This window comes from Faecalimicrobium sp. JNUCC 81 (assembly GCF_053667625.1).
In genome coordinates this window covers 865,069-922,739 of sequence record NZ_CM132203.1, presented here as the reverse complement: position 1 = coordinate 922,739, position 57,671 = coordinate 865,069, and the positions used below count along the sequence as shown (strand labels likewise).

Annotated in this window: 56 protein-coding genes and 1 other annotated feature (2 of these 57 only partly in view); of the genes, 8 read left to right on the top strand and 48 right to left on the bottom strand. The window is 27.9% G+C overall.

The window, feature by feature from the left end; all coding sequences use genetic code 11:
- From JNUCC81_RS04525 to JNUCC81_RS04450, 16 genes are all read right to left on the bottom strand, one after another.
- A protein-coding gene (locus tag JNUCC81_RS04525; protein WP_454095485.1) for a hypothetical protein crosses the window boundary here: on the bottom strand, positions 1–266 show its 5' end (the start). It extends 1,906 nt beyond the left edge of the window; 266 of the gene's 2,172 nt are visible here — the first part of the coding sequence; it begins with the start codon at positions 264–266; its stop codon lies beyond the left edge, outside the window.
- 122 nt (positions 267–388) lie between these two features.
- Positions 389–2,560 (bottom strand): hypothetical protein, encoded by a 2,172-nt coding sequence (locus JNUCC81_RS04520; protein WP_454095484.1) that lies wholly within the window; start codon positions 2,558–2,560, stop codon positions 389–391.
- 9 nt (positions 2,561–2,569) lie between these two features.
- Complete coding sequence (locus JNUCC81_RS04515) at positions 2,570–2,827, bottom strand: IreB family regulatory phosphoprotein (protein WP_208332000.1); 258 nt, start codon at positions 2,825–2,827, stop codon at positions 2,570–2,572.
- Between the two features lie 21 nt (positions 2,828–2,848).
- Positions 2,849–5,494: an alanine--tRNA ligase gene (gene alaS, locus JNUCC81_RS04510; RefSeq protein WP_454095483.1), complete on the bottom strand. Its 2,646-nt coding sequence runs from the start codon at positions 5,492–5,494 to the stop codon at positions 2,849–2,851.
- A gap of 143 nt (positions 5,495–5,637) precedes the next feature.
- Positions 5,638–5,858, bottom strand: a binding site (T-box leader).
- 65 nt (positions 5,859–5,923) lie between these two features.
- Entirely contained in the window at positions 5,924–7,003 is a 1,080-nt protein-coding gene (gene mnmA / locus JNUCC81_RS04505) for a tRNA 2-thiouridine(34) synthase MnmA (RefSeq protein WP_454095482.1), read from the bottom strand.
- 207 nt (positions 7,004–7,210) lie between these two features.
- A complete protein-coding gene (gene nifU, locus JNUCC81_RS04500) occupies positions 7,211–7,660 on the bottom strand; it encodes a Fe-S cluster assembly scaffold protein NifU (RefSeq protein WP_454095481.1) in 450 nt (149 codons plus the stop codon).
- A gap of 42 nt (positions 7,661–7,702) precedes the next feature.
- Positions 7,703–8,890 carry a cysteine desulfurase NifS gene (gene nifS / locus JNUCC81_RS04495; protein WP_454095480.1) on the bottom strand — a complete coding sequence of 396 codons (1,188 nt, stop codon included), beginning with the start codon at positions 8,888–8,890 and terminating at the stop codon, positions 7,703–7,705.
- Positions 8,891–8,908: 18 nt separating this feature from the next.
- Positions 8,909–9,358: an RrF2 family transcriptional regulator gene (locus JNUCC81_RS04490; RefSeq protein ID WP_454095479.1), complete on the bottom strand. Its 450-nt coding sequence runs from the start codon at positions 9,356–9,358 to the stop codon at positions 8,909–8,911.
- A gap of 252 nt (positions 9,359–9,610) precedes the next feature.
- Positions 9,611–10,543: an ROK family protein gene (locus tag JNUCC81_RS04485; RefSeq protein ID WP_454095478.1), complete on the bottom strand. Its 933-nt coding sequence runs from the start codon at positions 10,541–10,543 to the stop codon at positions 9,611–9,613.
- A gap of 113 nt (positions 10,544–10,656) precedes the next feature.
- Positions 10,657–11,427 carry a GNAT family N-acetyltransferase gene (locus JNUCC81_RS04480; RefSeq protein WP_454095477.1) on the bottom strand — a complete coding sequence of 257 codons (771 nt, stop codon included), beginning with the start codon at positions 11,425–11,427 and terminating at the stop codon, positions 10,657–10,659.
- A 560-nt stretch (positions 11,428–11,987) separates the two neighbouring features.
- Positions 11,988–13,262 carry a replication-associated recombination protein A gene (locus tag JNUCC81_RS04475; RefSeq protein ID WP_454095476.1) on the bottom strand — a complete coding sequence of 425 codons (1,275 nt, stop codon included), beginning with the start codon at positions 13,260–13,262 and terminating at the stop codon, positions 11,988–11,990.
- A gap of 74 nt (positions 13,263–13,336) precedes the next feature.
- The gene (gene codY / locus JNUCC81_RS04470; RefSeq protein WP_454095475.1) at positions 13,337–14,122 is read right to left on the bottom strand and encodes a GTP-sensing pleiotropic transcriptional regulator CodY; all 786 of its coding nucleotides are present in this window, start codon (positions 14,120–14,122) and stop codon (positions 13,337–13,339) included.
- Between the two features lie 158 nt (positions 14,123–14,280).
- The gene (gene topA / locus JNUCC81_RS04465; RefSeq protein WP_454095474.1) at positions 14,281–16,383 is read right to left on the bottom strand and encodes a type I DNA topoisomerase; all 2,103 of its coding nucleotides are present in this window, start codon (positions 16,381–16,383) and stop codon (positions 14,281–14,283) included.
- Between the two features lie 30 nt (positions 16,384–16,413).
- On the bottom strand, positions 16,414–17,511 hold the full coding sequence (gene dprA, locus JNUCC81_RS04460) for a DNA-processing protein DprA (RefSeq protein ID WP_454095473.1): 1,098 nt from the start codon (positions 17,509–17,511) through the stop codon (positions 16,414–16,416).
- Between the two features lie 9 nt (positions 17,512–17,520).
- Entirely contained in the window at positions 17,521–19,050 is a 1,530-nt protein-coding gene (locus JNUCC81_RS04455) for a YifB family Mg chelatase-like AAA ATPase (RefSeq protein WP_454095472.1), read from the bottom strand.
- A 50-nt stretch (positions 19,051–19,100) separates the two neighbouring features.
- A complete protein-coding gene (locus tag JNUCC81_RS04450; RefSeq protein WP_454095471.1) occupies positions 19,101–19,445 on the bottom strand; it encodes a YraN family protein in 345 nt (114 codons plus the stop codon).
- 132 nt (positions 19,446–19,577) lie between these two features.
- Between JNUCC81_RS04450 and JNUCC81_RS04445 the strand changes: the two genes are divergently transcribed.
- Positions 19,578–20,873 (top strand): CapA family protein, encoded by a 1,296-nt coding sequence (locus JNUCC81_RS04445; protein ID WP_454095470.1) that lies wholly within the window; start codon positions 19,578–19,580, stop codon positions 20,871–20,873.
- A 46-nt stretch (positions 20,874–20,919) separates the two neighbouring features.
- On the opposite strand, the gene asnB is transcribed toward JNUCC81_RS04445, so the two are convergent.
- Positions 20,920–22,752, bottom strand: a complete 1,833-nt coding sequence (asnB, locus tag JNUCC81_RS04440; protein WP_454095469.1) for an asparagine synthase (glutamine-hydrolyzing) — start codon at positions 22,750–22,752, stop codon at positions 20,920–20,922.
- Between the two features lie 197 nt (positions 22,753–22,949).
- Between asnB and JNUCC81_RS04435 the strand changes: the two genes are divergently transcribed.
- The 5 genes from JNUCC81_RS04435 to JNUCC81_RS04415 all read left to right on the top strand — a co-directional run bounded on the left by JNUCC81_RS04435 (position 22,950) and on the right by JNUCC81_RS04415 (position 27,893).
- A complete protein-coding gene (locus JNUCC81_RS04435; protein ID WP_208331985.1) occupies positions 22,950–24,104 on the top strand; it encodes a sensor histidine kinase in 1,155 nt (384 codons plus the stop codon).
- Positions 24,097–24,741 (top strand): response regulator transcription factor, encoded by a 645-nt coding sequence (locus JNUCC81_RS04430; protein ID WP_208331984.1) that lies wholly within the window; start codon positions 24,097–24,099, stop codon positions 24,739–24,741. The genes JNUCC81_RS04435 and JNUCC81_RS04430 overlap by 8 nt, the downstream gene beginning before the upstream one ends.
- A gap of 88 nt (positions 24,742–24,829) precedes the next feature.
- On the top strand, positions 24,830–25,768 hold the full coding sequence (locus JNUCC81_RS04425; RefSeq protein ID WP_454095468.1) for an ABC transporter ATP-binding protein: 939 nt from the start codon (positions 24,830–24,832) through the stop codon (positions 25,766–25,768).
- Between the two features lie 11 nt (positions 25,769–25,779).
- Positions 25,780–26,841 (top strand): ABC transporter permease, encoded by a 1,062-nt coding sequence (locus tag JNUCC81_RS04420; protein WP_454095467.1) that lies wholly within the window; start codon positions 25,780–25,782, stop codon positions 26,839–26,841.
- Positions 26,841–27,893, top strand: coding sequence for an ABC transporter permease (locus tag JNUCC81_RS04415; RefSeq protein ID WP_454095466.1), 1,053 nt, complete (start codon positions 26,841–26,843; stop codon positions 27,891–27,893). The genes JNUCC81_RS04420 and JNUCC81_RS04415 overlap by 1 nt, the downstream gene beginning before the upstream one ends.
- 136 nt (positions 27,894–28,029) lie before the next feature.
- Here JNUCC81_RS04415 and JNUCC81_RS04410 read toward each other — a convergent pair whose 3' ends face one another.
- The 9 genes from JNUCC81_RS04410 to JNUCC81_RS04370 form a co-directional block, all read right to left on the bottom strand.
- The gene (locus JNUCC81_RS04410; protein ID WP_454095465.1) at positions 28,030–29,052 is read right to left on the bottom strand and encodes an alpha-hydroxy-acid oxidizing protein; all 1,023 of its coding nucleotides are present in this window, start codon (positions 29,050–29,052) and stop codon (positions 28,030–28,032) included.
- A 41-nt stretch (positions 29,053–29,093) separates the two neighbouring features.
- Positions 29,094–29,861: a ribonuclease HII gene (locus tag JNUCC81_RS04405; RefSeq protein ID WP_454095464.1), complete on the bottom strand. Its 768-nt coding sequence runs from the start codon at positions 29,859–29,861 to the stop codon at positions 29,094–29,096.
- 173 nt (positions 29,862–30,034) lie between these two features.
- Positions 30,035–30,643 carry a CPBP family intramembrane glutamic endopeptidase gene (locus JNUCC81_RS04400; RefSeq protein ID WP_208334684.1) on the bottom strand — a complete coding sequence of 203 codons (609 nt, stop codon included), beginning with the start codon at positions 30,641–30,643 and terminating at the stop codon, positions 30,035–30,037.
- Positions 30,644–30,670: 27 nt separating this feature from the next.
- On the bottom strand, positions 30,671–31,381 hold the full coding sequence (locus JNUCC81_RS04395) for a hypothetical protein (RefSeq protein ID WP_454095463.1): 711 nt from the start codon (positions 31,379–31,381) through the stop codon (positions 30,671–30,673).
- Complete coding sequence (locus JNUCC81_RS04390) at positions 31,378–31,707, bottom strand: hypothetical protein (RefSeq protein WP_208334686.1); 330 nt, start codon at positions 31,705–31,707, stop codon at positions 31,378–31,380. The genes JNUCC81_RS04395 and JNUCC81_RS04390 overlap by 4 nt, the downstream gene beginning before the upstream one ends.
- Positions 31,694–32,224, bottom strand: a complete 531-nt coding sequence (locus JNUCC81_RS04385) for an RNA polymerase sigma factor (protein WP_454095462.1) — start codon at positions 32,222–32,224, stop codon at positions 31,694–31,696. The genes JNUCC81_RS04390 and JNUCC81_RS04385 overlap by 14 nt, the downstream gene beginning before the upstream one ends.
- 129 nt (positions 32,225–32,353) lie before the next feature.
- Positions 32,354–33,658: a branched-chain amino acid transport system II carrier protein gene (brnQ, locus tag JNUCC81_RS04380; protein WP_454095461.1), complete on the bottom strand. Its 1,305-nt coding sequence runs from the start codon at positions 33,656–33,658 to the stop codon at positions 32,354–32,356.
- A 250-nt stretch (positions 33,659–33,908) separates the two neighbouring features.
- Entirely contained in the window at positions 33,909–35,294 is a 1,386-nt protein-coding gene (locus JNUCC81_RS04375; RefSeq protein ID WP_454095460.1) for an MATE family efflux transporter, read from the bottom strand.
- Between the two features lie 12 nt (positions 35,295–35,306).
- Entirely contained in the window at positions 35,307–35,774 is a 468-nt protein-coding gene (locus tag JNUCC81_RS04370; RefSeq protein ID WP_286184244.1) for a MarR family winged helix-turn-helix transcriptional regulator, read from the bottom strand.
- A 437-nt stretch (positions 35,775–36,211) separates the two neighbouring features.
- Between JNUCC81_RS04370 and JNUCC81_RS04365 the strand changes: the two genes are divergently transcribed.
- Entirely contained in the window at positions 36,212–36,928 is a 717-nt protein-coding gene (locus JNUCC81_RS04365) for a LytR/AlgR family response regulator transcription factor (protein WP_454095459.1), read from the top strand.
- Positions 36,929–36,996: 68 nt separating this feature from the next.
- Here the strand turns inward: JNUCC81_RS04365 and JNUCC81_RS04360 are convergent, their stop codons facing one another.
- From JNUCC81_RS04360 to JNUCC81_RS04305, 12 genes are all read right to left on the bottom strand, one after another.
- Positions 36,997–38,346 carry a sensor histidine kinase gene (locus JNUCC81_RS04360; RefSeq protein WP_454095458.1) on the bottom strand — a complete coding sequence of 450 codons (1,350 nt, stop codon included), beginning with the start codon at positions 38,344–38,346 and terminating at the stop codon, positions 36,997–36,999.
- Positions 38,347–38,374: 28 nt separating this feature from the next.
- On the bottom strand, positions 38,375–38,548 hold the full coding sequence (locus JNUCC81_RS04355) for a Spo0E family sporulation regulatory protein-aspartic acid phosphatase (protein ID WP_208334692.1): 174 nt from the start codon (positions 38,546–38,548) through the stop codon (positions 38,375–38,377).
- Positions 38,549–38,766: 218 nt separating this feature from the next.
- A complete protein-coding gene (locus JNUCC81_RS04350) occupies positions 38,767–39,210 on the bottom strand; it encodes a YmaF family protein (RefSeq protein WP_454095457.1) in 444 nt (147 codons plus the stop codon).
- Positions 39,211–39,389: 179 nt separating this feature from the next.
- A complete protein-coding gene (ylqF, locus tag JNUCC81_RS04345) occupies positions 39,390–40,301 on the bottom strand; it encodes a ribosome biogenesis GTPase YlqF (protein WP_454095456.1) in 912 nt (303 codons plus the stop codon).
- A gap of 223 nt (positions 40,302–40,524) precedes the next feature.
- Complete coding sequence (locus JNUCC81_RS04340) at positions 40,525–41,685, bottom strand: cyclically-permuted mutarotase family protein (RefSeq protein WP_454095455.1); 1,161 nt, start codon at positions 41,683–41,685, stop codon at positions 40,525–40,527.
- A gap of 166 nt (positions 41,686–41,851) precedes the next feature.
- Complete coding sequence (locus tag JNUCC81_RS04335; RefSeq protein WP_454095454.1) at positions 41,852–43,036, bottom strand: MalY/PatB family protein; 1,185 nt, start codon at positions 43,034–43,036, stop codon at positions 41,852–41,854.
- Between the two features lie 26 nt (positions 43,037–43,062).
- Positions 43,063–44,130, bottom strand: a complete 1,068-nt coding sequence (locus JNUCC81_RS04330; RefSeq protein ID WP_454095453.1) for an aminopeptidase P family protein — start codon at positions 44,128–44,130, stop codon at positions 43,063–43,065.
- Positions 44,131–44,201: 71 nt separating this feature from the next.
- Positions 44,202–45,458 carry a PTS fructose transporter subunit IIC gene (locus JNUCC81_RS04325; protein ID WP_454095452.1) on the bottom strand — a complete coding sequence of 419 codons (1,257 nt, stop codon included), beginning with the start codon at positions 45,456–45,458 and terminating at the stop codon, positions 44,202–44,204.
- A 52-nt stretch (positions 45,459–45,510) separates the two neighbouring features.
- The gene (locus JNUCC81_RS04320) at positions 45,511–45,825 is read right to left on the bottom strand and encodes a PTS fructose transporter subunit IIB (protein WP_208331874.1); all 315 of its coding nucleotides are present in this window, start codon (positions 45,823–45,825) and stop codon (positions 45,511–45,513) included.
- 43 nt (positions 45,826–45,868) lie between these two features.
- On the bottom strand, positions 45,869–46,324 hold the full coding sequence (locus JNUCC81_RS04315; RefSeq protein WP_454095451.1) for a PTS sugar transporter subunit IIA: 456 nt from the start codon (positions 46,322–46,324) through the stop codon (positions 45,869–45,871).
- Between the two features lie 16 nt (positions 46,325–46,340).
- Positions 46,341–48,230 carry a BglG family transcription antiterminator gene (locus JNUCC81_RS04310; RefSeq protein WP_454095450.1) on the bottom strand — a complete coding sequence of 630 codons (1,890 nt, stop codon included), beginning with the start codon at positions 48,228–48,230 and terminating at the stop codon, positions 46,341–46,343.
- Positions 48,231–48,364: 134 nt separating this feature from the next.
- Positions 48,365–49,672, bottom strand: coding sequence for a Sapep family Mn(2+)-dependent dipeptidase (locus JNUCC81_RS04305; RefSeq protein WP_454095449.1), 1,308 nt, complete (start codon positions 49,670–49,672; stop codon positions 48,365–48,367).
- A 287-nt stretch (positions 49,673–49,959) separates the two neighbouring features.
- Between JNUCC81_RS04305 and manA the strand changes: the two genes are divergently transcribed.
- Complete coding sequence (manA, locus tag JNUCC81_RS04300; RefSeq protein ID WP_454095448.1) at positions 49,960–50,904, top strand: mannose-6-phosphate isomerase, class I; 945 nt, start codon at positions 49,960–49,962, stop codon at positions 50,902–50,904.
- 43 nt (positions 50,905–50,947) lie between these two features.
- Here manA and JNUCC81_RS04295 read toward each other — a convergent pair whose 3' ends face one another.
- The 10 genes from JNUCC81_RS04295 to ftsY all read right to left on the bottom strand — a co-directional run.
- On the bottom strand, positions 50,948–51,982 hold the full coding sequence (locus JNUCC81_RS04295; protein WP_454095447.1) for a Gfo/Idh/MocA family protein: 1,035 nt from the start codon (positions 51,980–51,982) through the stop codon (positions 50,948–50,950).
- Positions 51,961–52,890, bottom strand: coding sequence for a DMT family transporter (locus JNUCC81_RS04290; RefSeq protein ID WP_454095446.1), 930 nt, complete (start codon positions 52,888–52,890; stop codon positions 51,961–51,963). The genes JNUCC81_RS04295 and JNUCC81_RS04290 overlap by 22 nt, the downstream gene beginning before the upstream one ends.
- A gap of 195 nt (positions 52,891–53,085) precedes the next feature.
- The gene (rplS, locus tag JNUCC81_RS04285) at positions 53,086–53,430 is read right to left on the bottom strand and encodes a 50S ribosomal protein L19 (RefSeq protein WP_042271981.1); all 345 of its coding nucleotides are present in this window, start codon (positions 53,428–53,430) and stop codon (positions 53,086–53,088) included.
- A gap of 104 nt (positions 53,431–53,534) precedes the next feature.
- Positions 53,535–54,227 carry a tRNA (guanosine(37)-N1)-methyltransferase TrmD gene (gene trmD, locus JNUCC81_RS04280; RefSeq protein ID WP_454095445.1) on the bottom strand — a complete coding sequence of 231 codons (693 nt, stop codon included), beginning with the start codon at positions 54,225–54,227 and terminating at the stop codon, positions 53,535–53,537.
- 8 nt (positions 54,228–54,235) lie between these two features.
- Positions 54,236–54,748 carry a ribosome maturation factor RimM gene (gene rimM / locus JNUCC81_RS04275; RefSeq protein ID WP_454095444.1) on the bottom strand — a complete coding sequence of 171 codons (513 nt, stop codon included), beginning with the start codon at positions 54,746–54,748 and terminating at the stop codon, positions 54,236–54,238.
- A gap of 125 nt (positions 54,749–54,873) precedes the next feature.
- Positions 54,874–55,101 (bottom strand): KH domain-containing protein, encoded by a 228-nt coding sequence (locus tag JNUCC81_RS04270; protein ID WP_042271972.1) that lies wholly within the window; start codon positions 55,099–55,101, stop codon positions 54,874–54,876.
- Between the two features lie 23 nt (positions 55,102–55,124).
- Entirely contained in the window at positions 55,125–55,391 is a 267-nt protein-coding gene (rpsP, locus tag JNUCC81_RS04265) for a 30S ribosomal protein S16 (protein WP_208332149.1), read from the bottom strand.
- A 33-nt stretch (positions 55,392–55,424) separates the two neighbouring features.
- Positions 55,425–56,777 carry a signal recognition particle protein gene (gene ffh / locus JNUCC81_RS04260; RefSeq protein WP_454095443.1) on the bottom strand — a complete coding sequence of 451 codons (1,353 nt, stop codon included), beginning with the start codon at positions 56,775–56,777 and terminating at the stop codon, positions 55,425–55,427.
- Positions 56,774–57,142: a YlxM family DNA-binding protein gene (gene ylxM / locus JNUCC81_RS04255; RefSeq protein ID WP_454095442.1), complete on the bottom strand. Its 369-nt coding sequence runs from the start codon at positions 57,140–57,142 to the stop codon at positions 56,774–56,776. The genes ffh and ylxM overlap by 4 nt, the downstream gene beginning before the upstream one ends.
- 101 nt (positions 57,143–57,243) lie before the next feature.
- Positions 57,244–57,671, bottom strand: the end of a protein-coding gene (gene ftsY, locus JNUCC81_RS04250) for a signal recognition particle-docking protein FtsY (protein ID WP_454095441.1). The gene runs 871 nt beyond the window's last position; only the last 428 of its 1,299 coding nucleotides appear in the window; its start codon lies off the right edge, out of view — the gene reads right to left on this strand; it ends in the stop codon at positions 57,244–57,246.

Here is a 57,671-nt window from a genome sequence, read left to right as displayed (position 1 = left end):
GATACACTAGCTCTACCACCAGCGCCCATACTCGCAAAGGACCTTCTATCATCAGTTCCTTTATCACCTCTTATATTCATAAGACCTATATATCCTCTAGTTGATAATTCATTTTCTAGAGAAGGTATCTTAAGCATATTTATAAGGTTAGTTCTGTTCATATCAATAAATATAACTTTACCTTTTTCATCAGCAAAGCTATACCCAGTAACAGAAACTAATACTAATAAAATTGATGCTAATAATGATACAATTTTTTTATTCATTAGATTGACCTACTTTCTATAACTATATTACCTGAATATATTTATTTAGTTATTACATCATTATTTAATTTATAAATAAAAATTAGCCAGGTAATTCTCCTGGCTAACCTTATTTTAAAGTTTTAACTTTTTTTATCATCAAATATCATCATATTTATACTTATTATTATAAGCGGTATAAGTATATAAATGGATGCTGTAGCTGCTGCTACTATTCCTGAATCATTAACTAATAGTGTAACAAAACATCCTACAATAGATGCAACAAATCCTTTAAATAATATAGGATATTTCTTAGCTATTGTTCTAAAGTGTCTAGATGGTCTAAATATAAGTATTCCTATTATACCTATTCCAGCAAGTAAAATATTTACCCATACACTACTTTGAGCTAACTTCATGTTCATTTGTATCTTTCTACCAAATGTCTGAATTATAGCTTCTGGCCCATTTAATAATATTTGTTTTACAAATAATCCTAAATGAGATTCACTTCCTGATACTAAATCTAACACTGCAAATACTACGACTACTACTACTGCAGCTATCCCTAATAGTACAACCTTTTTAAAATCCATTTTAACATCAAATATTAATAATATGAATAATAAATAGGCTACACATTCTGATATAGCTCCACCTACGTTAGCTCCCATTGATGGATATGCACTAGTTATAAGTATAATAAGTGAAAATACTACTACTAACCACTTAGGAATTTTCTTGTAATTTAAAAGTACTGCTAGGGCAAATACTGCTGATGCTATTGTAACACCTTCATATTCATTTCCTATACCATAGTATCTAGCACCAATTATTGCATCATAACTCATTATATTATTTTTCATTAAGTAAGTTCCAAATACAGAGTCAACAGTTATAACAAGTATTGTTAAAAATGCAAAGAATCCCATTTGCTTTAAGTCTTCTTTAAATAACCATCTACCTAAAACATAAAATGCTAACGTTGTTAAAAGTATTCCGCAAGTTATAGTAACTGGTGTTTGTAAGTTAAATATAGGAGCTACTAATAATGATAATGGCATTATTATTCCTAATTTTATAAACTCTTTTAGCACTGAAAATACTTTTTCTTGGTTAGTTATTTTGTCTCTAATAAATATTAAGCACATTGCAACTACCCATGATATAGATATTACACTAACAAATCCGTTTATAACATTTGTTCTTATATCAGCTATTGTAACTATTTTTTCAAATTCATCTGATAAATATTCTACATTATCGTCTTTTTCTATAAGACTATAACTTTTACCTACCATGACATCATTTTTAAGACCAAATTCGTTTAGTATATCTACTCCTATATCTATATTTGCAACTATACCATCTCTTCTTGTTGTAGCTGAAGATAATACACCTTTACTCTCTCCTTTAAACTTAATTATTGGAGATAGTCTTCTTTTATTTTTATAGTCTATATCACTTGGGAATCCACTAGATATATAGACTGTATCATTTTCTCCTACCATTTCAAATACTTCTTTTAAGTATTTATCAATATTTTTATAAACACTCTTTTTCATACTTGAAAATGTATGATCATTTAAATAACTTTTATATAAATCTAGTCTGTACGTGTCTCCTAAATCTATAAATAGAGTATCATTATTTTTATAATTTTCTTTAGTTTCTTTAATTAGTTTATCATAATCAGTTTGTATTCCAAATGGCATACTTGAATTTTTTATGTTTATGTTATCTATATTGCCAGCATCTATTCTACCATACTGGTCCATACAAACTAAACCTAAATCTCTATTTTTTATCAGTTCACCATTTTCAATAATATCTGAATTACCAAGTAAAGCAACTTTTAATTTATTTTCAGATAGTGTTTGACCAAGAGACCCTAGTACTGATCCATATTGACCATTTTCTATGTTTTCATTTATTGATTTATTTATAGTCAGGTCATTTATTTTTTTTGGTGATTTTCCAGTTGCTGCTTTGAAAGTTTCTTTTGCATCTTCATTAATCTCTTCAAAATTAATATTCATTTCGGTTGATACATTAGCTCTACCTCCAGCACCCATACTTGCAAAGGACCTTCTATCATCAGTTCCTTTATCACCTCTTATATTCATAAGACCTATATATCCTCTAGTTGATAGTTCATTTTCTAGAGAAGGTATCTTAAGCATATTTATAAGATTAGTTCTATTCATATCAATAAATATAACTTTGCCTTTTTCATCGGCAAAGCTATACCCAGTAACAGAAACTAATACTAATAAAATTGATGCTAATAATGATACAATCTTTTTTTTCATTAGATTGACCTACTTTCTGTTAAGATAGTACGTGATTACTTCTTCAAGTATCTCATCTCTTTCAAATTTTTTAATTATATTCCTAGCATTTTTATGACTAGTTACATAACTTGAATCACCTGAAAGAAGGTATCCTATAATTTGATTTATAGGGTTATATCCTTTTTCAACTAATGCTTCATATACAACATCTATTGCCTCAGAAACGCTCATTTTATCTTCTGTTATACTTTCAAATTTTGTAGTATAATCTAAATCTTTTTCCATGTTAAAAACCTCCTAAAGTAATTATTTTACTTGTGTTTTAACAACCTCACTTGCATAGTTTAGAGCTTCATCAACTTTATTTATATCAGTTGCTCCCGCTTGTGCCATGTTAGGTCTTCCTCCACCTTTTCCACCAGCTATTTTTGCAACTTCTCTAACTATATTACCTGAATGTATTCCTTTAGTTATTACATCATTTGTAGCAGTAACAACGAAGTTTACTTTATCATCAACTACATTTGCAAGAACTACTACACCAGAATCTAACTTATCTCTTAATTTATCTGCAACTTCTTTAAGTGTATTCATATCCATACCTTCAAACTTAGTAGCTACTAGATTAACTCCATTTATATCTACTTTAGAATCAAGAACTGAGTCTACATTTTGTAAGCTCATCTTAGTTTTTACATCATGTAATTCTTTAGATAAGTTTTTATTTTCTTCTAAAAGATTAGTTACTCTTTGAGCTAAACTATCTTCTTTAGTTTTTAAGTTTGATGAAACTTCAGCTATTAACGCTTCTTTTTCTCTTAAGTATTCATATACTGCTTTACCTGTTATAGCTTCTATTCTTCTAACACCAGCAGCAACTCCACCTTCAGATAATATCTTAAACATTCCTACTTGAGAAGTATTAGTTAAGTGTGTTCCTCCACAAAGTTCTATTGAGAAGTCTCCCATTGAAACAACCCTTACCTCATTACCATACTTTTCGCCAAATAGAGCTGTAGCTCCTTTTTCTTTCGCTTCATTTATAGTCATATTTTCACAATTTATATCTAAAGCTTCTAATATTGCTTCATTTACTTTTTCTTCTATAACTTTTAATTCATCTTTTGTTATAGCTTCAAAATGAGTAACATCAAATCTTAATCTTTCTGGAGTAACAAGTGATCCTGCTTGGTTAACATGATCTCCTAATACTTCTTTTAATACTTTGTGTAATAAGTGAGTAGCACTATGGTTTCTAGCAGAAGCCATTCTTACTTCTTTATTTACTATTGTCTTTAATACTTCACCATTATTTACTTTTCCTGACTTAACAGTTCCTATGTGTTTTATAGTGTTATTAGCACCTTTTCTTGTATCAGTTATTTCTATTACTATATCTTCATCATCATTTACTAAAACTCCACAGTCTCCTGACTGTCCTCCACCTTCTGGGTAGAATGTTGTTTTATCTAGTACTATAACTACATTTTGTCCAGCTTCCGCACTTTCTACTATTTCATTGTCTACAACTATAGCTTTAGCTATCCCTTTATTTTCTAATTCTTTATATCCGTCAAATTCACTAGCAACAGAAGAATCTAATTTAGATAATGGATCTTCTTTCCAACTTTCTCCATCCATATTTCCTCTAGCACTTCTAGCTCTTTCTCTTTGCTTATTCATTTCTTCGTTGAAAGCTTCTTCATCTATTAAAAGATTTTCTTCTTCTAATATTTCTTTAGTTAAATCGATTGGGAATCCATAAGTGTCATATAATTTAAATGCATTTTCTCCACTTAAAGTAGTTTCTTTATTTTCTTTTAACTCAGCTATATAAGAAGCTAGTATTTCACTACCTTGATCTATAGTTTCATTGAATTTTTCTTCTTCTATTCTTATAACTTTTTTGATGTAGCTTTCTTTTTCAACTAGTTCTGGGTAAGCTTCTCCACTTACTTTTATAACTTCATCAACTAATTTGAATAAGAAGTTTTCTTTTATTCCAAGTAACTTTCCATGACGAGCAGCACGTCTTAATAATCTTCTTAGTACATATCCTCTACCTTCATTTGATGGAAGTACTCCATCTGCTACTAAGAAACTTACAGCTCTTATATGGTCAGTTATTATTCTTACAGAAACATCTTTTTTCATGCCTTTTCCATATTCTACATTAGCAGCTTTTTCTATAGCACTTATTATTTGTCTTATTGTATCCACTTCAAATATATTATCAACGTCTTGCATTATACAAGCCATTCTCTCTAATCCCATACCTGTATCTATATTTTTATGCTCTAATTGTCCATAGTTACCATTTTCATCTCTATCAAATTGAGTAAATACATGGTTCCAGAATTCTAAGTATCTATCGCAATCACATCCTGGTTTACAATCTGGATTGTCACATCCATATTCTGGTCCTCTATCATAATGTATTTCTGAACATGGTCCACAAGGTCCTATACCTATTTCCCAGAAGTTATCATCTTTTCCAAGTCTAACTAATCTTTCTTCAGGGAATCCCATTTCTTTTGCCCATAAGTCATATGAATCATCATCTTCTTCGTACACTGTAACCCATATCTTTTCTTCAGGCATATGTAAATGCTCTGTAACGAACTCCCATCCCCATCTTATAGATTCTCTCTTAAAGTAATCTCCAAATGAGAAGTTTCCTAACATTTCAAAGAAAGTACCATGTCTTGCAGTCTTTCCTACATTTTCTATATCACCAGTTCTTATACATTTTTGACAAGTAGTCATTCTTTTACTTGGTGGCACTTCAACTCCTGCAAAGTAGTTTTTAAGTGGTGCCATACCTGAGTTTATAAGTAATAAACTTTTATCGTTATGTGGTACTAAAGACGCACTTTCCTTTACATAGTGACCTTTAGATTCAAAGAATTTTAAGAATTTACTTCTTATTTCATTTAATCCCATTTGTTGCATATTAACATCCTCCTATATATTAAAAATTCGCTTCGATCATATAGACAACAATCTTTAAAAACAGATTCGTTGCTTAAGTCTAGCAGCTGAGATTGTAAATAATCTCTTAGTATATTAAAAAACCTCGCGCCTATAAATAAACTTATAGGGGCGAGGATTATATTCGCGGTACCACCCTAATTATCACAAAATTTGTGACATCTTTGGAAAACCTTAGTTATAACGGAACCACCGACAACCCTTACTAAAATTTCAAGATTGTAACTCAAAGACTGCTTCAATTATTTTATTCTAAGGGCTTGCACCGTATTCCCTCTCTCTGTGAGACATCAAATAATTTACTACTTCTTATCACTGCTTTTCTCTTCTTAAATTATCTATTTTATATTACTAAATTTTTTCAAATTTAGCAATACTATTTTAATACTATTAGTCAATTACTCCTCCACCAATAACAGTATCTCCATCATACATTACAACAGATTGCCCTTTTGTTATTGCCCTTTGAGGTTCATCAAATGCTATTTTTATTTTGCCATTTCTAAGAGAATAAACTGTAGCATCTGCTGGTTTTGCTGAGTACCTAATTTTAGCTTGTACTCTTATAGGTTCATCTATCTTATCAAATGGTATAAAGTTAACATCTTTAGCTATAAGTTCTTTAGAGAATATATCATCATTATCTCCAAGTATAACAGTGTTTTTCTTAGCATTGATATCAACTACAAACATAGGCTTACCAAATGCTATTCCTAACCCTTTTCTTTGACCTATAGTATAGTTTACTATACCATTATGTTTTCCTAATACATTACCGTTAGTATCTACAAAATATCCGTCTTCAATTCTTTTTTTCGAATGTTTTTTAACATATCCAGCGTAGTCATTATCCTTTACGAAACATATTTCTTGACTATCTGGCTTATTATGGACATCCATACCCATCTCTTTTGCTATTTCTCTTACTCTATCTTTTTCAAACTCTCCTATTGGTAGTAGTGTATGTTCTAATTGCTCTTGAGTAAGGTTATATAATGCATAAGTTTGGTCTTTTTTATCCGTAACTGATTTTTTAAGTAAGTATCTACCAGTTTCTTCATCTTTTTCTATTTTAGCATAATGTCCAGTGGCTACATAATCACATCCTATTTGACGAGCTTTTTTAAAGAAATCATCAAACTTTATATGCTTATTACACGCTATACATGGATTAGGTGTTCTTCCGTTTAAATATTCATCTATAAAAGGCTCTATTACCTTTTGCTTAAATACATCACTAAAGTTTAATACATAAAAAGGTATACCTATTTTTTCTGCAACCTTTCTAGCATCTTCTACTGCTGCTAGTGAACAACATCCACCTTCATTTTCTATTAAATCATCATCTTCATCATCTTGCCATAGTTTCATAGTAACCCCTATGACATCATATCCTTGTTTTTTTAGTAGATATGCAGCTACTGAACTATCTACTCCTCCGCTCATTCCTATCATTACTCTTTTGCTCATAAAATCACCTCATTCTTTATATTATATATATTTTACTTATTTTTTTAAAGACTAAAATTCGTTACCCTCATTTTGCTAACAAGCAAAAGTAATTCACTCGCAGTTTGTTCAAAATAAATATATCGATCAAATCTGGTTAAAAATTAATATCCCTTTTAAGTATTTTACCTAAAAGGGATATTGTAATCTAAATTATTTATTTAGGATTTATTCTTCTTCCTCTATATCATGGTGATGATCATGATCATCATCTATTACTACGCCATCTAATTCTGGTATGTGTATATTGTTCTTTTTAGCGTAATCTATTAATGCAGCTTTTATAGCTTGTTCTGCTAAAACTGAACAGTGCATTTTTACTGGTGGTAATCCATCTAATGCTTCTGCAACAGCTTTATTAGTTACATCTAACGCTTCATGTATAGTTTTTCCTTTTACCATTTCTGTAGCCATTGATGAACTAGCTATTGCTGATCCACATCCAAAAGTTTTAAACTTAACATCTTTTATTATTTCATTTTCTATATCAAGATATATTCTCATTATATCTCCACATTTAGCATTTCCAACTTCACCTATTCCACTTGCATTTTCTATTTCTCCAACATTTCTTGGGCTCATGAAATGATCCATAACTTTATCACTATATGGGTTCATATTTTTATCCTCCTATATACTCATTAATTTACAGTATTTTTATTATTTGTTTTTATTTTTTATTTGGTCATAAAGAGGTGACATACTTCTTAATCTCTCTATCACTGGTGGTAAATTTTCTATTATATAATCTATATCGTCTTCTGTTGTAAAATCTCCTACTGTAAGTCTAAGTGACCCATGAGCTCTTTCATGAGGTAGACCTATAGCCATTAGTACATGTGATGGATCTAATGATCCTGAAGTACAAGCTGATCCACTTGATGCAGCTATACCTAACATGTCTAGCATTAAAAGTATTCCTTCACCTTCTATAAACTCAAATCCAAAGTTTACATTTCCAGGTAGTCTATTTTCTAAACTACCATTCACTGTTGTATATGGTATATTTTTTAATATTCCATCTATTAATTTAGTTCTTAATTTTGTTAAAGAAGCTACGTGGTTATCCATATTTGCTTTAGCCATTTCACAAGCTTTTCCATATCCAACTATTGATGGTATATTTTCAGTTCCTGCTCTTCTTCTTCTTTCTTGCGCTCCACCATGAACAAATGTATGAAGCTTAGTTCCTGCTTTAATGTATAAAGCTCCTATACCTTTTGGTCCATATATCTTGTGTGAAGACATACTCATTAAGTCTATGTTTAATTCCTTAACATCTATATTAATATTTCCTGCTGCTTGAACTGCATCAGTATGGAATAATACTTTATGAGCTTTAGCTATTTCACCAATTTCTTTTATTGGTTGTATAGTTCCTATTTCATTATTTGCAAACATTATAGTTATTAATATTGTAGTATCTTTTATTGAATCTTCTAATTGCTTAAGGTCTATTTTACCTTCAGAGTCAACATCTAAGTAAGTTATTTCAAATCCATGATACTTCTCTAAATATTCACATGTATGAAGCACAGCATGATGTTCTACTTTTGATGTTATTATGTGATTTCCTTTAGCTTTGTTAGCATATGCTACACCTTCTATTGCCCAGTTATCACTTTCTGTTCCACCTGCTGTGAAATATATTTCATTTGGCTTTGCATTTACTAAGTTAGCCACTTGCCCTCTAGCTTTATCTAAAGCATTTTTTGCTTCTCTTCCGAATGTATGAAAACTAGATGCGTTTCCAAAATAATCTGTTAAATATGGCATCATTTCATCTAATACTTCTTTTTTTACAGGAGTTGTCGCAGAATAATCCATATATAATCTTCTTTTTTCCATTTTTATTCGTCTCCCTATCTATTTTATAATTAAATTAGTTATATCATTTTCTAGTCTACTTTTGTTGTAATCATTTATCATGTCCTGAAGAGTGATTGAATTTACAACTTCGTCTATACCCTTTTTCATCTTTTCCCAAACTACCTTCGTGACACACATGCTTGAGTTTTCACATACATCTTCATCTAATACACAATCTGATAAAGATATTGGCCCTTCAAGTACTGTCAATATATCTCCAACTGTAATATCCTTGGCTTCTTTTCCTAACAAATATCCACCTTGAGATCCCCTTACACTTTTAACTAAGCCAGATTTTTTTAACTTAGAAAATATTTGCTCTAAGTATTGATCCGAGACATTTTGCTTCTTCGCAATAAATTTTAAGGGCACAGGACCGTCGCCTTGATTAAGCGAAAGTTCAAACATGGCCTTAAGTCCATATCTACCTTTAGTCGATAACTTCATATTTTATCACCCTTTATTTGAAATCTAATTCATACTATTTTAGTATGAATTATCTACAAAACAATTTTATTATATCATAGTATTTTTGTCAAGATTAAATTCCAACTAATTTACTATGATTTAAAATCAAAAATTTAGCCATATAATTTTAAGATAAATTATCTTAGCTATACTACATTTTTACCCGATATTTTAGTTTTTAATCTAAAAAATAAAATAAAACTGCCTAATTTTTTTAGGCAGTTTTATTTACTATAAAGCAGATGCTCCTAATATACCAGCATCGTTTTTAAATTTAGCTATAACGATTTCTCCAATCCCAGCACCATCAAATGGAAGATGCTTTTTAATTTGTTCACTTAGACCTTCTAACATTATATCACTGGCATTTGAAACTCCTCCTCCAATTGATATAACTTCTGGATCTATAAAGTTTATAATATTAGCAATCCCCATAGCTAAATATTTTTTAAATCTAGATACAACTTCTATTGCTACTTCATCATTTTCTTTATATGAATCAAATACCATTTTTGCAGTTATATTGTTTACATCATTATCTGCTTTTTCAATTATTATTGTTTTTCTTCCTTCTTCTATTAATTTTCTAGCATACTTTATTATTGCTGTAGCTGAACAAAAAGTTTCAAAACATCCATTGTTACCACAATTGCAATCAAAGTAATTGCTAGATACCATCATATGTCCGATTTCTGCACCTATTCCGTTAGCTCCTGTAATAAGTTTACCGTTTATTACAACGCCTCCACCTATTCCAGTCCCTAAAGTTATCATAACTCCACTTTCATAGCCTTTCATGCTTCCATATGCATATTCGGCAAGTGCAGCAACATTAGCATCGTTTCCTACCTTTACTCTAGTATTTGAAAACTTTTCTTTTATTTTAGGTACAACTAATGCATTTTTTAACCCTAGATTTACACATGTTACTCCTCCATTTTTTGCAACAACTCCAGGGAATCCTATACCTATTGTATTTATTTCTTTAATATCGATATTATTATTATTTAAAATAGTAGTTATTAATTCGATTATATCATCAGCTAGTTTATCTAATCCGCCTTGTCTATCTGTTTCTTTGCTAAGCTTACTAATAATTTCTCCATTATTAACAATACCAGCCTTTATGCTCATTCCTCCAACGTCTATCCCTATATTATACATACTCTCCTCCTAAGCTTCCCTTGATTAACGAAAATGTTTTCTTCAATAAATCCATTATACAATAATATATTTTATATTAACATTAAATTTTTAACAATCTTTTCAAATTTAAATTACCTATATCCTATGCTCCAAAAACCAATATTTTCAAATCCTAACTTTTTATATATTTTTCCTGCTTCTTCATTATCATAAAAGAGACATGGTATCTTTCCTTCACTTAATAATTCATTACAGATTCTTACTATACATCTAGTAGCAAGCCCTTTATTCCTGAAATTTGGATGTGTTCCTACCCCAACTATCATTGCATGAGTTTTATTTTCTGAAGTACTCTTCGCCATAGCTACTACCTGCTTATTAACTTCTATACAATATCCTCTTCCAGTTTTTAATCCATTTTTTATACAATCTATATTTGTATTTTCAAATTCATCAATTAATTCGTATAATCTTACTATTCTTTTTAGGTTGCCAAATCTTACTTTTTTAACTTTTATCCTTGATGATCTATGTATATATGGTATCTCTTTGTCTAACTTACTTAGATTGACAGTTCTTATTTTCCTTAAGTCAATCCTATTTGATAGTTGACTTATTATTTCTGATTTTCCACTTATTTCGCAGTAATCTAATCTATTAATTAAGTTCATAAATTTATCTATATTAAATTTAGAATAAGAATAAACTATAATAAAATCAAAGTACTTTGCTAAAATCCCTTCTAGCTCTCCATCCCTATTTATATCTCCCCAGATATTAAAAAAATAATTATTATAACCATATCTATCTATGTCCCCTATTATAAATAGATTAAATTCGGGCTCTTTTTTTAAATACTTCATCAATTTATCATTATAAGTATTATCAAGCTTTACAATCATAACCATTCCCCCTGACATGAACAGTTGCTAAGTATATCTATTCATAAATAAAATTTATACTATATATTTTATAGTAGATATTTTATTATATGATTCATTTTTTAATTATCTCCTTTATTTTTTAATGTTGCATAAAAATTCATTTTATAATATGTAATATACTACAATTAATAATGCTTAAAATTATAGTCATTTTATATGTAAAAAATAGAGATAAATTAAAATCTACCTCTACAAAGTTTTATTATTTATATTAAACTACTTCTTTATTTTTTAATTCTACTGTATGTAAATCTTAAAATTCACCTTCTTTGCTTATTTACTCTTAAAAAGTTACTATATCAACAATTTTATTTATCTCCATAACTACTATTTCATCATACTTACTTAATATACCTTCTGTTAATTTATGAGTTACTATTATTATAAAAATTTACATTAAAAAGGTGCTTTCTTTATATTTAAAAGATAGCACCTTTTATACAATACAATTTATCAAAGTTTTAATTTAAACTTTTCAACTTCCATGTTTATTTCATAATTGCATATTTTATTTATAGCTAATCTCTATTTTTTACACTATCCCAATAGTGTTCAAAAGACTTTTCGTTTTTATTCTCTCCTGGGATATAATACTTTTTATCTTTTATTGCATCAGGTAAGTATTGTTGCTTTATATAATGATTAGGATAATTATGTGGATACTTATAGTCTACTCCTCTACCCAAATCTTTAGCTCCAGCATAATGTGCATCTTTTAGATGAAGTGGAATATCTCCTATTTCTATATTATCTAAATCTGATAATGCATTTTCTATAGCCATAACAGCTGAATTTGATTTAGGACATTGTGCTAAATATATTGTAGCTTGTGCTAATGGTATTCTAGCCTCTGGAAAACCTAATTGAAGAGCTGCTGAAACACATGCTTCTGTTATAGTTATAGCTTGTGGAACAGCAAGTCCTACATCTTCACTTGCAACACAGAGTAGTCTTCTAGTAATATTTTGTATATCCCCTGCTTTTACAAGTCTAGCTAAGTAATGAATTGATGCATCTATATCAGACCCTCTCAGAGACTTATGAAATGCAGATAATATAGAATATCCATCATCTCCACCTTTATCATAACTTAGCATTTTTACACTTGAAGATTCTATAACATTTTGAGCAGTTATATTTACGGAATTAGAAGGTATATCTATTCCTAAATTAAAAACTAATTCTAATTTATTTAATGCACTTCTCATATCACCATTACAGGACTCTGATATGTATTCTATCGCTTTTTCTTCAACATTAATATCTTTATCCTCATATATAACTTTAATCTTATCTACGGCATTTTTAAGCCCTTTTAGTATATCTCTTTTTTCTATAGTTTTAAATTCAAATATAGTACTTCTACTTAAAATGGCTTTATACACTACAAAGTATGGGTTGTCAGCAGTGCTTGCTATTAAAGTTACAGATCCCTCTTCAATTACTTCAAGTAACGATTGTTGCTGTTTTCTATTTAATGCCTGAATCTCATCTAACATTAAAATTATACCATTATAAGAAAATAAATCTCTTTTACTTGCATCTATTGCTTCTTTTATTTCTTTTACACCACAATTTACTGCATTTAATTTTATATATTTTTTTCCTGTAACATTAGCTATAATATTTGCCAATGTTGTTTTACCTGTTCCTGGAGGTCCATATAGAATCATATTAGGAATAGTATTATTTTCTATAAGTTTATTAATAACTTTACCTTTACCTATTATATGACTTTGACCTACCATGTCTTCTATTTGATGCGGTCTTAATTTATCTGCTAAAGGTTGCATAATCTCACCCTTTCATAAAATATATCTATAATTAAATAAAAGGCATCTACTTAAAAATAGATACCTTTTTATATTTAGTGATTATTTTTTAGTTTTTTAAGTTCTTCAATAAGCTTATCATTAAGTACTTTTATATGTGTACCTTTCATACCTAAAGATCTTGATTCTATAACCCCTGCACTTTCAAATTTTCTAAGGGCATTAACTATAACAGATCTAGTTATACCAACTCTATCTGCTATTTTACTTGCAACAAGTAATCCTTCTTTTCCATCTAACTCTTCAAATATATGCTCCACAGCTTCAAGTTCGGAGTAAGATAATGTACCTATAGCCATTTGAACTACAGCTTTCTTTCTCATTTCTTCCTCTAACTCTTCACCTATGGCTCGTAATATTTCAAGTCCAACTACTGTTGCACTATATTCAGCTATAACTAAATCATCATCTGTAAATCTTTCACCATATCTTGAAAGAACTAATGTTCCAAGTCTTTGTCCACTACCTAATATAGGTACTATAGTATTATTTTTATCTAATCTATTATGTTCTTCTGGGAACATTCCTAATAGATCTTCACCAGTTACATTTTCTAATGTTTCATTAATTTTTAATAAATTTTTAGTATATTCATCTGGGAATTTTTTTTGTTTAGTAATTTCATCTTCTATAACTGAGCTATCATTAGCATCGTTAAGGTATAATCCTAAAACCTTCCCTTTACTACTTAATACGTATGCGTTTGCATTTAATACTTCTCCTAATGCTCCGGCTAATAAATTAAAAGAGACATTGCTTCCACTACTTGATTGTAGTGTTTGATTTATTTTTCTTGTTTTTTTTAACATTTCACTTGCCATTTATATTCATCTCCTCATAAAAGTCAGGCATCTTAAAACCTATTTTATTATTTAAGTATTTCTAATTTGTTTAACAAAAATTTCAATTGTTTCTAAATCATGCACTTGAAATGTTATCACAAATTTCTGTCTTTTTCAATATGATTACTAGTATTTGTCTATTTTTCTATATTTTCATCTGATACCTCTTTATTTTCCTTGATAGTGCCTTTATTACAGTCCTTATCAGAACAAATTATTTTAGTTTCAGACTTAGTTACTTTCTCTATCATATAAGATCCACATTTATCACAAACTTCCCCTGTAGGCTTATTCCATGCTATAAAATCGCACTCTGGGTAATTGGAACATCCATAAAAAGCCTTACCTTTTTTAGACTTTCTAAGAATTATATCTCCTTCATGACATTTTGGACATTTTACTCCTACTTTATTTACAAGAGGTTTTGTAGTTTTGCATTCTGGATAGTTTTTACATGCCATGAATTTTCCAAATCTACCATATTTGATAACCATGTTTTCTCCACAGTTTTCACATATTTCATCTGTTTCTTCATCCATATTTATCTTTTCTATGCTTTCTATTGCTATTTCTATAGCTTCTCTAAGTGGTTCATATGCATCTGATACAACTTTTTTCCATTCAATATGGCCTTCTTCTATTTCATCTAGTTGATTTTCCATTTGTGCTGTAAAGTCAACATCTATAAATTTTTGGAAGTTATTTTCTAATATATCAGTTACTATTATCCCTAATTCTGTAGGACAAAGGCTTGTTCCTTGTTTTTCAACATACTCTCTATTAAGTATTGTAGTTATTGTTGGTGCATAAGTACTTGGTCTTCCTATTCCTAATTCTTCAAGTGTCTTTACTAAACTAGCTTCTGTAAATCTTGCTGGAGGATTAGTAAAGTGTTGAAGTTGAATTATATTTTCTAAGCTAAGCATATCACCTTCTTTAACATCTGGTAATATCTTATCCTCTCTATCTGTAAAATTATAGATTTTAGTGTATCCATCAAATTTCATTTTAGATCCAGTTGCTTTAAATATATAGTTTCCTATTTGACATTCTAGGTTTAGTATATCAAATACAGAGTCTTCCATTTGACTTGCTACAAACCTTCTCCAAATTAAGTTATATAGTTTATATTGATCTTTACTCAAATAACTTTTTATACTATCTGGAGTTTTATCAACATAAGTTGGCCTTATAGCCTCATGGGCATCTTGTACTTTTTTAGTTTCTTTCTTCTCTTTTTTCTCAGCAGTATTTTTGTAATAATTTTCTCCTATTTCATCTAGTATATAAGCTTTTGATTTTTCTTTCGCTTCATCAGAGATTCTCTTTGAATCAGTTCTTATATAAGATATAAGACCTATAGTTTCTTTATCTATATCTATACCTTCGTATAATTCTTGTGCTATGCTCATAGTCTTTTTAGTTGTAAAAGATAATTTGTTTGCAGCCTCTTGTTGAAGCATACTTGTTGTAAATGGCTTTGGTGCTGCTTTTTTTCTTGATTTAGATTCTATAGATACTACATCTAAATTCTTGTCTTTAATATCAGCTAAAATTTCATTTACCATTTCTTCATTTTCTATTTCAATTTTTTTATTATCTTTTCCATAGAATTTTAAGCTTATATCTTCATTATTTGAAGTTTTTGCATCTAAATCTATAGTCCAATATTCAACAGGTATAAATGCTTTTATTTCTTTTTCTCTATCACAAATTAATTTTGTTGTTACTGACTGAACTCTACCTGCACTAAGTCCTTTTCTTACCTTTAGCCAAAGTATTGGACTTATTTGATATCCTAGTAATCTATCTAAAACCCTTCTAGCTTGCTGTGCATCAACTAGGCTTATATCTATATTTCTCGGACTTTTTATAGCTTTCTTTATAGCATCTTTAGTTATTTCGTTAAACTCTATTCTACATTCATCTTTTTCATCTAAATCTAATATATGAGCTAAATGCCATGATATAGCTTCACCTTCTCTATCTGGATCGGTTGCTAGATATACTTTTTTAGATTTTTTTGCTTCTTTTTTTAATTCTTTTATTACATCGCCCTTACCTCTTATGTTTATATACTGTGGATCAAAATTATTTTCTATATCCACGCCTAATTTACTTTTTGGTAAATCCCTTACATGACCAACCGAAGCTTTTACGGTATAATGACCTTTTCCTAAAAACTTTTCTATGGTTTTAGCTTTTGCAGGCGATTCTACGATGACTAATGTTTTGGCCATAAAACCACACACCCCCACTATCTATGTTATTTATACATTTAAACTGTATTTTTTATTATTCATTTCTATTAATACATCATTTAGTACTAGTTCACTTAAAATTGTATTTACAGATTTTATTTCCATTCTAGTATTATCACAAATTTCATCTATATGCAAGACACCTTTATATTTTAAGGTCTCTATTACTTTAATACTTTCTTTACTTAATTTTATATTATCATAATTTTTCCAATTTTCTTTAAATTTTATACTAGTTATTTCATATTCATTTAAAATATCTTCTATACCATCTATTAACTTTGCACCTTCTTTTATAATTTTATGGCAACCTTTACTCATATGAGAATTTATATTTCCAGGAACCGCAAATACATTCTTACCTTGCTCTAATGCAAATTCAACTGTAATTAAAGATCCACTTTTTTCAGCGGCTTCAACCACTATAACACCACTGCTTAGACCACTCATAATTCTATTTCTATTTGCAAAATTACTTCTGTAAACATTTTCATCTATGTTATATTCAGACAATATTAGACCTCCATCATCTAATATTTTATTTGCTAATTTTATATTAGATTTTGGTAATGGATTATCAACCGAAGATGCAAAAACTGATATAGTCTTTGAGCTTCCTTCTATTGCTCCTAGATGACAGTATGAATCTATTCCAACAGCTAAACCGCTTATTATATTTATTCCTGCATCTGATAATTTTTTACTAATATTTTTTGCACAATGAATACCGTAATCTGTCGGTTTTCGACTTCCAACCATAGCCAAACTCATTTTATTAGCTATATTTATATCACCTTTATAAAATAATACTTTCGGTGCATCATATATGTATTTTAAATTAGTAGGATAATTTTCATCCTCAGTACAAACATATTCTATAGATTTGTTGTATAAATTTTCCTTAATTCTGTCTAAGTATGCAAGACTTTTATATTTTACTATATTTTCTTTAATATTTGTATTTATATTTTTTAAATCATGTATTTCCTTATCTGATGCATTTATTAAATTCTCAATATCTAAAATGTTATTTTCTATTAATTCTATAGTATTATTAGTTACTCCTCTTATTGACTTTAACCACAGATATATATCTCTTTTTTCCATATTTATCTCCTATTTAAAATACGTATAATATGCTTTTCTAAAAGAAAAAGCCTCCATTATATGATTATTATTTATAAAATTACTACCTTCTAAATCAGCTATAGTTCTTGCTACTTTTATAAGTTTTGTGTAACTCCTATTACTTAATTTATATTTATTTAATATTAATTTAGTAGTAGATAAAGCTTCATCATTTAATTTACAATAAGTTAAAATTTCAGATGATTTTATTTCATCATTAGTTTTTATACCTTTATTTTCAAATCTCATATTTTGGATTTCTCTTGCTTTTTGCACTCTTTCTTTTATAATTTTTGAACTTTCAGAATTAGTATTATTATTTAACTCATCATAAGATACTGAATTTACCTCTATAAAAATATCAAATCTATCTAATAATGGACCTGATATCTTATTTTTATATCTATCTATATCAAAAGTTCTACATGTACATTCATTTTCAGACTTATAATACCCACATGGGCATGGATTCATAGCTCCTACTAAAAGTAGGTTGCAAGGATATTTCATATTGTATTTTATTCTAGATATATTTATATACTTATCTTCTATTGGTTGTCTTAATGTTTCTAAAATTTTCCTATCAAATTCGGCCATTTCATCTAAAAATAACACTCCTCTATGTGCTAAAACTACTTCACCTGGCTTAGCATTAACACCGCCACCTACTAAAGCCTGTCTTGTTGATGTATGGTGAGGAGATCTAAATGGCCTTTTATAAACTATTCCTTCATTTTCATCAAGTAGTCCTGATGCACTATATATCTTAGTAACTTCTATCATTTCATCTTTTTTTATATCTGGTAAAATTGTTCTTATTCTTTTAGCAATCATTGTTTTTCCTGAGCCAGGAGGCCCTACCATTAATATATTATGATTTCCTGCAGCAGCTATTTCTGCTCCTCTTTTTACAAAGTAGTTTCCACATACATCTTTAAAATCTTCATCATAATCATTTCCTTTGTTATCTTTATTTAAATTAACAATATCTTTATTATCAATATTAAATTCACCATTTAAAAACGCTATACATTCCTTTAAGCTTTTAACTGGTATTATATCTATATCATCTATAAATGAACTTTCCACTAAATTATCTGATGGTATAAAAATCTTTTTTATTCCTTGTTCTTTAGCACTTATAACTATAGGTAAAATCCCTCTAACTTTTCTTAAGCTTCCATCTAATGATAATTCTCCGACAAATAGACTTTCATTTATGTACTTTTCATCCTTTTTTATAGCCTGTCTAAGTATTCCTATACATATAGACAAATCAAGGAAAGAGCCTTGTTTTTTCATATCTGCAGGTGATAAATTTACTACTATTCTAGAGTTTGGAAAGCTATATCCACTATTTATTATTGCTGACTTAACCCTATCTCTCGCCTCTTTTATCTCTGTACTTGCAAGACCTACTATACTAAAGCAAGGTATACCATTTGCTATATCAACCTCTACTTTTATTAAAAATCCTTCTATTCCTATTAAATTACTTGAATTAATTATACTCAGCATCAAATTCCTCCAATAAAAGTTCTCTACTCTAACATAACAAACATAATTTCTTAAAATGCATTGACTATATGATTTATTTTATTTTCATTTAAATATATTTCTATAACATCAAATCTCATAGGCTCATTGTGTAAATTATTTCTTAGAATATAATAATTTGCAGTGGAGATTATCTTTTTTATTTTTTTATAATTTACAGCTTCAGATGGATATCCAAACCTTAAGTTGCTCCTTGCTTTTACCTCTATAAATACAAGTTGGTTATCTAGCTTGGTTATTATATCAATTTCGCCTGTTTTTATTTTATAGTTTTTCTCTAACACCTTAGCACCTTTCGACATTAAATATTTCAAAGCGACATTTTCTCCAAAATCACCTTTTTCTTTATTGTTCATCATTATTCTCCTAAGTTTTTTTCTTTATTTAGTGATTATTGTCATTGAAATAACTATATATACAGCTTTTATTTTTTATGATTGAAAATTTATAATTTTAAGATTAATATTACTATATGAGGGGGAATTAGCATGTCTAGATCCAAAAAGAACCAAATAAAGAAAAGAAAGATAAAAATTTTATTTAAAAAACTATTTTTTATATTTTTTGTATTATTACTATCTAGTGGCTTTTTAATAACCAATCTTTCTAAAGATATGAAATCAGACAAATTTATTTCAGATAATCAGGTTAAAGGGGAAGTTTTTTCAAATACCACTAAGCAAGATGCTAGTAAAATAACTTTAAGTGCAGTTGGAGATGTAATGGCACATAATCCACAATTAAAAGCACAATTTAATCCTGACACAAAATCTTATTCTTTTGATAATAACTTTAAATATGTAAAAAAATACATAGAAAATTCAGACTTAGCAATAGCCAACTTAGAAACTACATTAGCAGGGCCTTCTACTTCTTATACATCTTATCCTACATTTAATTCACCAGATGCATTAATTGATGGCCTTAAATTTGCCGGTGTTGATATACTATCGACTATTAATAACCACTCTTTTGATAAAGGAGACTTAGGTGTAAAAAGAACATTAGAGGTTTCTAAAGAAAAAGGATTTGATACTATTGGTACTACTAAAAATGTTGGTGATGCCAACTATTTAATTAAAGATGTTAATAATATAAAATTAGGTATTACTGCATTTTCCTATGGAGAAATAATAAACAATACTAAAAAATTAAATGGAATAACAATATCAAATAATTCTAAAGATAAAATGAATATATTTGATATGCACAATGTTGATAATGCATTTAATACTATAAGTAATGCCTTAGACAATCTTAAAGATACAGACATTCAAATAGTTATAATCCACTGGGGAAATGAATACCAAAGGACCCCTAGTGAGTTTCAGAAAAAACTTGCTAAAAAGCTATCTGATGCTGGTGTAGATATTATTATAGGCTCTCATCCTCACGTTGTACAACCTGCTCAGATGATTAAATCAAGTAATGGTAATAACGACACTTTAGTTATATATTCCCTAGGAAATTTCATATCAAATCAAAGAAGAGAACTTTTAGGAAATCCTTTTACTGAGGATGGATTAATGGCTGATATTGAGATAACTAAGGACTTTAATAAAAATAAAACATTTGTATCAAAAGTAAACTTTATACCTACTTGGGTTAATAAATATAGAACTTTAGGAAAAGATGTTCATGAAATAATACCAATATCTGATAAAAATGAATTGTCTACTATTGAGAATTTACCATTGGATAAAGTTAAAGCATCCTTTGATAATACTATTTCTCAAATTGAAAATATAAATATTTTTAATATACCTAAAAACCCATTTGAATAATTAAATAAATAGAGCTTACTCTAATACTAGAGCAAGCTCTATTTATTTAAATTGCTTCTATAAAAAATCTTTTATACCATACTAGAAATACATATACTGTATATATCTTTCTAGCATTATTTACTTTATCATTATAATGATTATCTAATAATTTAATTAAATCTTGTGTTTTAAAAAATTCAGATGCATAATCACTAGAAAAAGCTTCCTTCACAATGTTATAATATTTTTCTTCCTTTAACCATAATCTTATAGGTACTGGGAATCCTTTCTTTTCACGTTTAGCCCATTCATCTGGAAGATTTTTCTTTGCAGCTTCTCTTAATGCTACCTTAGTAGTTAAGTCATTAACTTTATATCTAGTCGGTATTAATTCTCCTACTTTCATTACCTCCTTATCTAAAAACGGAACTCTTAATTCTAATGAATGAGCCATACTCATTTTATCTGCTTTTAATAATATATCTCCTTGTAGCCAAAGTTTTAAATCTAAATACTGCTTTTTAGCTATATCATCTTTATACTTGACTTTATCATATATAGGTCCAGTTATTTCTTTTATTGATTTTGAATTTGTATATTCTGGATTTAATATTTTTTCGGCTTCATTTTCTTCAAATATTAATGCTTGTCCTATAAAGTAATCTTCTACTTTGCTTCCACCTCTTATAATAGTAGTTCTTCCTTTAAAATTTGGTAATCTTCTAGCTACTTTTGCAGCTATACTTCTAAGTTTATAAGGTATTTTTTTATATTTTTTTAATCTATCATCGTCATCATACCACTCATATCCACCAAAAATTTCATCTGCTCCTTCTCCTGATAAGACAACAGTTACATGTTCTCTTGCTAATTTAGATAAAAAGTATAACGGTAGAGATGATGGGTTTGATTGAGGTTCATCCATATGATACTGTATTTTAGAAATGTTTTCAAAGCATTCATCTGCAGTTACTACCTTTTGAATATTTTCTATACCTAATGAGTCTGATAACTCCTTTGCGAGATTTGATTCATTGAATTTATCTTGTCTAAATCCTACTGAGAATGATTTCTGTGGTAATAAACAGGCAGCTATATAACTAGAATCTACTCCACCTGATAAAAATGTTCCAACTGGCACTTCACTATCTTTATGAACTTCAACTGATTCTTTAATTACTTTTTCTATTTTTTCTACACTTTTTCCAATAGATATCATCTCTTGTCTAAAATTTATATCCCAATATTCTTTAGTTGCCAATTTCCCATTTTTAAATGTAAGATAGTGACCAGGCTTAAGCTTAAACACACCTTTGAAAAAAGTTTCTTCTAGAACTGAATATTGAAATGTTAAATATGGTTTTAAAGCTTCTTTATTAATCTCTTTTTTAAAATTCGGATGTTTTAAAAAGCTTTTTATTTCTGATCCAAATAATAAACCATTATCATCAGTTAGATAATAATATAATGGCTTTATTCCAAAATTATCTCTTGCTGCAAATATGCTATTATCATCTTTATTATATATTACAAAAGAAAACATACCTCTTAATTTCTTAACCATATTTTCACCAAACTCTTCATAACTGTGAATAATTACTTCACTATCTGTACTTGTAGTGAAAATATGACCTCTATTTATTAATTCAATTCTTAATTCTTTATAATTATATATTTCTCCATTAAATACTAAAACTAAGTTATTATCTTCATTAAATATAGGTTGTAGCCCATTGTCTAGCCCTATAATGCTAAGTCTTCTAAATCCTAATGCTACATTATCATCTATATATTCTCCCACTTGATCAGGTCCTCTATGTATTATAGTATCTAACATATCACTAATTACTTTTTTTTTATTTAAAATTTTATCTAAAAATCCTACAAATCCACACATAATTTACTCCTTACTAATTTCTATATTTTGTCTGTTTATCTGTGATTATTATAAGTTTAACTATTTTCTATTTCAATGATTTATGGATTTTGTAAATTTTTTGTAAAATTTATTTTTAATATCTATATAAATTCATTTGAGTAATTAATAAATATAGCTTATTCTAATATTAGAATAAGCTATATTTAGGGGGGATTATGAATAAAAATAACTTAGCTACTTTTACTAGATATATATCATTATTTATGATAATTATAAACATTATGACTTATGATAATATTTCAAATATGTTACTTTTCTTAAGTTTAATTTTTATAATAAATAATCAAATTAGATTCTTTAATTTTAAAAATAAAAACTTAACTATGATAATTTCATCATTTTTTGAGTTTATATTAATTTTAGCTTTGTATAATTATACATACAAATTTACACCATTTTATTTTTTACCACTAATTATTGATATATGTTTTTCCAAAATTATAAAGAATAAATATTTATATCTAATTATAATTATAGTTTCTTATTTTATTATAAATTTTAATAACTCAATATATTTTTCAATTGAATACTCTCTTATACTAAGTTTAATTTCATTATTATGTTTGTATATATATAGCGAAGATATTTTTAAAACTAATATACAAAATATTTATGATAAACTAAGAATTTCTGAAGATAATTTAAAAAAAGCAAATTCTGATTTAGAAGTTTATATAAGCTCTGTTGAAGAATTAGCTATATTAAAAGAAAGAAATAGAATTTCAAGAGAAATTCATGATAGTGTGGGACATTCTCTATCTACAACTATAATTCAATTGGGTGCTATTGAAAATTTAGTGTCTAAAGATAAAGACTTAAAAGAATTAGTTCATGAATTAAGAGAATTTGTTAAAGAAAGCTTTAAAGAAGTTAGGGAAGCTGTAACATCTTTAAAGCCAGACGGATATGAAAACTACCAAAATTTATTTAAAATCGAAGAGCTAATAAGAAACTTTATTAAAATGACTAATATTGATGTTAAAATGACTGTATCAAAAAATACTTGGAATCTTTCAAGTGTTCAATATACTGCTTTATATAGAATTATACAAGAATCACTTTCAAACTCTATAAGGCATGGAAAAGCAACTAAAGTTAATATATTTATTACCTTTAGCCCTAATAATCTAATACTTTCTATTAAAGATAATGGACTGGGATGTAAAAATATAAAAAAGGGCAATGGTCTAAATAGTATAAAAGAAAGAGTTGATGAATTAAATGGAAAAGTTGAATTTACTACTTCCAATGATGGTTTTATAATTCACACATCTTTTCCTAAAAATACAAGGAGTGAATTAATTGAGTAAAATAAAAATATTAATAGTAGATGATGAAAAACTAATAAGAAAAGGTTTAAAAATAATACTTAGCTCTTATAATGATTTAGATATAATTGGAGATGTTTCTAATGGATATGAGGCTTTAGAATTTTGTAGAAATAATCATGTAGATTTAGTACTTATGGATATAAGAATGAGTGTTTGTGATGGGGTTCTAGGCACTCGTCTTATAAAAGAATATGACTCTTCTATATCAGTACTTATACTTACAACATTTAATGATGATGAATATATAAAAAATGCTATAAACTTTGGTGCATCAGGATATTTACTAAAAGATAGCTCTGATGAAGTTTTATACGAAGGTATTAGATCTAGCGTCTCAGGAAATATTGTATTAGATAAAAATGTTGCCCCTAAAGTTATATCTAAAGAAAAAACTATTGACTGTAATGAAGTGTTAAACAAGTACAATTTATCAGATAAAGAAATTTCCATTATAAAGCTAGTTGCAAGTGGTCTTACTAATAAAGAAATTTCAAATGAATTATTCTTATCTGAAGGAACAATAAAAAATAATATAACTAATATACTATCTAAACTTGAACTTCGTGATAGAACTCAACTTGCAATATTTGCTTTTAAAAATAAAATAGTGACTTAAGTCATTTTCTAAAGTTACTTTATGGTATAGATTTACCTCCCATAATTTTCTATTATAATATTAGAAAATCATTTGGGAGGTATTTTTTATGAGTATTATAAAAGTAGAAAACATAACAAAACGATTTAACGACAAACTTGTTCTTGATAACATAAGCTTTTCTATAAATGAAGGTGAAATATTTGGTCTTATAGGTCCAAATGGAGCTGGTAAATCTACATTAATTAATATAATTACAAATCTTATGTTAGCTAATAATGGATCTGTTGAAATTAACGGTCTTGATTTAAAAAAAGATCCTATAAAAATAAAATCAATCATCGGTTTAGTGCCTCAGGAACTGGCTATAATCGAAACTTTAACACCTTACGATAACTTAGAGTACTTTGGTGCTTTATATGGTCTTAGTGGTAAATTATTAAAAGAAAGAATTGATGAAGCTTTAAAAATTTGTGGTCTTTTAGATTTAAAAAAGAAAAAAGTAAAAAAACTTTCTGGTGGTATGAAAAGAAGATTAAATATAGCCATTGCTCTACTTCATCGTCCTAAAATATTAATACTTGATGAGCCAACAGTTGGAGTTGATCCACAATCTAGAAATTATATATTTACATTCTTAAAAGATTTATCAATAAATAAAAATACAACTATAATATACACTTCTCATTATATGGAAGAAGTAGAACATCTTTGTTCTAAAGTATTTATTATAGACGAAGGAAAAGAAATAGCATATGGTGATAAAGAATATTTAAAATCACTAGTTTTTAGCAATACAAAGTTAATCATTGAACTTAATAACATAACTGGAAATTTAATATTTGATTTAAAAAGTATTGACGGAGTTTTATCTGTAAATGAAATAGATAACTCTACACTATCCCTTGTTATTGATAAGAAATTTTCAGTATCAAAGGCTTTATCAATAATTGAAGACAGTGACTTGCAGATATCTAAAATAACATATGAAGAGCCAAGCCTTGAAGATGTATTTTTAAATCTTACAGGTAAAAGTCTTAGAGATTAGGAGGTGGTATTATGAGATTATTTTATACTATTAAATTTTTCTTTAAAGGTCTTAAGAGTAATTTATTACTAAACTTATTTTCTTTTTTAATACTTCCCCTTGGACTTTCTTGGCTGTTCGGAATGATGGGGAAAATGGAGTTTCAAAACCCTAATATAGTTGAGGTTACTCCAATAGTTATGACTGATAAAGATAATTCTACTTATTCTAAGTCACTAGTTAATTTTATAGAAAATGATTTAAATACCCTTTTTAAAATCACTAATAAAGATGAGAATGTTGATTTAGAAATAGTAATTCCTAATAATTATGAAGAAAGTATATTAAATAATAAATCTAGCAATATAGAAATTAAAGAACTAACAACTAGAGGTCAATTGTCTAGTTTAATGAAAAATATATTAGATGACTATCACCAAAATTTATACTATAAAAATACTTCATCATCTTTTATTGAGAGTACTACAATTGATAGTGAAATTAAAACTACTTCAACCGAGTATTTTGCTGTGAGCTTCTTAGGATTCTTAGGTATTATGTTTATTATGTTTATGTCTAATGGTGAATACTTATCTGAGAGCAATGGAATAAAGAAAAGATACCAGTCTATGCCAATTAGTAGATGTACTCAATTAATATATGAATTTATTTCATCAATTCTTTATTTTTTAATATTTATACTTTTATATTTATTATCTTTTAGATGTTTTAATATTTCATTTACTGGAAATTTATTCACTTTAATATTATTAGCTGTAATTACTTCTATATTTATAGCATCAATATCTAGCTTCTTAGGTGTATTTTTCTCTAAAAAATACGGTCTAATAATAGTCTATACATTAATGATGGCAGTGTTTGTATTAGGTGGAATAATTACTCCTTTTGTAGATGCTTTAGCAAGTTTATCTAAGTTATCACCATTATATCTAATTACAAATTTATTTACTAAATTTAATATCTATAATAGTTTTGAGCATCTTTTAAATCCTATTATTATAATTTTAGCTATGTCTATAACTTTACTTATAGCATCTCTATTAAAAGAAAAATACAGTTGGAGGGAATTTTAATGAATATAATTAGATTAACTTTATCAAATTTAAAAAGGTATTTAAAATCCCCTAGCTTAATATTACCTATGATTTTAATGCCCGCTTTATTAATATATGGACTTTTATTTACATTTTCTACTAATGAGTCCGATAGTCCTCACTACCTGGCTCCAATTGCACTAATATGTGATTTAGATGGAAAATATGAAAAACAGTTAATTAATGATTTGGAATTAAAGGATAATTTATTTGATATAAAAGATGAAAATAAAGCTATAGATTTGCTTAAAAATAATGAAGTATCTTCTGTATTTGTTTTAAATAAAGATTTTTCAAAGAATATAGATAATCTAGATTCACCTACTGTAAAATCTTTTGAAACCGAAAATGGTGGAGGAAGTATTTGGGCAAAATCTAAAATAGATAGCTTTATAAGTAATTCTCTAAATAATAAAAGAAATTTAAACGTTGTAACTACTACAGTCATAGAGCATAAATCTCCACTACTATGGAACTCATTTTTATTTACATTTATGACTAGCTATATGCTTTATGTAACTAACTCTGCATTTTGTCAGGACTTACTAATTTTAAGAAGATCTAATGTATTAAAAAGAATGCTATCAACTAAGAATAAAGATTTTGAAATATTATTTAGTTTATTTCTATCCTTGTTCCTTGTGCAATCTTTATCATCTACTTTTGTGTTATTATTAACAACTAAGTTTAATGTAAATCTTGATATGATAGGTATAATTGTTGCAAATTGTTTTGTATCTACAGGACTTATTCTGTTATTTACTAGGATATTCAAGCAAGAGGCTACTATAGGATTTGCATCCACTATTTTTCCACTTTTAAATATAGCTTTGATTTTACCATTATTAATTCCGTCTTTCCCTCTTAATACTCCTTTTATTAATAATTTAGCTAAGCTATCTCCATTTTATTGGACAATCAAATACCTACAAGGTGATAGTATATTAGTATCACTTATAGCTTTAATTTTACTTGGGTTAGTATCTGTAACCTGTGGTAGCCTTAAACTTAGAGACTTTGCTAAAAACTAAAACTCACTTTGTTCGTGTCGCTCAAGTGTTTCGCCCACACGTGGCTCAAACGACTTCGTCCGTTGCTTAAAGATTCGCTTCATTAAAAAAGAGTATATCTAATAATTATTCAATTATTAGATATACTCTTTTTCTTTTATATGCTTTTGTATATCACTTTTTCATCTATATCATTTATAGTCTGGCATCCTGTTAATATCATAGTACTACTTAATTCAGACTTCAGTTTCTTCACATAAGTTTTTACACCCTCTACTCCTCCACCAAATGAAGCAGTTACAAATGGTCTTCCAACTAATACAGCATCTGCTCCAAGACCTATCATCTTAAGAACATCTACTCCAGTTCTAATTCCACCATCTACAAGTATAGTAACTTTACCTTTAACAGCTTTAGCAATTGAAGGAAGTACTTCAGCAGCTCCTGGTGTAGAGTCTAATACTCTTCCACCATGATTTGATACAACTATAGCATCCACTCCACATTCTACTGCCATAATAGCATCTTCAGGTGTCATTATACCTTTTAATATAAATGGAAGATTTGTAGATTTTTTTAATTCTTTTATAGCATCCATATTTTTAGGAACTACAGTTTTTCCATGCATTGATAATGTAACTAATCCACAAGCATCTATATCAACACCAACGGCAAATGCTCCTGCTTCTTCAGCTAGCTTTATCTTTTTTATTATATCGTGGTTTTCCCAAGGCTTTATAAATACAATTCCTTCACCGTTATTTTCTTTTAGTACACTTAAGTTTTCTATTAAGAATTCATCTACAGCTGTATCTCCAACCATAGCATAAATTCCACCATCTATACACCCTTTAACTACCGGTTTTATATATTCTCTTTCAGTTATTTTTCCACCCATATTTAAAGTAGTTCCTGTTATAGGCGCTGCAAATATAGGGGCATCCATTTTCTTACCAAATAGCTCTATACTCATATCAGGCTTTGATACATTATGTATAGTTCTCATATTTATTTTTACTTTATCTAAACTATTAAAGTTTTCTATAAATGATGACCCACTTCCTTTACCACCCATTCCTGGTACTTCTCCTGCACAAACAACACCATTACATGATTTACATACTCTACAACTTTTATTTAAATTTTCACGAGCATTTTTTAGCATTTCTTTATAATCCATCTTAACTCCCCCAGTTATAAATTTTAATTTATACCTTTATATTATAGCACATTCTTTAAAAAGCTTTTTCTGTGTATCGGAGTTATACCATGCTTTTCAATTGCTTCATAATGTTCTTTTGTACCGTAGCCTTTATGATTTTTAAATCCATACTCTGGATACATTTCATCATATTGATACATTATACTATCCCTTGTAACTTTAGCTAATATACTTGCTGCTGCTATTGATATAGATTTTGAATCACCTTTAATTATCGGCTTTTGAGGCGTATCAACTCCTGGTATAGTTGCTGCATCTATTAACAAGTAATCTGGAGCTTTTTCTAAACAATTTATAGCCTTTTTCATAGCCATATAAGTAGCTTGTAATATATTAAATTCGTCAATTTCATTATTATTAACTATACCTATTCCATAATCTAGTGCTTGTTCTTTTATTATATCGAATAATTCATCCCTCTTAGCTTCACTTAGCTTCTTAGAGTCATTTATTCCTTCTATCTTCGTATTTGGTTTAAATACTACTACAGATGCTACAACAGGTCCTGCTAACGGCCCACGACCAGCTTCATCTATTCCACCTATATATAGGTATCCTTTATTGTATCCCTCATTTTCAAATATGTTTATAGTTTCTAATCTTTCATTTTCTTTTCTTATAGCATCCAACTTTTTAGCCATTTTTACAGCTATATTTTGAACAGACTTTCTTTCATCATTTCTTAATATTTCTATATATTCTAAATAGCTATCAGTAGATAGACTATCAACTATTTCTTTTATCTCTTTTACACTTTTATCTTTCATAGTTTTCTCCTTAGTTTGAGTAATATTTTACACTTTATATTTTTTATAGATATAACTTAGTATACATCATATTTATTTTATTTAAAATATATAAGCTATTTTGGATTATTATAAAAATTTATCATCTTAAAATAATAAAAGCTGAACTTTAAGTTCAGCTTTTATTATTAAAATTAAATCATACCAAATGCTTGTAGCATTGAAAGAATTAAATTTCCAATTCCGTGTATTAGCCAACTAGGAATTATAGATCCTCCTGAGGCTTTCTCAGCAGTATATCCAAGGAGCCATCCGCCAAATCCAGTTATAAGTGTTATTATTAATGCCTTAAAAGGTGTTATTACAATAAAAAGCATTGCCCCATGTAAAAGTCCAAATAACAATCCTTGTATTAAATTTCCAGCTGTAAATCCAAACTTACTACATAATCTTTTTCCAAGAAATCCCCTAAAAAATATTTCTTCAGATAATCCAGTATTTATCATAGAAAATAATAATATAGGAATTAATGCTGAAATACCCTTACCTGCATAAGAACTTTGAATTGTAACATTATCTGGAACTAAATTTGGAACTAAAAATACTTGAGATATAATACAAGAAAATACAAATATAAAAATACATGTAAAAATCTTTTTATAATCTCCATCCACTTTTTTTATGCCAATCCATGAAAAGAAATTTTCCTTCTTTCTAGCTGTAATTAGCCACCATATAAATGGTATAAATGAAAAAAATATTATTTGTGAAAGAGACTCTTTAAGTAATTCTAAAATATTCATATTATTTATTACTCCCCTTTTATATTATTAATCCCAATAAGCTTTAAACTCTACACCCTTACAATCTTGGTTTATTAAAGTTAATTTAATTTTTCCATTATTAAAATCGCTTAAATCTATTTCTTTAATTCCATTAGTATCCTTAATATCTAAAACCTCTTCTTTACTTCCCTGTTCTAATTTTAATCCTAAATCACCTTCATCACTTTTTGCTTCTACAAATAAAGTAGATGGCGTATTATCTTCTTTATTTATATTTCTAGAAAACTTTGATGTTGATTTATAGTAGGATATATTCCACTTACTTTTTGTATTAGTCTCTAAAAGAAACAAAGACATTCCACTCTTAATCTCAAAATCTTCATTATTAATTACACTAAAAATAGTCCACCCAAAACACATAGCAGCTATTATAAAGCTAACTATAAATCCAATTAGAAAATGTTTTGTCGGTCTTTTTTCTATTTCTTTAGCATTAGATACTAAAGTACCACAGTTTATGCAGTACTTAGAAGAATTGGATATATTGCTATCACAATTGCTACACTTAACATTAATTTGCTTTCTAGCCACTAAAAAGTAAATTAAAAGCCCTATTCCATTTGGTCCAAGTATTACTATTGCAGTCCAAAGAGCTGCATTTAAACCTCTATTACTTGCATCCCTATATGTCCAAAGTCCCAAAAATATCCCCATTACAACTATTGATAATAAACATAATCCTAAAAATGTATTCATATAATAATTTTCGCTCCTTTCTTAAGTTCAAAATATCTAAGCCCAATAAATGTCATTATAATATTGAAAAATACAGCTATAAAGCATAAAGTAAGTAGTATATTTTGTATTAATAGTCTAGATACAAACATCCTTACTCCTATAAAAGTAAACATTCCGATAGCTATAGATACAACCATTGGTAGCCACCAAATAGAAATCCCTTTGTCTTCTTTAGCTTTATTTTCAATTTTAAACTTTAAACTTTCATTTAAATCTGTAGATGGTAATTTATCACATGAAAGAGAAGTTTTTAGTAAATCATCTATATTTTTATATTCTTTCATATCCCATAGCCTCCAATCCATCCTTTATTATAATCCTAGCTTTGTGTAATCTACTTTTGACAGTACCTTTAGGTATTTTTAGCGCTTTAGATATCTCCTCAACTGACATCTGGGCTGTATAATACATAATAATCGGAAATTTAAATTTATCTTCTAGTTTTGATACAACTAAGTTCACTTCAAACTCTATTTCCTTATTTATAATTGCTGTTTCTATATTTACTTTAGTATCTTTTATATCTAAAGATTCATATTCATCAATATTTATCCTTGGAGCAATTGTATTTCGTCTAATATTTTTTCTTATAGAATTTTTCCATAATTTTATTGATACAGATATTAAAAAGCTTTTTGGATTTTTATTTTTGTTTAATTTATGTCTTAATTCCATTGCCTTTAAAAATGTTTGCTGGTATAAATCTTCTCCATCATCTTTATTTTGTGTAAGCTTTATACAAAATTTATATATTATATCACCATACTCATCTATAAGATTTTCTATTTCATCCAACTCCAATAATATCACCCCTTTCCCTATCTATTATCGTCACAACTTTTAAAACGGTTCATTTTAAATTAAAATATTAAAAATATAATTTTATTGTACATAAAAAATCGTTGATACTATAAGTATCAACGATTTTCATTAATTAGCTCTATCTATTCTATCTTTAATTTCATTATTACCTATTGATGGTATAAAGTTTCCTATAACTCCAGCTATTACAACTGGCACTATCCAGTTGAATCCTAATGGTGCAAATGGTAGTTTAGAAAGGAAAGATGTATCTAAACCAAACTTATTCGCAAATGGCAGTATGCTTATAATTAAAGCCATATACGCTGCACCCTTAAATGCATTATTATTTTTTATTTTATCTCCAAATAACGTCATTATTACTAATACAATAGTTACTGGGTATACCATATCTAGTATTGGAGCTGAGAATTTTATTATTGTACTTACTCCAAAGTTTGATACTATTGCACTAAATATACAAACTATTGTAACTATCACTTCATACTTTAGCTTTCCTTTAGTAAGACTTTCAAAGAATTGACCTGTGGCCGATGTAAGTCCTACTGCTGTTGTTAAGCAGGCTAATCCAACTATAGCTGAAAGTATTATCTTTCCTGGTTGACCAAGAAGTGATGCAGTCATTTCAACTATTAAAGTGGTTTGTACAACATCTTGGCCATAAACTTTTGATACTGTTGCTCCAAGGTAAGTTAATCCACCATATACAAAACATAGCCCTATTGCTGCAACTACACCCGATTTAATAGTTAACTTAACTTTTTCATTAGCATTAGTATAACCTTTATTGCCTAATGATGTTATTATGACTGTAGATAGTGCTACTGCACCTAATGCATCCATCGTCTGATAACCTTGTGCCACACCTTCTGCAAAGACATTTTCTATCATTGGTTTTGGATTAATAGCTCCAAGTGGAGATATTATTCCTTTAATTATTAATACTGCAAGTGCTATAAGAAGAGCTGGTGTTAAAAATTGCCCTATTATATCTACTACTTTTGATGGTCTTATTGTTAATATTAATGTTACTGCGAAGAATATTACCGAAAATATTATTGGATTAACTCCACTAAATAATGGTGCTACTCCCATTTCAAAAGTCGTTGCTGCTGTTCTAGGTATTGCTAAAAGAGGTCCAAGGCATATCATTATTGCCGTGCCTAGTACTATCGAAAGATTTTTGCCTGGTCTACCAAGTACCTTGTTTATATCTCCTCCACATTTTGCTGCTGCTATTATTGCTAATAATGCTAATCCTACGTCTGCTATAACAAATCCACTAAATCCTGTAATCCAAGATTCTCCTGATATCACTCCTAAAAATGGCGGAAATATTAAGTTCCCTGCGCCGAAAAACATTGCAAATAACGCAAATCCTACTACTATTACGTCCTTATTTGTCTTGTTCATATTGGCATCCTTTCAATCCTTAAAAATTTTTTATATATTTCGAAATAATTATACAGCTCAATTTTCGGACTGTCAACAATATTTAAAATATATACCAAATTCACAATTTTGTATACAATTGATACAATTTCTTGCATTTAAGATTTTTCAATAGTTTGATTCCTTACCAAATTTGCAAGTATCGTTAGATTTAAAATAAAAAAGCATAGATTTTTTATTTTAAATCTATGCTAAATCATAATTTACTTTATTACGATTGAAATTCAGTTTTTAGTTCTTTTTCTTCTTTAGTATTATCTGTTTTATATCTTCCTAATTCTTTAACTAATACTACTATAGTTATCATAGTTGATAATAAATCTGATACAGGTTGTGCATACCAAACTCCATTTAATTCAAAGAATTTAGGAAGTACCATTATCATAGGTATTAATAATATTACCTGTCTTAGTAAACCTAATATCATCGCTGATTTAGCTTTACCAACAGATTGCATATAGTTACTTCCTGTTATAGATATCCCTACTATAGGTAACATAAATAGATATATTTTAGCTCCATTTATTGTTATATCCATAAGTTTTGGGTCTTTATTAAACATTCCAACTATAAGTTCTGGCTTTGCTTGCATTAAAATCCATCCAATGGTCATTAAGATAATAGCTACTATTGCTGATATTTTAAATGTTTTATTTGCTCTATCGTATTGCTTGGCTCCATAGTTAAATCCTATTATAGGTTGAGCTCCTTGGTTTATACCAAATACAGGCATTAAGAATATCATAGATATTGAAGATATTGTAGCCATAGCACCTATTGCTAAATCTCCTCCGTATGCCTTTAGTGCATTATTAGATATTACTTGAACTAAACTTGCTGCTATTTGCATTGCAAATGGAGCAGATCCTATTGCAAATATTAACTTAACCAGTGATTTATCAAGTTTTAAACTAGATTTTCTAAATTTCAAATTAGACTTACCTCTAAGATAATACATTAATGCCCATATCGCTGTAACCATTTGAGAAGTTACAGTAGCTATAGCAGCACCTTTTATTCCCATATTAAACTCAGATATTAATAATTTATCTAATACTATATTAGTTAAGCATCCTACAACCATTATTGTTGCTGCAAGTTTTGGGTTTCCATCCCCTCTTATAGTATTATTTAATGTAAATGCAATTATATTAAATAAAGTACCACCTAATATTATATAAATATAAGATTTTGCATAATGTAAAGTAGCATCACTAGCTCCAAACATTTTTAATATTATATCTCCAAATAGTATACCTATTATACTTATTATTAAACTAACTATTACAGATAAAGTTATTGTATTTCCTATTATAGTTTCTGCCTCTTCTTTTTTACCTTGACCTAACTTAATAGATATATTCGCAGTAGCTCCTACACCTATTAACATTCCAAAGGCAAGTATTATAGTCATTATAGGCATTGTTACTCCTACACCTGTTATTGCTAACGCTCCTACATTCGGTATATTTCCTATAAATATTCTATCGACTACATTATATAAAGCATTTACTATCATACCGATGATTGCTGGTACAGAATATTTTAAAAGTAATTTACCTATCGGTTCCGTTCCTAACATTTGTTGATTTGCCATATATTCTCCTCCTTATTTAATTTTACATATTTTTTTTAATAATAATTTCATTGTGTCTTTTTCTTCTTCGTTTAATTGAGATGTTATCATGTTTTCCCACGCCATTAAAACATCTTGTATATCTTCTTTTACATCTTTACCTTTATCTGTTAAATAAAGTTTATAGGCCCTTTTGTCTCTTTCATCTTTTATCCTTAATAAAAAGCCTTCTTCTTCTAACTTTTTTATCGCTCTTGCTGTAGTTCCTTTATCTATATTCAATACTTCTGATAGTTCTTCTTGAGATCTACCATCTTGCCTATATAGCTCCATTAAAAACATAAACTGGCCAGATCCTATCCCTACATTACAAAGCTCTCTACTTATAAACGAATTTCCTTTTCTATATAATTGAGAAATATATTTCCCAATATAATCATTATTTCTAGCCATTAAAATCTCACCATCCAAAGTTTGTTTATTGTATACACAAGATTTCATTATACACCCATTTAGTTGTGTATGCAACTACTTTATTATACATTATTTTAGTTGCATACACAACTATTCTAATTTAAAATTTTTTAATTTATAAATAAAAAAGATTAGCTTAATTGAACTAATCTTATAAATAATTATTTTGCTATACTTAAATATTTACCCTTTTTACAAGTATATAATCTTATATTTCAAATTTTCTTCTTATTTAATTAAGATTACAATTGAATTTATTTTATATTATAGATTTTTATAAATAAATTCAATTGTAATATTTTACTAATAATTTCATGTTAAAATATTTTATGTGATTTATTTGTCTTTTTTTGTTGTAAAACAATATTTTTTAGTATCAAATTAGTATCAAAACAATATTCATATAGTATATACTTAGTAGGACAATCATTTTTCATATTTACCGATAAAGGGGGAGGTTTTTCATGATTAATGTAACTATCTGTGATGATGATAAAGTAGTTAGAGACTTCATAAGGAGCACATTAGAATATATATCAATTCAGCATTGTTTAAGCATAAATATAAAAGAATTCGAATCTGGGGAGAAATTTATTGATTCATATAAAAAGCATGATAATCATAGCAATATTATATTTCTTGATATAATATTAGAGTCTATTTCTGGTATAGAAATCGCTAAAATTATAAATGAATTTAATAACGGTACACAAATTATATTAACTAGCTATAGTAAAGATTATATATTAGATGGTTATGAAGTTGGAGCTTTAAATTATTTATTAAAACCATTATCTAAAGATGCTATTACTAAAGAATTTCTGAGAGCATTAGATAATTTATATAATACTAATACTAAGTTATTTAAAATAAATCAAGGTAGCAAATTAATAGCTATTCCTTTAGTTGACATTAACTATTTTGAGGCTTTTAATAGAAAAGTAATTGCTCATTTAGATAATGAATCTATTGAATTTTATGGTAAGTTTGATGATGTAAATAAGAGAGTTTGTGATTATGGTTTTTCGAAATGCCATCGAAGTTATATAGTTAACATTAGTAAAATAACAGAACTTTCATCATCTGAAATAACTCTTTTAAATGATACAAAAATTCCTGTTAGCCGAAAGTTTGTGCGTAAGATAGAAGATTTATTTTTTGATTTTATACATATATTGTAATATTTACTAAATTTGAATTCTTTTGATGCCTAAAAATAAAGTAATCCAACTCGGATTACTTTGTTTTTCTAATTTTTCATTAGTATAGATAGTTTAAATATGTTTTTATCATAATTAATTCTTATTTTTCCATTATATTTTTCTATACTTTTTTTTACATTTTCTAATCCTAATCCGTGATTATATTTATCTTTTTTAGAAGTTATAAATTTATTTTTTTTCTCTATTATATCTCCTTCTTTGCTATTTTCTATGTAAATATATAATTGTTTATTTATAAGCTTACTTTTTATATCTATATATTTTCCTATTTCATCATTATTTATATTTTCACAAGCTTCTATAGCATTGTCTAATATATTTCCAAATATAACGCATATATCAAAATCATTTATATTAAGCGTTTCAGGTATTTTTATATCCATAGTTAAATTTATATTTTTTAAATTACACTCTTCTATTTTATTACTTAATATAGCATCAATTATTTTATTTTTACTTACTTTTTTATTTTCTACTTCTGAAATTTCTTCTGTTATAGACCTTATATAATCTTTGGCTTTTTGATATTCTTCATTTTCTATAAGATTTAATATTAAAAAAGAATGTCTTTTTATATCATGCCAGTGCCTTTTTACCTCATCTTGATGTTTTTTTATATCATTATAATGTTTCCACTGGTAATCTAATTGTTTATTTAATATTTCCACATTATGACTTAAAATTTCATTTTTTGCTTTTTTTTTCCTATATTCATGTATTATTATAATTAATACCAATAACATTATAATTATTATAAATACTACAAAATACTCTAAATGTGTCCTTTGCAATTGTAATATTTTTAATTTCGAATTTGTATTTTTTAAATCGACATCAAGTATTCTCTTTATATTTCTTTGACTTTCTTTTATACTAGTTAAATTATTAATCAAATTTCTATATTCATTTGACCATTTTATTTTTGAATCATCATAACCTAACTTTTCATTAAGATAAATGTCTAACTTATCTTGTCTTTTAAATTTTTTTAATGATTTTTCAATTTCTTTTAATTCTCTATCAACTCCATAACTAACACCTATTTTCGTAGCAATACTAGCTTTAGTATTTTTTGAAACTAGTAATAACCTTAAATTTTTTTTATTTTTTTCATACAACTCATTTGAAATTAATTCTTTTTCACCCACTTCAAATTTTATTAATGCTTCATAATTGTTTTTATTAATAAAATTATAATAAACAATTGAAAATAGATTCATTGCTTTATCATGACTGGGTATATATTTTTTATTTAAATCGTCAAAGTATTTTTTATGATTAATTTCATCATACTTAGATTTTTTATCGACCATTATACTTCCAAAACTAATAAATAGCACTAATACTAGTGCTATAGACATTACTTTCTTATTCAATAAAAACTCCCCTTATTAATTTGTTATGCTACAAATTAGATTTATCTAATTTTTCTTTTAGTTTTATTTCTTTAGTAATTAATACATCTAACTCACGGCTTAGTTTTAATACTTCACTACTTTTTATTCCATACTTATCTATTGCTTCATGTAATTTTAATTTTTTATCTATCCTCTTATCTATTATATCTTTTAGTTCCATAGCAAACACCCCATTGAATAGTATTTAGATAATTTCATTTAAATATATACAATACAATACTTTTTTTGCCAATTATTATCAATACAAATGTAGCCAATTACCTAAAATTAGTATTTAATAATAAAAATGAGCATAATTAGTTTGTATAATAAAACATAATTATGCTCATTTATTATTTAACTATTTAGTTAATATACACGTATTTAAACAACTCAAATTTATACTAATGGTGCATCTATTTGTGTAGTAAATAAGAATGCATGTCTATGACCATCATTAACTGAAGTAAATCCTCTTACAAGGTGAATATGTTTGTTAGTACCTGGTATAAATAAAGCAGGTCCTGTAAATACATCTATTCTGTGGAAATGATCTAAGAAATCTGTTCTAGTGTCAACTCTATGAACATGGTTTCTTCCATTATTTATTGGTATCGCTTGACCAGTAACAGCTGCAGTACGGTGGTTATGTCTATCTTCACACATTTCTGCTAGTTTTACGCTTTCTTCAAGTTCATGGACATGTCTTTGCATTCCATTAGGCATATTGTCTTCTCTATCACATTCTCTAAAACATCTGTCTCTGTCTCTGTCGCATTCTCTAAAACATCTATCTCTATCTCTATCACAGTCTCTAAAACATCTAAAATTTTGACAACTCATAATTAATTTATCTCCCTTATATTATATTAAGAAAATCTTTTTTCAATTTTCTTAATATATTATATGTTACATTGTCGAAAATGTTCTTTTTTTGTAGAATTTTCTGAAAATCCATCTATAAATATATAAAATAAAGGCTATTGAAATTTCAATAGCCTTTATTTTATATATTTAATTAATTATTTAATATCTTCTGGTACTTCTAAAGTAATTCTTCCTATTTTACCTTCTCTAAATTCATTTAAAACTGTTGTAGCTATACGAGTATAGTCTAATTCTTTTCTTCCAGTTATAAATCCTCTTTTACGACCTATCATATCCATAGTTTCAATATCTGATTCACCTAATTCTTCTAACTTATATCTAGCCTTTAGTTTTTCTGGCTCTATTACCATTAGTTTTCCAATAAGTCTTAATGCTAAAGTTTCAACATCTAGTATTTCATCCTTTATAGCTCTACTAAAGGCTAAGTTAAGTGCAACCTCTTGGTCTTCAAATTTAGGCCAAAGTATACCTGGAGTATCTAACAGCTCTAAGTTACCTTTTAACCTAACCCATTGCTTTCCTTTTGTTACCCCTGGCTTGTCTCCAGTTTGAGTACTTCTTCTTCCAGTTAATTTATTTATAATAGAAGATTTCCCAACGTTTGGAACTCCAACTATCATTATTCTTATCGGTCTTTCTTTTCTACCCTTATCTACTAAAGCATCCATTTTTTCTTTAGTTACATTTCTACACTCATCTATTAGTTTATTTAAACCTAAGCCTTTCATAGTATCTATAGGTATAGCTTTTATATCTCTATCTTTGTAGTACTTTATCCATCTGTCTAATTTAGCTTTATCTGCTAAATCACTTTTATTTAATATAACAACTCTTGGTTTATTTCCTGCAAGCTTGTCTATATCAGGATTTTTACTACTAAATGGTATTCTAGCATCTAAAAGCTCTACTACAACGTCAACTAACTTTAAGTTATCTCTAACTAAATCTTTAGTTTTTTTCATATGTCCAGGATACCAGTTTATATGTAAATCGTCGTCTCTAAGATAATCATCATAGTCGACTCTCATTTTATCTCCTCTTGCCATAATTATCACTCCTTTATGTAAACTACTTCGCTCTTTTATTTTTAACCTTTTCATTATACCATAAGATTCTTTTTTTTGCTTATCTAATATTTTAAAGTATATTAATACTATTATTTCTATAATCTTTATATTTTAAACTTTTATATAAAAATAAAATCGTACCTATCGTATTATGATAAGCACGATTTTATCTTTATATAAAACGTTTTCCTCTCACTTGTTTTTATTCGTATACTAAAGTCCCTACATAAGTTCTATTAGTTCTAGTTCCTGGCTTAATTTCTCCATTTATTGAATATATATTATCTCCATCAAGAACTAATCCCTCCCCACAAGGTGCATCAAAAGGAACTTCTCCTATTGAACTCCACTTATCATCAGTTACATTATAAACTAATATCTTTTTATTCCATCTTAACTCAGATGGATCTGCACCAAAATATTGTTCTTTAAAATCAGCTAATTCTTTATCTTTTAATTCTCCCATAGTTTTTACCGCATGGTCATAAACAGTTTTATTAAAGCCTCCTATTACGAGCATCTCCTCATCATTAAGCTTAACTGAGTTCGCTCCTAAAAGTGAGATTTCTTCATCTCCAACTTTAACACTTGAAACTTTACTCCATGAGTTTTTTGCTATATCATATTTATATCCATCTGTATAAGCAGTTTTATCGCCACCACTAAATACATATATATTATCTCCTAAAATCTGAACTACTGATTGATTTCTAGTTGCTTCTCCTGGAATTGGTTCTAAATCTTTTACTTCTCCATTTTCTATATTAAACTCATACATTTTATTACTAGGTTCACCATTTTGTTTTCCTAGACCAACATATATCTTATTATCTTTTTTCACTGCAATTCCATCACTAAATGTAAATGGCAAGTCTCCTATATGCTTTGTATTAAGTTTACCCTTATCATCAGTTGTAAATAAAGTTACATTATCTCCTTCTTTTTCATTAGGGCTTCCACCAATGTAATAAACACCTTCATCAGTAGTTATTGAACTTCCATATCCTATTTCATAATCTAAAGTTGTATGATCGACTTGCTTTAATCTTTTATCTTCTTTTTTTAATACATAAACATCTGGATAGTGCTTTTTAGCTCCACCTTTTGCTACTGGTTCATCTGGGAAATTGGCTCCTCCACCTGCAATAATAAAGTCACCTGATTTTCCAGCAAGCAATCCTGCTGTTCCAATATTTTTGTCATATCCATTTTGTGCTTCTAAATCTCCAGCATGTTCCCAAAGAACCCTCTTTACCTCACCTTTGTTACTATCAGTAGTTTTCTCTGTTGCCAAAGTATTACTGCATCCAGCAAAAATTGATGCTGAAATCAATACTGCTACAGTTGCTGATACTCTTTTCATTTTATCCTCCTCTTGACAATCTCCTTATGGAATTTTTTTTCATATTCACTATAAATGTAGCAGATTTATATTATATCATCAACTGTATTCTATTTTATTTTGAAACTTTATTTCAATTTATTTAATATTTATTGCTATCCCCCTAATTATATTACCTCTTAACTCTCTATTTATTAAATTTATTCATAAATTTATCCATTCTATTTAAAGCATTAACTACATTTTCTCTTTGTGTTCCTAAGTTTATTCTTATATAATTTTCTCCATCATTTACAAAATGACTTCCATCTTCTACTAATACACCAACCTCCAATGCTAATCTATTTGTTAGTTCTTTAGCACTTATTTCTAACTTACTAATATTTATCCATGCTAAATAAGAAGATTCCATTTTCATCATACTTATATTTTCATACTTATTTATCCAAGATTCTAAAAGTTCATAATTCCCTCTTATATATTTATTTACTCCTGCTAACCAGTCTCTACATTCATCATAAGCACTAATTAAACCTATTATCCCAAATACATTTGGTGATGTTATAGAGTTTTGCTGTAATTTTAATTTAAATATCTCTCTTAGGTCTTTATTTTTGATTATTGAGTAAGAAGTTTTCAGCCCTCCAAGATTAAAACCTTTATTTGGTGAAGTTAATAGTATTACATTTTCTAATAATTCATCTTCTATATTTAATATAGAGTTAAACTCTCCATAATGAATATGTTCAGCATGTACTTCATCAGCTATTAAAATAACATTATTCTCTTTACAAATTTGTGCTACTTTACTCATTTCTTCAATTGTCCATATTCGTCCTGATGGATTATGTGGTGTACAAAACATCATTAATTTAGGCCTATGTTGCTTAATTTGAGATTCTAATAAGTTAAAATTTATATAGTATCTGTTATCAATTATATCTAGTGTATTATTTATAACTTTTACTCCTTGCTTTTTTGCACTTGATTCAAAAGGATCATATACCGGAGTGTTTAATATTATACTATCTCCTTCCTTACAAAAAGCTTGCACTGTATAATGAAGAGTTGATACAGTTCCGTAAGTTAAAGTTATTTCTTCTTTTTTAACTTCTACTTTGTGCATATCATTTTGCCAATTTATAACGGCATTATAAAATTCATCATAGCAATAAGTGTATCCGAAAACTCCTCTTTTAATAGCTTCCATAAATTTATCTTCTATTTGGCTAGGTATTTTAAAATCCATATCAGCTATCCACATTGGTATAAAGTTTTCTTCTACATCTCCAAATTTATCTTTTATTATTTTTAAATCCCACTTTCTGCATTTTTCACTAAGTCTATCTGGTTTATAATCAAAATTATACATACTCATATCCTCTCTCTATTGGGTCTTTATATTTTAATTTTTATCAAATCTTTAGTTGATTTGGTAAGTCTTTCACATCCATCTTTAGTTATTAAAACATCATCTTCTATCCTTACTCCACCTAGATTAGGTATATATATTCCTGGCTCTATTGTAACTACCATACCTTCCTTAATTACCTCTAAACTTTTAGGTTCTAATAACGGATACTCATGAACCATAATTCCAACTCCATGTCCTAAGTTATGACCAAAATACTCTTTATATCCTTCTTTATCTATTATATCCCTTGCTATTTTATCAATATCTCCAGCTGTCATTCCTGGTTTTAGTAATCTTATGGATTCTTCGTTTGCTCTTTTTACTATATTATAAATTTTATTTAACTCTTCATTTCCTTCCCCCATAGATATAGTTCTTGTTATATCTGAGCAATAGTTATTGAATCTAACTCCAAAATCAAAAGTTACAAATTCACCTTTTTCTATTATCTTATCACTTGCTTTTCCATGAGGAAGTGCTCCCCTTATACCTGATGCGACAATTACATCAAATGATTCTCTTTGACCACCTAGTTCTTTTATAAATCTAACAATCTCATTTTCAACTTCTTTCTCAGTCATTTTCACTTTTATAAACTCAATTATATGATTAAATGTATTATCTGCTATTTCACATGCTTTTTTTATACATTCTAATTCTTTTTCATCTTTTTTACATCTAAGTTTGGATAAATCTACTGATACTAAATCTATATTTATTTTTTTATTCATAATATTATAAGAATCATATGAAACTTCACTACCTTCAAATCCAATACTATTTATATGTTCTACTTCACATATTTTATTAACTATATCAAAGTATGTTTTTTCTTTATTCATTAATATTACTTCAAAGTTTTTAGCTTTTTCCTTCATCTCTTCAAAATACCTAAAATCAACTATTATATATTGACTTTTATTAGTTATAAATACATATCCTGAAGAACTATAAAGACCTGCAATGTAAAATTTATTATTTGAATTATTTAAAAGTATTGAATCTACATCATTTTTATTCATATAACTTCTTATATTATCTAATCTAATCATAATCTCCCTCCTTGAATATAAAGAAAGGGAGTTCTAATTTTTAATTAGTTCCCCCATTTCATTTATTTGAATTAGTCGTTATTTACAACTATTTTTCCTTCTTTTATTAATTTGTTTCTATATAATATATTTCCTATTGCAACAAATAACGCTCCTACTGCTATACCTATAACGTATCCTAATATATTATTTACTAAAGGCCATGCCCATATTGCTGATTCTGGGAACCATTGTACAGCACCTAAAGTTATTCCTGTTAATGCACCAACTATAGCTCCTACTATATTTAAAGGTATAACAAATCCCGGTCTTTCAAGTGCAAATGGTATAGCTCCTTCTGATATACCCATAAATGCTAAGAATATTGATGTCTTACCAGCTTGATAGAATTGCTTATCGTAAACTCTTCTTCCAACTAATCTCTTATCTAATAAAGTTGTTAAACCTAATCCAATTGAAGGTATAACTATTGCTATTGTTCTTGCAGTTATTGGTAATACTTCTTCAGTTGTTAATCCAAGAGCAACAAACCCTGCTGCTTTATTTATTGGTCCACCTAAGTCAAATGCAGTTGCTGCTGCTAGTGCTGTTGCATATGCATATTCTCCTGCTGCTCCTGCTGCTGTTAAGAAGTTTTTCATTCCTTCATTTAGCCATCCACCAATTGGTGTTATAACAAATATCATTAGTACCATACATGCTAGTGAAGCTATTAATGGTATTAAAAATGTTGTTTTAAATGCTAACCAATCATGAGAAACTTTTACATTTTTATTTAACCATTTCACAAAATATCCTATTATAAATGCTATTAATATAGCTCCTAAAAATCCTGATGCTACTGGAACTACTTCTGTCCAAACTCCATCAACTAATTGTAATGTAGCAACTGGTTTATTCGCTACATATCCACCTATAAATCCTGCTATAAGTGCAGTCTTTCCTCCTATAGAGTTTGCACAGAATGCTGCAAATAAAGGTATTGCAAACCCAAATAATGTAAATCCAAAATTAGACATTAATTGAGATATATTTAATAAAGTAAGTTTAAATCCTATGAAATCTCCTGAGTTCATCGCATCAACTATACCAACAGATGGGTCTATTCCTAATATTGCATATGGTATTAATTGAGATAGAGCTCCTATAAGCCCACCCATTACTAATACTGGAATCATATATGATATACCAGTCATTATATGCTTACTTATTTCTTTCCACTTACTATTTCCTTTAGATGTTTGTTTATTTTGAGGAGCACTGTTAGATGCTTGTGCATTTGATGTTGATGATCCAGTGCTGCTTATAACTTTTTTCTTTACTGCCATAATCTTCCCCTCCAAATATAAGATTTTAAAATATAAGATGCATAATTTTTTATTATAATCCTAAATCTTCTTCTATTTCTTTTATAACTCCATCAGCATTTTTTATAGCTTCTTGTAACTCAACTTCATACACTTCTAATCCTTCAAATCTTTCCATTCCTTCTGGCGTTATTGCTACTGCATGTATTATCATAGTTGCGCCTAATATATCTTCTCTTGTTAACTCATTTTGAACTCCATCAGCTCCTTGAGTTTCAACCTTAACTTCATATCCTGCCTTTTTTCCTGCTTGTTCTATAGCCTCTGCTGCCATGAAAGTGTGAGCTAATCCCATTGGGCATGCACATAATCCTACTAATTTTTTCATTTTATAATTCCTCCTAAATATTTATAATTTTGATTTTATATTTTTATAATCCTAATGCTTCGTTTATTAAAGATGTTATTTCGTCTATATCATTACTACTTAATAATGCATTTTTAAAATCTTCATGTATTAACTTTCTTGATAAAGCTGAAAGAAGTTTTAAATGAGTATTCCCTTCGCTTTGTCCTGGCATAAGTAAATTTATTGCTAACTTAACTTTTTCCTCACCTTCATTCCAAACTATATCTTCATTAAATTTTAAAACAAGAACTGCTGGACTTAGTACTGCATCATTTTTAGTATGAGGTATTGCTATATATTCTCCTAAGTTAGTGCTAAATTGTAATTCTCTTTCCATTAAACCATCAAATACTTTATTACTTTCTTTAGTTATATCTAACTCATCAGCTTTTTTAGATATAAACTTTAATACATCTTCCTTGTTACTTGCATTTATATTTATAAATACATTGTCTTTTTTGAATACGTTTGCTTCCATTACAAACAACCTCCCTTTAATCTCCAATTAATGTCATTAGTTTTTTAAAGTCACAAATCTTTATTATTCCTCTCACTCCACCTTCATCTTTAATAAAGTTATAAAGGTATTTGAAAATAGAGAAGTTATGCTTTTCCTTTGGATTGAAAAATACCATAAATACTAATTGTACTTCTTGCTTGTCCCAAATAATTGGATTTTCAAGTATAGCTACTCCTATTATAGATTTTTTATCACCTTCAACTATTGTGTGTGGTATTGCCACTAAGTTTCCAATTTCAGTTGAAGATATATTTTCTCTATCTAATATGCTTTTAATAGAACTTTCTTCTATAAATCCTTTTTCTTTTAATTTATTGCAAAGATTTAACATTACTTCTTGTTTATCTTCACCCTTTATAGTAAAGAAAGCTTCTTCATTAAACATATTATTTATTATTTTTCTTCTCTCTTCTTTTTCATATAATGCCTTATTTATATTTTCAACTATATCATCATCAAATATATTATCTATATATATAACAGGTCTTTTACTTTCTGATATATCTACAGTAGATACTATTAAATCAACATCTTGGCTTGTAGCCATATCTATATATCTTGCTGGATAAACACCAACTACATTTAAATCACTTATGTTTTGTTTTAGTTTTTCTGAAAGAAGTTGTCCTGTTCCTATTCCATAGTGGCATACTATACATATTTTTTTACTTGTATTTTTTTTATTTCTTTCATTAGCTGCTGCAAAATGTATTGCTATATATCCAAGTTCATCTTCATTTAACTTAACATTTAATTCATTTTCTATTTTATTTGCTAAAAATATAGCTAAGTTAAACTCTATAGGAAACTTAGATTTTATTTGGCTAAGTAATGGATTATTAGAAATTACATTAGCTTTAGATCTATTTATAAATCTTTTTATATGCTCTGATATTGCATTCATAAAATCTAAATCTTTACTGTAATCTATTCCTGATATAAGTAATATATCTTTTAAAGATTCATCTATTAATTTATTTATCAATTCAACTTCTCTAGATTTATTATTATTATCTTTATAACTATTTGCTACTACTCCTGAGTAGTTTGATATATAAAGTACTTCATCTTCTATTAAAGAGAATTTAATTTTTTTAGATAGTTCTTCCATCAATTTTTTTATCAGTACATAATTATGAAGTCTATAACCAGTATCTAAAGATTTTATCCCTTCACTATATCCTCTTTTACTTCTAAATATAGATACTATAATCTTTGAAACTAAAAGATTAAAATCCTTATCTGAGATTATTACATCTTGTTTTCTTAAATGATTTCCTAATGTATTTTCTATATTTCTTATATCTTGTTCGCTTATATTATCTAAATAAACTTTTATTTTATTTCTGCCATCACTTTTAATAGCATAGTCTGTTATAAGTTGTCTTAAATTTATTTCATCTCCATAAATATAGCTTCCATGATACGGTTTAGATTTTATCGTTAGATTATACTTTTTAATACTTTCTTTAATTTTAGTAGTTAATTTATTTGTAGATCCTATACTTAAATTTAAGTTTTCTGCTATCTCATCTATACTTACATATGCGTTGTTTATAAACATACATATAGTGGTTGCTATTCTACTTTCATCTGAGTCATCTTCTACAAATCCATTTATATATTTTTTAGCTTCTTTTACTACATTTGATATACTAGATTTTGAACCATTAATTTTATATCCTATACCTCTTGAAGAAGATATCTCTACATCATGTTTTTTCAAGTAATCATTTATATCTAATATATATCTTTTAATAGTTTTTGTAGATACATCTAGCAATGTAGCTAACTCATTAGATGTTGTGTATCCATCCTTATCACTTAAATACTTTACTATTATTGCATGTTTCTTAGTTATCACTATATCACCTTCTTCATAATTAAATTATATATATAGTTTAATTATAATTATATATACATTATGTCTTATTAAGGGACATTTTGTATATAATCTTGATTTTTCAATACTTTTACATGTTTAAATTTCATAAAATTTTAAATATTATTACATAAAGCAATTATACCTTGTGCATATATAGCTATTGCTAGTTCCAATTTTTCTAAACTTGCAAATTCATTTGCTTTATGCACATTTCCAAAGCTTCCATCTAAAAATTCACATCCATATATAACTGAATTATTCATTTCACTTGCATAGCTACCTGCAGATGTTACTCTTACAACACTTTCACTATCACCTGAATATTTTTTATATATATCATGTAATGTTTTTACTAATTCAGATTCTTTATTTATATAATTTGACTTTTTAATATTTATTCCACTTACATTAAGTTTACATATATTATTTTCATCAATGAACTTTTTAATAGAATCTATAATTTCTCTAAATTCTATATTCTCTGGATATCTTGCGTTTAATACAATTTCTAAAAGTCCATTTTCTATATTTATCTTTGTTGGAACAATCGATAGTATTCCGCACTTTCCTTCTTTATTTAGACCAAATAATTTACCATCCATATTGTCTTCATTTATAATTTTATATAAATCTATTGTCCATTGTTCATTTAATTGATTATATAAATCTATAAGAGATTTAGGTATTGGGTTTATTGCAAATTCAGGCTTTGAAGAATGACCACCTATCCCTTTTACTATAAATTCATTATTATTTTTTATATTTTTTATTGTTACTTTATCTGGAATAGTATTATGTTCCAATCCTCCATATACAATTACATCTTTATTATTTATATCTAACTTTAAATATATAACTCCTGCACCTTTTTCTCCATTTAGTACAGGAAACTTTGCATCAGGTGTAAAACCACAAATTCCATATGGTTCTTTTGAGTAATAATGTTTAATACACTTAAATCCACTTTCTTCATTTCCTCCAACTATAAGCCTTACCTTTCTATTTAGCTTTATATTCATATCTCTAATCATTTTCATGGCTAAAAAACAGGAAATCATAGGACCTTTATTATCAGATACTCCTCTACCTATTAATTTATCATTTTCTAATTTAAGCTTAAATGGATTACTATTCCATCCCTCTCCTACATTAACAACATCACAATGACCAAATATATCTATATGTTCATTTCCATCTCCATGCTCAATATAAACAGCATAGTTATCTACATTTTTTGTTATAAAGTTATTATCTTTTCCTAAAGTTTCAAACCAACTAAGAGCATCGGTAACACTTTTACCAAAGGGCATATCTTTAGTAACTGTACTCTCATCATATACTGATGGTATCTTTACCCATTCTGTTAATAATTCTAATAATTCCTTTTTATAATTTTTATATTTTAAATTTAGTTCATTCATCTTATCACTCCACGTGCAAAATTTTATATTAATCTAAGCTATATACTTATAATAATTTATATCAAGTAATACATCCTTATACTTTATGCCTATTTAAGGGACAATCAATTTTATTATCTTGATTTTAATTTTATTTATAATATAATTGTTAATATATTATTAAAATTCGCTTTGAGCCACGTGTGGGCAAGTTATTTTGCTCATATCAACAACAACCTTTAAAAACATGTCAGTTGCTCAAGCTTGCGGTTAGGATAAAAAATTATTACAACTAGGGGGCTCAATTTATGGAACCATTATTTTTAAATCCTTTATTCATGTATAGAATATGGGGTGGAACGTCTTTAAGAGATAATTTTGGATATGAAATACCATCTGAAAATACAGGTGAATGTTGGGCTATAAGTTCACATGAAAATGGAGATTGTACAATTTTAACTGGAGAATTTGAAGGAATGACTCTATCTAAATTATGGAATGATCATAGAGAAATTTTTGGAAATGTTAAAGGAGATAAATTCCCATTACTAACTAAAATATTAGATGCAAATGATAACTTATCTGTTCAAGTTCATCCTAATGATGATTATGCAAAAGTAAACGAAAATGGAGAACTTGGTAAAACTGAATGTTGGTATATAATTGATTGTGATGATGATGCTGAAATGATATTTGGACACAACGCAAAATCTACGGAAGAATTATCTAAAATGATAAATAATAATGAATGGGATAAATTACTTAGAAAAGTTAAAATAAAAAAAGGTGATTTTTTCTATGTTCCAAGTGGAACTATTCATGCATTATGTAAAGGAACTTTAGTTTTAGAAACTCAACAAAACTCTGATACAACTTATAGAGTATATGATTACGATAGAATTGATAATAACGGAAATAAACGTGAACTTCATGTTGAAAAATCAATAGATGTTACTACTGTTCCTCATTTTGAAGATAAAAATACTTATAATACTGTATCAACTAATACTTTTAAATGTACTACTTTTGTAAGTAATGAATTCTTTAGTGTTCATAAGTTAAACACTTTTGGTGAATGTGAATTTAATCATGATAAACCATTCTCTTTATATAGTGTTTTAGAAGGAAGCGGTACTTTAACTTGTGATAATAAAGATTATTCTTTAAGTAAAGGAAGCAACTTTATACTGCCTTCAGATATTAAAAACTTTAAACTAAATGGAAATATAGAAATGATTGTTTCTCATATATAATTACAAGTAAAAACTGACTTCATAAAAGAAGTCAGTTTTTACTTTAAGCAAAAGATTTATTTACATAATCTTTCAATAATGTTATTTGAGTTTCATCCGAAGATTTTTTTAATCCTTCAATAATTTTTATTGTATCTAAAGAGCTAATACCATTAGAAATAGGTGAACCTTCATTTTCTAAACAGCTCAAAATATCTTCTATAGCATCAATCATTCTTTCATTTTTAACAACCTTTGGTTTATTATCAATTAATTTTAATGATTCATAATTAGTTCCAGCTGAACTATTTTCTGAAGAATATAAGTATAAATCAAAATCTTTACCATTATTATAAATTTTTATTCGACCTTCTTCTCCTAAAATATCAAGTTCATACATATATCTATATTGTGAAACGCTAGTAGCTTTTATAAAACCAATAATACCTGATTCAAACTTAATAGCCCCTATTCCTCCATGATCTTCTATACCATGAGCAATTCTCACAATATCAGTCTGTTTTACTCCAACTACCCATTCAGGTATTCCAGCAAAGAAGCACATCATATCTATTAAATGACTCGCGCTTGTATGTAGTGCAGTAGATCCGTAGCCTGTTATGCTATATACTTTTCCAATAAATTTATTATCTATTAGTTCTTTAACAGTTCTATTTAAGTTATCCCATCTTAAAATATGGTTCACAGCAAGAGTAACTTTATTCTCCTCACATAATTTTATTATTTCTTCTGCTTCTTCAACAGAGTAAGTTAGTGTTTTTTCACAAAATATTGCTTTTACGCCACAACTTACACACTTTTTTATAATTTCATAATGTGATGATATAGGAGTACATATACTTACTAAATCAAACTTATTATTTTCTAACATCTCATTATAATTAGTATATCCTAACTCAATATTACAATCTTTTTTTACTTCTTCAACAAGTTTAGTAGATACATCACAAACTGCCTCTATCTTAATATTTTGAAAAGTCTTATAAGCGCCAATATGAGACCATATTATATCTCTATTTGGATCTTTATCAATGTTGTATGCAATTTGGCCTAATCCTACGACTCCAACTCTATACATTGACTTACCTCCTCAGTTCGCTTCTTTCTTAATGAAATAACGCATCCGATGATAACTAGAACAGCTCCTAACCCTTGTATTAAATTTATTTTTTCGTGTAAAGTGAAATAACCAACAATTGCTGTAGAAATTGGAATTATTAACTGTATAATATTAAAAACAACAACTCCTTGTTTTTGAAGAATATAAAAAGCCATTAACATTCCTGTTAGCATTCCATACATTCCTGCTAAACTTAATCCGGTTAACATTCCTAAAGATACTTCTTTTAATTCTATAATTTTATTACTATATATAGCTATAGTTAAAAAAACAATTCCTGATAATGTAGCTGTAGATGCACTTATTACAACTGAATGCAATTTCTTGGAAACATTTTTTACAACTAGATTTTGAATTGATTGAATAAAAATAGCTATAGCTAAGAACAATGAACCTTTTAGGAAATCTGAACTCTGCCCTGCTTGTCCCCCATTAATTACGAAAACTAAGGATCCTATTATGGCAATTAAACTTCCTATATAAAATTTCTTTTGCTTTACTCTATCTCTTTCATCTTTAAAAAAAATGGCTGCCATACTAATTGCTAGTGGCATCGCTAAAATACTAAAAATACTTCCTGTTAAAGCTGATGTATATTTTAATCCAGTTATGAAGCAGTACATATTCCCAGTCATAAAACATGCTAAGATTAACAATTTAAAAATAATCTTTGGCTCATCTACTATCTTTTTTAATTCATCCCTAAATTTAAACAAACAAATAATAAGAATAAGTATTCCCCCAGATAAAAACCTAACCGCATTATTATTAATAGTATCAAAATTCATACTCATGTAACGCATTATCGGGAACCCAAATCCCATAAGACCTATATATGATAATGCCATTTTTTGATTACTTTTCATAAATACCCCCTTTTTAGAATTTTTTTTCATATTCACTATAAATGTAACAGACTTCTACCTTTGTATCAACTAAATTATGATTTTTTTTGAAAATTTATTTCATTTATATTTATTATCAAATGTTTTTATAGTATTTTTTACATAAAAAAAGAGCTGATATAATCAGCTCTTTTAATTTATAGTAAAGTTATTTAATTATCTAGCTTGTTTTATCTTAGCAGCTTTACCTACTCTACCTCTTAAGTAAGTTAACTTCGCTCTTCTTACTTTACCTTTTCTAGTTACTTCTATCTTTTCTATTCTTGGAGAATGAACTGGGAAAGTTCTTTCTACACCAACGTTGAAAGATATTTTTCTAACAGTGAAAGTTTCTTGTATTCCTCCACCTTGTCTCTTTAAAACAAATCCTTCGAATACTTGTATTCTTTCTCTCTTACCTTCAACTATTTTAACGTGTACTCTTACTGTGTCCCCAGGTCCAAAGTTAGGTACTTCGCTCTTTAATTGTTCTTGGTTTAATGATTTTAATATTTCGTTCATTTCTAAGTCCTCCTAGTATCATAGACATTCTTAATTACCTCTTTTATGTAAACAGAGGAATGCCCGTTTATTTTCAGCATCTAAAATTATACTATATATCTTAATTATTTACAAGCTTTTTTATACAAATCAGGTCTTCTTTCTTTAGTAATTCTAACAGATTCGTCATTTCGCCACCCTTCTATTTTTTTATGGTTTCCAGATAGCAAAATCTCTGGAACTGCCATTTCCATAAACTCTCTCGGTCTTGTATAATGCGGGTATTCTAATAAATCATTACTAAATGATTCTTCTTCAAATGACTCATCTTGATTTAAAACTCCTGATATAAGCCTTGATATAGAGTCTATTAGTATAAGTGCAGGAAGTTCTCCTCCTGTTAATACATAATCCCCTATAGATATTTCATCTGTTACTATTAAATCTATGATTCTTTGATCTATTCCTTCATAATGTCCACATAAAAGAATTACATCATCAAGCTTAGACATATTACTTGCTATGCTTTGATTATGTGTTTTACCTTTAGGAGTTAAATATACAACTCTAGGCTCTTTTATATTATGAGTATCTATAATATACTTATATGTATCATATATTGGCTGGGGAGTCATAACCATTCCTGCTCCCCCTCCAAATGGATAGTCATCTACTTTTTTATGCTTATTATTAGAGAAATCTCTAATATTATATATATTAACTTCTATTATTCCTTTTTCTACAGCTCTTTTCATTATACTTTCATTCATATAAGAGTTGAAAATCTCTGGAAAAAGTGTCATTATGTGAAATCTCATAGTAACTCCTAGTCTAACATTCCCTTAATAGGGTCTATTATCATTTTTCTTTCGTTCATATCTAGTGTTGGTACAAACTTCATTATAGCAGGTATCATATATTCTTGACCTTCTAATCCTTTTATAACATAAACATCATTAGCTGAATATTGTAATACATCATCTAATTTACCTACTAAATTTCCATCAACAGTATATACGTCTATACCTATCATATCTGATATAAAGTATTCATCTTCTTCTAATTCTCTACCATTTTCTCTAGATACATACATAAATTTATTTTTTAATTTTTCTGCCATTTCTACTGTATCTATATCTTTTATCTTCATTATTACCATATTACCTTTATATCTTACTCTTTCAACTTCCCAAGTAGAATTTAAGTCTTTTCCTAGGTAAAATTCTTTTAAATCATCAAATCTATTTATATCATCTGTAAAAGGGTAAACTCTTACTTCTCCTTTTAAGCCTTGAGTATTAACTATTTGTCCAACTTTAAAATGTGTTAACTTCTCCATTAGTATGTCTCCTTAGTTAAAATTCGCTTAGATTGAACAATATGTAGCTCAAATTTAGCGTCAAAAAATATTTTATAGTATAATTATACTATAAACAAAAAGGACTAGGTATATACCTAATCCTTTTATACTATCTCAAGAGAAACTTTAACTTTTTCTCTATTTGCAGCAGATTTTACGACAGTTCTTATAGCTTTAGCTATTCTGCCTTGCTTTCCGATAACCTTCCCCATATCATCTTGAGAAACTTTAAGTTTTAAGATTATTTCATCATTTTCTTTAGTCTCTTCAACTACTACAGATTCAGGATCATCGACTAGAGCCTTAGCTATATCTAACACTAGCTCTTTCATATACTCATCTCCTAATTAAATTATTATTTTTTAGAAGCTTCGAATTTTTCCATTACTCCGTTGTTAACTAATAAAGTTTTAACAGTATCAGTTGGTTGAGCACCGTTTGATAACCACTTTACAGCTTTCTCGTCGTTTATTTTAACTTGCTTTGGTTGAGAAATTGGATTGTAGAATCCTATTTCTTCTATGAATTTTCCATCTCTTGGAGATCTTGAATCAGCTACTACTATTCTGTAGAAAGGCTTCTTGTTTGATCCCATTCTTTTTAATCTTATTTTAACTGCCATTACAGTCACCTCCGAAAATTATTTGTCTATTATTTATTTAAAGAAAGGAAGTCCGGCAAAACCGCCCCTTTTCTTCATACTTTTTTGTGAGCCTGTAAACATCTTCATCATTTTCTTCATCTCGTTGAATTGTTTTATCAGCCTGTTTACATCTTGAACACTACATCCACTACCCCTAGCTATTCTTTTCTTTCTAGAAGCATTTAATATACTTGGATTTCTTCTTTCTTCTACTGTCATAGATTGTACAATGGCTTTAGTTCTTTTCATTTCTTTACCATTTAAATCTACATCACCAAGTTGGTCTTTGATATTTCCCATACCAGGCATCATACCTAGTATCTTATCCAGAGGACCCATGTTTTGTATTTGTTCCATTTGTTGTAGGAAATCTTCAAAATCAAGATCTTGTTTCTTAATTTTTTGTTCTAATTCCCTTGCTTTATCTAAATCCATATTTTCTTGAGCTTTTTCTATTAAGCTTAGGATATCTCCCATACCTAATATTCTAGATGCCATTCTATCTGGATGGAATGGTTCTAAATCATCTAGCTTTTCACCCATACCTATAAACTTTATAGGTTTTTGTGTTACAGCTCTTATTGAAAGTGCTGCTCCACCTCTTGTATCTCCATCTAATTTAGTAAGTATTACTCCATCTACACCAAGAGCTTCATTGAAGCTTTCAGCAACATTTACTGCATCTTGACCTGTCATTGAGTCTACAACTAAAAGTATTTCATGAGGTTTAACTTCTGACTTTATAGATTTTAACTCATCCATTAAAGTTTCATCTATATGAAGTCTACCTGCTGTATCTATAATAACTAAGTCATTATTGTATTTAATCGCATGACTTAATCCTGCTTTAGCTATATTTATTGGACTTTCCTTGTCACCCATGTTGAATACTGGTATATCTAATTTTTCTCCAACTACTTGTAACTGTTTTATAGCCGCTGGTCTATAAACGTCACATGCAACAAGTAATGGTCTTTTTCCTTGCTTTTTAAAGTATGCTCCAAGCTTACCTGATGTTGTAGTTTTACCTGCCCCTTGAAGACCAACCATCATTATAACTGTTGGTGGCTTAGGAGATATCATAACTTTACTTGCTACATCACCCATTAAGCTAGTTAGCTCTTCATTAACTATTTTAATTACGTGTTGTGCAGGAGTTAAACTCTCCATAACTTCTTGTCCAACACATCTTTCTTGAACTTTCTTTATAAAATCTTTAACTACTTTAAAGTTAACGTCTGCTTCTAAAAGAGCAAGCTTAACTTCTCTCATAGCATCTTTTACATCTTTTTCAGTAAGTTTTCCTTTAGATTTTAACTTACCAAGTGCTCCTTGTAGTTTATCAGATAATCCTTCAAATATCATTTTAACATCTCCCTACATACATCTTCTATATTTTCTAGCTTAGGGATTAAATTAGCACAATCTCTATTTTGCAATAAATCTTGTTTAATGTCAACAATTTTATCTACGATAGTTTTGACGAATTTTTCCTGTTCTTGAATTTTATATACTAATTGTAATTTTTCTTCATAATCTTTTAGTATTTTCTCTGAACGCTTTAATGTATCATATACGCCTTGTCTTGATACATTTAAATTTTCACTAATTTCGCCTAAAGAATAATCTTCTTCATAATATAAAGCTACTATTTCTCTTTGCTTATCAGTTAATAAATTTTTATATTGTTCAAATAATAATCCAATTTCAACCATTTTTTCTATATTCATCGCTACACTTCCCAGTGATATACTGTAAAGGTTATTTACTTTACACATTGTATTTTATATCATATATATAATCTTGTCAACATTTAATTTTTAAAAGCTAATTACTTCCCAAATAAAGCATCAGAAAATGCTTTTGCATCAAAATCTTGTAAATCTTCTACGCTTTCTCCTACTCCTATAAGCTTAACTGGAACATCAACTTCACTCTTAACTGCAAGAACTACTCCACCTTTTGCGGTTCCATCAAGCTTAGTTAAAACTATACCTGTTATATCTGCAACTTCTTTAAATGTTTTAGCTTGAGATACTGCATTTTGACCTGTTGTAGCATCTACTACAAGTAAAACTTCTCTTTTAGCTTCTGGGAATTCTCTATCTACTATTTTAAATACTTTTCCAAGCTCATTCATAAGATTAGTTTTATTATGTAATCTTCCTGCTGTATCACAGATTAATAAATCAGCCTTTCTCGCCTTTGCAGCTTTTATAGCATCAAATATTACTGCTCCTGGGTCTGCTCCTTCTTGAT

Bases quoted from the DNA above. Each gene is read 5' to 3' on its own strand.
- JNUCC81_RS04520 (WP_454095484.1), bottom strand. From the start codon at position 2,560: ATGAAAAAAAAGATTGTATCATTATTAGCATCAATTTTATTAGTATTA.
- JNUCC81_RS04515 (WP_208332000.1), bottom strand. From the start codon at position 2,827: ATGGAAAAAGATTTAGATTATACTACAAAATTTGAAAGTATAACAGAA.
- alaS (WP_454095483.1), bottom strand. From the start codon at position 5,494: ATGCAACAAATGGGATTAAATGAAATAAGAAGTAAATTCTTAAAATTC.
- mnmA (WP_454095482.1), bottom strand. From the start codon at position 7,003: ATGAGCAAAAGAGTAATGATAGGAATGAGCGGAGGAGTAGATAGTTCA.
- nifU (WP_454095481.1), bottom strand. From the start codon at position 7,660: ATGAACCCATATAGTGATAAAGTTATGGATCATTTCATGAGCCCAAGA.
- nifS (WP_454095480.1), bottom strand. From the start codon at position 8,890: ATGGAAAAAAGAAGATTATATATGGATTATTCTGCGACAACTCCTGTA.
- JNUCC81_RS04490 (WP_454095479.1), bottom strand. From the start codon at position 9,358: ATGAAGTTATCGACTAAAGGTAGATATGGACTTAAGGCCATGTTTGAA.
- JNUCC81_RS04485 (WP_454095478.1), bottom strand. From the start codon at position 10,543: ATGTATAATATAGGGATAGACGTTGGAGGAATGAGCATAAAGGCTGGT.
- JNUCC81_RS04480 (WP_454095477.1), bottom strand. From the start codon at position 11,427: ATGATTGTAAAGCTTGATAATACTTATAATGATAAATTGATGAAGTAT.
- JNUCC81_RS04475 (WP_454095476.1), bottom strand. From the start codon at position 13,262: ATGCAACCTTTAGCAGATAAATTAAGACCGCATCAAATAGAAGACATG.
- codY (WP_454095475.1), bottom strand. From the start codon at position 14,122: ATGGCAAGTGAAATGTTAAAAAAAACAAGAAAAATAAATCAAACACTA.
- topA (WP_454095474.1), bottom strand. From the start codon at position 16,383: ATGGCCAAAACATTAGTCATCGTAGAATCGCCTGCAAAAGCTAAAACC.
- dprA (WP_454095473.1), bottom strand. From the start codon at position 17,511: ATGGAAAAAAGAGATATATATCTGTGGTTAAAGTCAATAAGAGGAGTA.
- JNUCC81_RS04455 (WP_454095472.1), bottom strand. From the start codon at position 19,050: ATGCTGAGTATAATTAATTCAAGTAATTTAATAGGAATAGAAGGATTT.
- JNUCC81_RS04450 (WP_454095471.1), bottom strand. From the start codon at position 19,445: ATGAACAATAAAGAAAAAGGTGATTTTGGAGAAAATGTCGCTTTGAAA.
- JNUCC81_RS04445 (WP_454095470.1), top strand. From the start codon at position 19,578: ATGTCTAGATCCAAAAAGAACCAAATAAAGAAAAGAAAGATAAAAATT.
- asnB (WP_454095469.1), bottom strand. From the start codon at position 22,752: ATGTGTGGATTTGTAGGATTTTTAGATAAAATTTTAAATAAAAAAAAA.
- JNUCC81_RS04435 (WP_208331985.1), top strand. From the start codon at position 22,950: ATGAATAAAAATAACTTAGCTACTTTTACTAGATATATATCATTATTT.
- JNUCC81_RS04425 (WP_454095468.1), top strand. From the start codon at position 24,830: ATGAGTATTATAAAAGTAGAAAACATAACAAAACGATTTAACGACAAA.
- JNUCC81_RS04420 (WP_454095467.1), top strand. From the start codon at position 25,780: ATGAGATTATTTTATACTATTAAATTTTTCTTTAAAGGTCTTAAGAGT.
- JNUCC81_RS04415 (WP_454095466.1), top strand. From the start codon at position 26,841: ATGAATATAATTAGATTAACTTTATCAAATTTAAAAAGGTATTTAAAA.
- JNUCC81_RS04410 (WP_454095465.1), bottom strand. From the start codon at position 29,052: ATGGATTATAAAGAAATGCTAAAAAATGCTCGTGAAAATTTAAATAAA.
- JNUCC81_RS04405 (WP_454095464.1), bottom strand. From the start codon at position 29,861: ATGAAAGATAAAAGTGTAAAAGAGATAAAAGAAATAGTTGATAGTCTA.
- JNUCC81_RS04400 (WP_208334684.1), bottom strand. From the start codon at position 30,643: ATGAATATTTTAGAATTACTTAAAGAGTCTCTTTCACAAATAATATTT.
- JNUCC81_RS04395 (WP_454095463.1), bottom strand. From the start codon at position 31,381: ATGAATACATTTTTAGGATTATGTTTATTATCAATAGTTGTAATGGGG.
- JNUCC81_RS04390 (WP_208334686.1), bottom strand. From the start codon at position 31,707: ATGAAAGAATATAAAAATATAGATGATTTACTAAAAACTTCTCTTTCA.
- brnQ (WP_454095461.1), bottom strand. From the start codon at position 33,658: ATGAACAAGACAAATAAGGACGTAATAGTAGTAGGATTTGCGTTATTT.
- JNUCC81_RS04375 (WP_454095460.1), bottom strand. From the start codon at position 35,294: ATGGCAAATCAACAAATGTTAGGAACGGAACCGATAGGTAAATTACTT.
- JNUCC81_RS04370 (WP_286184244.1), bottom strand. From the start codon at position 35,774: ATGAAATCTTGTGTATACAATAAACAAACTTTGGATGGTGAGATTTTA.
- JNUCC81_RS04365 (WP_454095459.1), top strand. From the start codon at position 36,212: ATGATTAATGTAACTATCTGTGATGATGATAAAGTAGTTAGAGACTTC.
- JNUCC81_RS04355 (WP_208334692.1), bottom strand. From the start codon at position 38,548: ATGGAACTAAAAGATATAATAGATAAGAGGATAGATAAAAAATTAAAA.
- JNUCC81_RS04350 (WP_454095457.1), bottom strand. From the start codon at position 39,210: ATGAGTTGTCAAAATTTTAGATGTTTTAGAGACTGTGATAGAGATAGA.
- ylqF (WP_454095456.1), bottom strand. From the start codon at position 40,301: ATGGCAAGAGGAGATAAAATGAGAGTCGACTATGATGATTATCTTAGA.
- JNUCC81_RS04340 (WP_454095455.1), bottom strand. From the start codon at position 41,685: ATGAAAAGAGTATCAGCAACTGTAGCAGTATTGATTTCAGCATCAATT.
- JNUCC81_RS04335 (WP_454095454.1), bottom strand. From the start codon at position 43,036: ATGTATAATTTTGATTATAAACCAGATAGACTTAGTGAAAAATGCAGA.
- JNUCC81_RS04330 (WP_454095453.1), bottom strand. From the start codon at position 44,130: ATGATTAGATTAGATAATATAAGAAGTTATATGAATAAAAATGATGTA.
- JNUCC81_RS04325 (WP_454095452.1), bottom strand. From the start codon at position 45,458: ATGGCAGTAAAGAAAAAAGTTATAAGCAGCACTGGATCATCAACATCA.
- JNUCC81_RS04320 (WP_208331874.1), bottom strand. From the start codon at position 45,825: ATGAAAAAATTAGTAGGATTATGTGCATGCCCAATGGGATTAGCTCAC.
- JNUCC81_RS04315 (WP_454095451.1), bottom strand. From the start codon at position 46,324: ATGGAAGCAAACGTATTCAAAAAAGACAATGTATTTATAAATATAAAT.
- JNUCC81_RS04305 (WP_454095449.1), bottom strand. From the start codon at position 49,672: ATGAATGAACTAAATTTAAAATATAAAAATTATAAAAAGGAATTATTA.
- manA (WP_454095448.1), top strand. From the start codon at position 49,960: ATGGAACCATTATTTTTAAATCCTTTATTCATGTATAGAATATGGGGT.
- JNUCC81_RS04295 (WP_454095447.1), bottom strand. From the start codon at position 51,982: ATGTATAGAGTTGGAGTCGTAGGATTAGGCCAAATTGCATACAACATT.
- JNUCC81_RS04290 (WP_454095446.1), bottom strand. From the start codon at position 52,890: ATGAAAAGTAATCAAAAAATGGCATTATCATATATAGGTCTTATGGGA.
- rplS (WP_042271981.1), bottom strand. From the start codon at position 53,430: ATGAACGAAATATTAAAATCATTAAACCAAGAACAATTAAAGAGCGAA.
- trmD (WP_454095445.1), bottom strand. From the start codon at position 54,227: ATGAGATTTCACATAATGACACTTTTTCCAGAGATTTTCAACTCTTAT.
- rimM (WP_454095444.1), bottom strand. From the start codon at position 54,748: ATGGAGAAGTTAACACATTTTAAAGTTGGACAAATAGTTAATACTCAA.
- JNUCC81_RS04270 (WP_042271972.1), bottom strand. From the start codon at position 55,101: ATGAAAGAGCTAGTGTTAGATATAGCTAAGGCTCTAGTCGATGATCCT.
- rpsP (WP_208332149.1), bottom strand. From the start codon at position 55,391: ATGGCAGTTAAAATAAGATTAAAAAGAATGGGATCAAACAAGAAGCCT.
- ffh (WP_454095443.1), bottom strand. From the start codon at position 56,777: ATGATATTTGAAGGATTATCTGATAAACTACAAGGAGCACTTGGTAAG.
- ylxM (WP_454095442.1), bottom strand. From the start codon at position 57,142: ATGAATATAGAAAAAATGGTTGAAATTGGATTATTATTTGAACAATAT.